At 44.6% G+C, this 51446-nt stretch carries 43 protein-coding genes, 1 tRNA gene and 1 riboswitch (1 of these 45 only partly in view); of the genes, 40 read left to right on the top strand and 4 right to left on the bottom strand.

Annotated elements, in window-relative coordinates; all coding sequences use genetic code 11:
• Positions 1-417: 417 nt before the first annotated feature.
• The 11 genes from PGQ38_RS06155 (at position 418) to PGQ38_RS06105 (ending at position 13711) form a co-directional block, all read left to right on the top strand.
• A complete protein-coding gene (locus tag PGQ38_RS06155) occupies positions 418-1347 on the top strand; it encodes an alpha/beta fold hydrolase (protein WP_118579222.1) in 930 nt (309 codons plus the stop codon).
• Positions 1348-1423: 76 nt separating this feature from the next.
• On the top strand, positions 1424-1573 hold the full coding sequence (locus PGQ38_RS06150) for a hypothetical protein (RefSeq protein WP_173716424.1): 150 nt from the start codon (positions 1424-1426) through the stop codon (positions 1571-1573).
• A 379-nt stretch (positions 1574-1952) separates the two neighbouring features.
• Positions 1953-2897, top strand: coding sequence for an ABC transporter permease (locus tag PGQ38_RS06145; protein ID WP_118579219.1), 945 nt, complete (start codon positions 1953-1955; stop codon positions 2895-2897).
• A gap of 2 nt (positions 2898-2899) precedes the next feature.
• Positions 2900-4258, top strand: a complete 1359-nt coding sequence (locus PGQ38_RS06140; RefSeq protein WP_148462792.1) for an ABC transporter permease — start codon at positions 2900-2902, stop codon at positions 4256-4258.
• A 15-nt stretch (positions 4259-4273) separates the two neighbouring features.
• Positions 4274-5281, top strand: a complete 1008-nt coding sequence (locus tag PGQ38_RS06135) for an ABC transporter ATP-binding protein (RefSeq protein WP_118579216.1) — start codon at positions 4274-4276, stop codon at positions 5279-5281.
• Positions 5282-6292, top strand: a complete 1011-nt coding sequence (locus PGQ38_RS06130; protein WP_118579213.1) for an ABC transporter ATP-binding protein — start codon at positions 5282-5284, stop codon at positions 6290-6292.
• 103 nt (positions 6293-6395) lie between these two features.
• Entirely contained in the window at positions 6396-8051 is a 1656-nt protein-coding gene (locus tag PGQ38_RS06125) for a peptide ABC transporter substrate-binding protein (protein ID WP_118579210.1), read from the top strand.
• 213 nt (positions 8052-8264) lie between these two features.
• Entirely contained in the window at positions 8265-9788 is a 1524-nt protein-coding gene (malQ, locus tag PGQ38_RS06120) for a 4-alpha-glucanotransferase (RefSeq protein WP_270431052.1), read from the top strand.
• Between the two features lies 1 nt (position 9789).
• On the top strand, positions 9790-11523 hold the full coding sequence (locus PGQ38_RS06115) for an ABC transporter ATP-binding protein (protein WP_148462791.1): 1734 nt from the start codon (positions 9790-9792) through the stop codon (positions 11521-11523).
• Entirely contained in the window at positions 11523-13265 is a 1743-nt protein-coding gene (locus PGQ38_RS06110; RefSeq protein ID WP_187566229.1) for an ABC transporter ATP-binding protein, read from the top strand. The genes PGQ38_RS06115 and PGQ38_RS06110 overlap by 1 nt, the downstream gene beginning before the upstream one ends.
• 11 nt (positions 13266-13276) lie before the next feature.
• Positions 13277-13711 carry a hypothetical protein gene (locus PGQ38_RS06105; RefSeq protein ID WP_173718255.1) on the top strand — a complete coding sequence of 145 codons (435 nt, stop codon included), beginning with the start codon at positions 13277-13279 and terminating at the stop codon, positions 13709-13711.
• 239 nt (positions 13712-13950) lie between these two features.
• On the opposite strand, the gene PGQ38_RS06100 is transcribed toward PGQ38_RS06105, so the two are convergent.
• Positions 13951-14466 carry a VanZ family protein gene (locus PGQ38_RS06100; RefSeq protein ID WP_270431040.1) on the bottom strand — a complete coding sequence of 172 codons (516 nt, stop codon included), beginning with the start codon at positions 14464-14466 and terminating at the stop codon, positions 13951-13953.
• A 147-nt stretch (positions 14467-14613) separates the two neighbouring features.
• On the opposite strand from PGQ38_RS06100, the gene thyA reads away from it, so the two are divergent.
• Positions 14614-15462, top strand: a complete 849-nt coding sequence (thyA, locus tag PGQ38_RS06095) for a thymidylate synthase (RefSeq protein ID WP_187566232.1) — start codon at positions 14614-14616, stop codon at positions 15460-15462.
• Between the two features lie 78 nt (positions 15463-15540).
• On the top strand, positions 15541-16032 hold the full coding sequence (locus PGQ38_RS06090) for a dihydrofolate reductase (RefSeq protein ID WP_118579192.1): 492 nt from the start codon (positions 15541-15543) through the stop codon (positions 16030-16032).
• Positions 16033-16151: 119 nt separating this feature from the next.
• On the opposite strand, the gene PGQ38_RS06085 is transcribed toward PGQ38_RS06090, so the two are convergent.
• Positions 16152-17177: a branched-chain amino acid aminotransferase gene (locus PGQ38_RS06085; protein ID WP_148462786.1), complete on the bottom strand. Its 1026-nt coding sequence runs from the start codon at positions 17175-17177 to the stop codon at positions 16152-16154.
• A 243-nt stretch (positions 17178-17420) separates the two neighbouring features.
• Here PGQ38_RS06085 and PGQ38_RS06080 point away from each other — a divergent pair, with 243 nt between their 5' ends.
• The 7 genes from PGQ38_RS06080 (at position 17421) to PGQ38_RS06050 (ending at position 30369) form a co-directional block, all read left to right on the top strand.
• Positions 17421-18884, top strand: a complete 1464-nt coding sequence (locus PGQ38_RS06080) for a 5-bromo-4-chloroindolyl phosphate hydrolysis family protein (RefSeq protein ID WP_204454487.1) — start codon at positions 17421-17423, stop codon at positions 18882-18884.
• Positions 18885-19016: 132 nt separating this feature from the next.
• Entirely contained in the window at positions 19017-20168 is a 1152-nt protein-coding gene (locus PGQ38_RS06075) for a toxic anion resistance protein (protein ID WP_173773358.1), read from the top strand.
• 215 nt (positions 20169-20383) lie between these two features.
• Positions 20384-21454: a flavodoxin-dependent (E)-4-hydroxy-3-methylbut-2-enyl-diphosphate synthase gene (gene ispG / locus PGQ38_RS06070; RefSeq protein ID WP_204454485.1), complete on the top strand. Its 1071-nt coding sequence runs from the start codon at positions 20384-20386 to the stop codon at positions 21452-21454.
• A 21-nt stretch (positions 21455-21475) separates the two neighbouring features.
• A complete protein-coding gene (locus PGQ38_RS06065) occupies positions 21476-25987 on the top strand; it encodes a PolC-type DNA polymerase III (protein ID WP_204454483.1) in 4512 nt (1503 codons plus the stop codon).
• Positions 25988-26026: 39 nt separating this feature from the next.
• Positions 26027-27985 carry a fructose-1,6-bisphosphatase gene (locus PGQ38_RS06060; protein WP_173718259.1) on the top strand — a complete coding sequence of 653 codons (1959 nt, stop codon included), beginning with the start codon at positions 26027-26029 and terminating at the stop codon, positions 27983-27985.
• Positions 27986-28000: 15 nt separating this feature from the next.
• The gene (locus tag PGQ38_RS06055; RefSeq protein WP_148462780.1) at positions 28001-29416 is read left to right on the top strand and encodes an amidophosphoribosyltransferase; all 1416 of its coding nucleotides are present in this window, start codon (positions 28001-28003) and stop codon (positions 29414-29416) included.
• 17 nt (positions 29417-29433) lie between these two features.
• The gene (locus PGQ38_RS06050; protein WP_270431034.1) at positions 29434-30369 is read left to right on the top strand and encodes a YARHG domain-containing protein; all 936 of its coding nucleotides are present in this window, start codon (positions 29434-29436) and stop codon (positions 30367-30369) included.
• Between the two features lie 122 nt (positions 30370-30491).
• On the opposite strand, the gene PGQ38_RS06045 is transcribed toward PGQ38_RS06050, so the two are convergent.
• On the bottom strand, positions 30492-30704 hold the full coding sequence (locus tag PGQ38_RS06045; RefSeq protein WP_118579180.1) for a helix-turn-helix domain-containing protein: 213 nt from the start codon (positions 30702-30704) through the stop codon (positions 30492-30494).
• Positions 30705-30913: 209 nt separating this feature from the next.
• Between PGQ38_RS06045 and PGQ38_RS06040 the strand changes: the two genes are divergently transcribed.
• The 12 genes from PGQ38_RS06040 (at position 30914) to PGQ38_RS05990 (ending at position 44765) form a co-directional block, all read left to right on the top strand.
• Positions 30914-32503, top strand: a complete 1590-nt coding sequence (locus PGQ38_RS06040; protein ID WP_270431033.1) for a YifB family Mg chelatase-like AAA ATPase — start codon at positions 30914-30916, stop codon at positions 32501-32503.
• Positions 32504-32545: 42 nt separating this feature from the next.
• Positions 32546-33430, top strand: a complete 885-nt coding sequence (gene dprA / locus PGQ38_RS06035) for a DNA-processing protein DprA (protein ID WP_118579174.1) — start codon at positions 32546-32548, stop codon at positions 33428-33430.
• Between the two features lie 42 nt (positions 33431-33472).
• The gene (gene topA, locus PGQ38_RS06030; protein ID WP_204454481.1) at positions 33473-35551 is read left to right on the top strand and encodes a type I DNA topoisomerase; all 2079 of its coding nucleotides are present in this window, start codon (positions 33473-33475) and stop codon (positions 35549-35551) included.
• A 257-nt stretch (positions 35552-35808) separates the two neighbouring features.
• Positions 35809-35925 (top strand): DUF6783 domain-containing protein, encoded by a 117-nt coding sequence (locus tag PGQ38_RS20470; protein ID WP_368361412.1) that lies wholly within the window; start codon positions 35809-35811, stop codon positions 35923-35925.
• Positions 35906-36691: a GTP-sensing pleiotropic transcriptional regulator CodY gene (gene codY / locus PGQ38_RS06025; protein ID WP_118579172.1), complete on the top strand. Its 786-nt coding sequence runs from the start codon at positions 35906-35908 to the stop codon at positions 36689-36691. Before PGQ38_RS20470 ends, codY begins: the two co-directional genes overlap by 20 nt.
• 427 nt (positions 36692-37118) lie before the next feature.
• Entirely contained in the window at positions 37119-37403 is a 285-nt protein-coding gene (gene groES / locus PGQ38_RS06020) for a co-chaperone GroES (RefSeq protein WP_118579169.1), read from the top strand.
• A gap of 44 nt (positions 37404-37447) precedes the next feature.
• Entirely contained in the window at positions 37448-39070 is a 1623-nt protein-coding gene (gene groL, locus PGQ38_RS06015; protein WP_195699913.1) for a chaperonin GroEL, read from the top strand.
• A 395-nt stretch (positions 39071-39465) separates the two neighbouring features.
• Positions 39466-39972: a DUF6106 family protein gene (locus tag PGQ38_RS06010; RefSeq protein ID WP_118579163.1), complete on the top strand. Its 507-nt coding sequence runs from the start codon at positions 39466-39468 to the stop codon at positions 39970-39972.
• Positions 39973-40053: 81 nt separating this feature from the next.
• A complete protein-coding gene (guaB, locus tag PGQ38_RS06005; protein ID WP_118579160.1) occupies positions 40054-41511 on the top strand; it encodes an IMP dehydrogenase in 1458 nt (485 codons plus the stop codon).
• Positions 41511-42284: a peptidoglycan recognition protein family protein gene (locus tag PGQ38_RS06000; RefSeq protein WP_204454479.1), complete on the top strand. Its 774-nt coding sequence runs from the start codon at positions 41511-41513 to the stop codon at positions 42282-42284. Before guaB ends, PGQ38_RS06000 begins: the two co-directional genes overlap by 1 nt.
• A gap of 280 nt (positions 42285-42564) precedes the next feature.
• Positions 42565-42647: riboswitch (ZMP/ZTP riboswitch) on the top strand.
• Positions 42648-42760: 113 nt separating this feature from the next.
• Entirely contained in the window at positions 42761-43474 is a 714-nt protein-coding gene (locus PGQ38_RS05995; protein ID WP_148462774.1) for an IMP cyclohydrolase, read from the top strand.
• Between the two features lie 106 nt (positions 43475-43580).
• The gene (locus tag PGQ38_RS05990) at positions 43581-44765 is read left to right on the top strand and encodes a phosphoribosylaminoimidazolecarboxamide formyltransferase (protein WP_118579151.1); all 1185 of its coding nucleotides are present in this window, start codon (positions 43581-43583) and stop codon (positions 44763-44765) included.
• Between the two features lie 349 nt (positions 44766-45114).
• Here PGQ38_RS05990 and PGQ38_RS05985 read toward each other — a convergent pair.
• Positions 45115-45187 (bottom strand) — tRNA-Gly (locus PGQ38_RS05985).
• A gap of 242 nt (positions 45188-45429) precedes the next feature.
• On the opposite strand from PGQ38_RS05985, the gene PGQ38_RS05980 reads away from it, so the two are divergent.
• From PGQ38_RS05980 to rlmD, 8 genes are all read left to right on the top strand, one after another.
• Positions 45430-46350, top strand: coding sequence for a 3D domain-containing protein (locus PGQ38_RS05980; protein ID WP_270431031.1), 921 nt, complete (start codon positions 45430-45432; stop codon positions 46348-46350).
• A gap of 173 nt (positions 46351-46523) precedes the next feature.
• Positions 46524-47222: a CpsD/CapB family tyrosine-protein kinase gene (locus tag PGQ38_RS05975; RefSeq protein ID WP_118579145.1), complete on the top strand. Its 699-nt coding sequence runs from the start codon at positions 46524-46526 to the stop codon at positions 47220-47222.
• 52 nt (positions 47223-47274) lie between these two features.
• Complete coding sequence (locus PGQ38_RS05970; protein WP_173716439.1) at positions 47275-48006, top strand: CpsB/CapC family capsule biosynthesis tyrosine phosphatase; 732 nt, start codon at positions 47275-47277, stop codon at positions 48004-48006.
• 81 nt (positions 48007-48087) lie between these two features.
• Positions 48088-48822, top strand: coding sequence for a YveK family protein (locus tag PGQ38_RS05965; protein WP_173716440.1), 735 nt, complete (start codon positions 48088-48090; stop codon positions 48820-48822).
• A 27-nt stretch (positions 48823-48849) separates the two neighbouring features.
• On the top strand, positions 48850-49605 hold the full coding sequence (locus PGQ38_RS05960; protein ID WP_204454477.1) for an immunoglobulin-like domain-containing protein: 756 nt from the start codon (positions 48850-48852) through the stop codon (positions 49603-49605).
• Between the two features lie 107 nt (positions 49606-49712).
• Positions 49713-50630 (top strand): LCP family protein, encoded by a 918-nt coding sequence (locus PGQ38_RS05955; protein WP_178090676.1) that lies wholly within the window; start codon positions 49713-49715, stop codon positions 50628-50630.
• 182 nt (positions 50631-50812) lie between these two features.
• Complete coding sequence (locus tag PGQ38_RS05950; protein ID WP_179988284.1) at positions 50813-51370, top strand: phosphatase PAP2 family protein; 558 nt, start codon at positions 50813-50815, stop codon at positions 51368-51370.
• Between the two features lie 16 nt (positions 51371-51386).
• On the top strand, positions 51387-51446 hold the start of the coding sequence (rlmD, locus tag PGQ38_RS05945) for a 23S rRNA (uracil(1939)-C(5))-methyltransferase RlmD (protein ID WP_118579264.1). It continues 1098 nt past the right edge of the window; 60 of the gene's 1158 nt are visible here — the first part of the coding sequence; the start codon lies at positions 51387-51389; its stop codon lies beyond the right edge, outside the window.

Here is a 51446-nt window from a genome sequence, read left to right as displayed (position 1 = left end):
TTCCACAAATCGTGACGTATATCTTGCAGAAAGCCTTTTTCAAACATGCTCTGGTGATGTCTATGATATTATAATTTCATAAATTGACCGTCTGTAAAAATTTCACATATAAATCTGTGTGACATCTTTTTTATTATAGTATACTCTTGGGAGAGTGTCAAAGTATTTACAGAGTGTTACTGCTCACTCCGTTCACAGTAACGCGCTTCGCAATGCACAGAAAAACGAACCTTCTTGTGACAAGCACAAGAGGTAGCGTTTGCTGCGCAAACTTAATTCTCGGGTTTTCTGTGAACTTTGTTCACAAAAAACACCTCGCGGAACGTTACTAGTCAGGTCGCGAACAGTAACCAGTAACTTTACGGATACCGGGTATTTATGTTAAGATAATAAAAAAAGAAGAAAGGCGGAAACACTATGGGTGCAAAGTATGAAGCTTATATAGAATCAGAGGCGGATGGACTTGATATTTCCGTTCTGGCAGTGGTTCCGGATGAGACACCGTACAAAGGAATCCTGCAGCTTGTTCATGGGATGAGCGAATACAAGGAGCGCTATCTTCCCTTTATGGAATACATGGCTAAAAAAGGCTATGTATGCGTGATCCACGATCACCGTGGCCATGGGAAAAGTGTGCGGGCGCTGGATGACCTGGGATATATGTATGGCGGCGGCGCGGATGCGATCCTCAAGGATATTGAGGTGGTGAACCGGGAAATGCACCAGCAGCTTCCGGATCTGCCATTGATCTTATTCGGGCATAGTATGGGTTCGCTGGCCGTGCGCGCTTTTGCAAGAGATCATGATGACTGCATGGACATGCTGATCGTTTGTGGTTCTCCAAGCAAGAATGGGGCAAGATCTCTTGGAGAAGCAATTGCCCATATGGAAAGTGCTGTGTTTGGACCAGCTCACAAGAGTAAAGTTATCGAAACCCTTTCCTTTGCCGGAAATGTGATGCGCTTCCGCAAGGACAAAAACTGTACTTCCTGGATCTGTGCCAATAAGGCAGCAGCTCAGGAATACTCCGATTCTGAACTTTGTGGCTTTACGTTTACAGATGATGGCTATCTGGCACTTTTTGAGCTGATGAAGCGTGCTTACGACGTAAAGCACTGGCACTGCACCAGACCGAAAATGCCCGTGCTTTTTGTCAGTGGTTCTGATGATCCCTGTATGATCAACGTGCGTCATTTTGCAAAAGCAGTGCAGGATATGCGGCGCGCCGGTTATGTAGACGTGAAAGGCAAGCTGTATCCGGGAATGCGCCACGAAATTCTGAATGAGACAGACCGGAAGCGGGTTTATCATGACATTGCCTTCTATATAAAGAAAAAGGGTTTTTGAGAAAACACGTCCATTATGCATAATATGCTCTATTTTGCACATACTCACAGAAATACAGTGTGAAATGGAGAACTATATGAGAAAAAAAGGCTGGATTCTGCTGCTGGTTCTTCTGGGTGTGGCTTTTCTTATGAGCTGCGGCAAAGATACGGAGCCGGATGAAGCAAAAGGGGAACTGGTAAGAATTGAGAGAGAAGGATGCCAAGCTGGTATCCTTCTTTTTTGAATTGGAAAATAGATTGGTCCTGTACAGATTACAGGAATGATTTTTAAAACAGGCTCAAAAGTTTTTTTTAAACATGCTGTAGAGTTATGATAAACAATCTGCACTTGTGAAACAAACAAATGTCTTTGTATAAAATACACAAAAAATATACCATAATAGCACTGAAAAATAGTACAAGCTTAAAAAATTGCACCGTCACCGTTCTAAAGTTTAAAATGTTACTTGAATAAAGCGAATTGAAATGCTATAATTTTTTTTACATATTAAAAAATGAACTCTGGTCAGAAATCAGTCTGATATGGGTGTAATGTTTTTGATGGCATCTCTCATAAAGGAAACGGAAATAAATGTTTTCGACCGGAAAAAATAAGGAGGAAAAATGGGAAAGTATTTTGCAAAAAGACTTGGAATGGCGATTCTGACTATCTTTCTGGTAGCCTGTCTTACCTTCCTGCTGATGAATGCTGTACCTGGAAGCCCATGGCTCAGTGAAAAAACACCTTCTGAGACCACACTGGCTGCGCTGAATGCCAAATATGGACTGGATAAGCCGGTCTATGTACAGTTGTTTATGTATCTGAAAAATATTCTTCACGGTGACTTCGGTGTATCTCTTAAGATGCAGAAGAACCGTGCAGTTCTTGACATTATCGTGGATATGTTCCCGGTATCTGCCAAGGTAGGTGCACTTGCACTTGCATGGGCGATTCTGGTGGGTGTACCTCTTGGCTGTCTTGCCGCATTTAAGAGAGGCAAGCTGACAGACAGCATTCTTCGTGTGATCTGTACACTTGGAATCTCCATGCCAAGCTTCGTTGTGGCATCTGTTCTTCTGGTAACCCTGACTGGAAACAATGCACTGAATCTGTTTCCGTCTATTTTTGATCCGTCGCAGGGATGGCGCGCCTATGTACTGCCATGCTTTGCCCTGGGCTTTTACCCAATGTGCTATACAGCACGTCAGACACGTTCTGCCATGCTGGATTCCTTAAGCCAGGAGTACATTAAGACAGCCCGCGCCAAAGGTCTGAAGAACAAAAAGATTATTTTCAAGCATGCTCTTAGAAATGCACTGATTCCGGTTATTACATACTTAGGACCGCAGGTGGCCTTTACTCTTTGTGGTGGTTTTGTTGTAGAGAGTGTATTCTCAATTCCAGGACTTGGACGTTACTTCGTACAGTCCATCCAGAACCGTGATTATCCGGTTATTATGGGAACTACCATTTTCCTGGCAGCATTTATTATTCTGATGAACCTGGTTGTAGACCTCCTTTATAAGGTTGCTGACCCGAGAATCAGCCTTGCGAAAGGAGGAGAATGATCGTGGCAGAAGATAAGAAGATTAAGAAATGTCCGGTGAGTCTTCAGCCGGATATTGAGAACCTCCTTCAGGATTTAAGTCCGGATGATTTTGCATCTGCGTCCAGACAGGAGAAGGATGATTTTATTCAGGACCGCCAGAGTGTTTCCTACTGGAAAGATGCCTGGAGAAGATTAAAGAAAAATGTGGTGGCTATGGTTGCACTTGGTGTGATCGTATTCCTGTTTTTATTTGCCTTTGTGGGCCCGCTTCTGATCCCATATGGCTATGACGAGTTTAACAAAGGTGCTGAGAACCTTTATCCCTATCACTACACACTGGAGGACACCCAGCGTGTGAACGACGAGATCGCTTCCAGAACCCAGTCCGATGTAGTGGATGTAGATGAAATGATCGCCCAGGCGAAAGCAGAAGCTGAGAAAAAGGGCGAGAAATTTACAAAGAAAGATGAAGCAGTTATCCGTGCAAAAGCAAAAGTTGCTGCAAAACCTTCAGAAGACTCTTCTGAGGAGCAGAGTGTAGATGAGGATTCCGTCCGCAAGGAGCTTGGAATCAAGAAGCATATTTTCGGTTATTCCCAGGCAGAGCTTGAACGCAAGGCAAATGGGGAAAAAGTATTTCCACATGTATTTGGTACTGACATGTATGGCCGTGATATTCTGGTCCGTGTTATGTATGGTGCCCGTGTTTCCATGTCTGTCGGCGTATTCGCAGCCATCCTGGTACTGGTGATCGGCGCTCTTTATGGTGCTATTTCCGGTTACTGCGGCGGCAAGGTGGACGCAGTGATGCAGCGTATTGTTGAACTTATTTATGCAGTTCCGGAGATGCTGGTTGTCCTTCTGATTGCAACTGCACTGAAGCCAATCCTTACCGACTATGTGAATTCATCAGGAACCAGTCCTATGAAATCCTTTGTCAATGTACTTGGACCGAACCTGATCTCCATGTTTATTGCATTTGGCCTGTTATACTGGGTTACCATGAGTCGTATTATCCGTGGCCAGGTACTTCAGCTGAAACAGCAGGAATATGTAACCGCAGCAAGAGCACTTGGTGCATCTGGCGGCAGAATCATCCGCCGTCATCTGCTTCCAAACTGTATCGGACAGATCGTTGTTACTACCTGCCTGCAGATACCGTCTGCAATTTTCCTGGAATCCTTCTTATCCTACCTTGGAGTTGGTGTTTCTGCACCTCTTCCAAGCCTTGGATCCATGGCAACAGACGCACTTAGCGGTATGTACACTTATACTTACAGACTGATCGTACCTTCCGTGATCCTGAGCATTATGATCCTTGCATTCAACCTGTTTGGCGATGGACTTCGCGATGCTCTTGATCCGAAGCTGAAGAAATAAGAGAGGAGGAGAACAATGTCTGAACAGAAAAATAAATTGCTGGAAGTAAAAGACCTGAAAGTCTCCTTCTTTACCCCGGCCGGCGAGGTAAAAGCCGTTGGCGGTATCTCCTATGACCTTGATTATGGCGAAGTTATGGGAGTTGTTGGAGAATCTGGTTCTGGAAAGAGCCAGGAGGCATATTCTATTATGGGGCTTCTTCAGTCCCCAGGTAAAGTTATCGGAGGCTCCATTACCTTCGAGGGAAAAGATGTCCTTTCTTTTTCCAAGGAAGAGATGACTGCGTTCCGCGGAAACAAAGTAGCTATGATTTTCCAGAATCCCATGACCTGTCTGAATCCGGTTTACACCATCGGAAATCAGCTTGTGGAAGCTCTTCGTGCCCATGATAAGAAAATCAGCAAAGAAGAAGCCCAGAAACGTGCCATGGAAATGATGGAACTGGTTGGAATCAATAATGTGGAGAAGCGTATGAAGCAGTATCCACACGAGTTTTCCGGCGGTATGCGACAGCGTGTCATGATCGCTATGGGACTGATCTGCCATCCGCAGCTTCTGATCGCAGATGAGCCGACCACAGCCCTTGATGTTACCATTCAGGCACAGATCCTTGACTTGATGAAGGATCTTCAGAAAAAGACCGGAATGGGAATCATTTTCATCACACACAACCTTGGTGTTGTGGCAGATATCTGTGACAAGGTATCCGTTATGTATGCAGGTAAAATTGTGGAGCAGGGACCTGTAGATGACATTTTCTACGAGCCTGCACATCCATATACAAAGGGTCTTCTTCGTTCCATGCCCCGTGTTGATGCCGAGAGCTATGAAAGACTGATCCCAATCGAGGGAACCCCGGTTGATATGCTGAATCCGCCGGAAGGATGTCCGTTTGCTCCACGTTGTGAGCATTGCATGAAGATCTGTCTGAAGAAAATGCCTCCTTACGTGGAAGTGGGCGAGAAACATCGTTCCGCCTGCTGGCTTCGGGTTCAGGAGCTTATGAACAAGGAGGAGAAATAAATGGCAGAAGAAAAGAAGCTTCTTGAAATTGAGAATTTACGAAAATATTTTCCGGTAAATGGCATAAAAGGTCCGGGGGTACAGGCTGTACAGGATGTTTCCCTTTATATCAAAAAAGGTGAAACACTCGGTCTTGTAGGAGAGTCCGGATGTGGAAAGACCACACTGGGAAGAACGATTCTTCGCCTTTATGAGCCAACCGGAGGAAAGATTATTTATGATGGCGAAACCATTTACGACAATCCTCTGGATAAAGACGGCAAACCTCTTGGAAAAGCCAAAGCTGCCAAAATGCTTCCCTACAGAAGAAAAATGCAGATCATTTTCCAGGATCCGTCCGCTTCCCTGGATCCTCGAATGACAGTTGGTGAGATCATTGGAGAGGCCATTGATATCCACAAGCTTGCAGCGAGTAAGAAAGACCGCGCTGACATGATCAAAGAGCTGCTGGCGCAGGTTGGATTAAATACAGAGCATGCAAACCGTTATCCACATGAGTTTTCCGGCGGTCAGCAGCAGCGTGTTGGTATTGCCCGCGCCCTTGCAGTAAAACCGGAGTTCATCGTCTGTGACGAGCCGATTTCCGCATTGGATGTTTCTATCCAGTCACAGGTGGTAAACATGCTGGAAGACATGCAGGAGCAGATGGGTCTGACTTATCTGTTCATTGCCCATGATCTTTCCGTTGTCCGTCATATTTCCAACAGAATCGGTGTTATGTATCTTGGCTCTCTTGTTGAGTTGGGCGAGAGCTATGAGCTGAACAGACATCCGATCCATCCATATACACAGACCCTGCTTTCCGCAGTTCCGGTTCCGGATCCAAAGCTGAGCCGGACAAGAAAGCGTATTATTCTGGAAGGAGACGTGCCAAGTCCTATGAATCCGCCAAGCGGATGCCGTTTCCACACCAGATGTCCATATGCCACTGAAAAGTGCAGCCAGGTAACTCCTGTGTTCAGAGAGCATGAGCCGGGCCACTGGGCAGCCTGCCATTTGCTGGACAAATAAAGGAAGTTTAGGTATTTCGTTCTTCTTCACGGAAGAGCTGATGAATACAAGCGTCGATTCTCATCTCTCATGCGGCGCAAAAAAGCATAAAGGAGGAAATGTAATGAGAAGAAAATTTATGTCTATGGCACTGACTGCAGCTATGGTATTAAGCATGGCAGCAACTCCTGTATTCGCCGAGGATACAGCATCTGACGAAGGATTCAACCTGAACCTTTGTATCGCATCTGAACCACAGACAATTGACCCTGCACTGAACTCTGCAGTTGATGGAGCTATCATGTGCAACCATATGTTCGAAGGTCTGGCTAAATGGGTAAATGATGGTGAAGGAAATGCTGTCACAGCTCCTGGACAGGCTGAGTCCTGGGAAAAGGCTGAGAACGAAGATGGTACAGTTACTTACACTGTTAAACTTCGTGACGGAATCAAATGGTCTGATGGACAGGCTGTAACAGCTGGTGACTTCGTTTATGCATGGCAGCGTCTAGCAAATCCTGAGACAGCAGCAGATTACTGCTACATGATCGACATGGTAAAAGGATATGACGCAGTTGCTGACGGAAGTGCGGATCCAAGCACTCTTGGAATTACAGCAGTTGATGATCAGACTCTTCAGATCGATCTTACCTATGACTGCCCGTATTTCGAAGAAATCATGGCATTCCCGGCAACCTTCCCGGTTCGTCAGGATATGGTAGAGAGCAGTGACAACTGGACATTTGATCCAAGCACATACATTGGCAATGGACCATACAAAATGACAGAGTGGTCTCACAATGCTTACATCTCCATGGAGAAAAACGAGAACTACTATGACTATGAGAATCTTGGACCGGATACTATCAAGTTTACACTTCTTGATGACAACAACGCAATGCTCAAAGGTTACAACAACGGAGAGCTTGATTTCATCGAGAACCTTCCTGTAGACGAGATCCCGACCTACCTTGCTTCTGGCGAGCTTGAGATTGGTGACTATCTTGGAACCTACTATGTATGCTTCAACACAGAGGACGAAGTTTTCTCTGACCCTAACATCCGTAAAGCGTTCTCACTTGTAATCGACCGTAACTACATCGTAGAGAACGTTTCCCAGGCTGGTGAGGTTCCGGCTGACGGATATGTACCGAACGGTGTAAATGATGCAGCTGGTGCTGGTAGTGATGACTTCCGTACAGTAGGCGGTTCTTACTACAGCATTTCCGATGAGGATTATGAGGCTAACTGCGAAGAGGCCCGTCAACTTCTTGCAGACGCTGGTTATCCGAACGGCGAAGGCTTCCCGACTGTAGAGTATCTGTACAACACAGCTGATAACCACAAGAAGATCGGTGAGGCTCTTCAGAACATGTGGCAGACAGAGCTTGGTGTAACTGTTAACTTGAACAACCAGGATTGGAACGTATTCCTTCAGAACAGAAAAGATGGTAACTTCCAGATCGCCCGTAACGGCTGGATCGCAGACTACAACGATCCTTGCTCATTCCTGGATATGTGGTACACAGACGGCGGTAACAACGACGCTCAGTACTCTAACCCAGACTATGATGCAGCTATCGATGCAGCAAAAGCTACTTCTGATCCGGAAGAGCGTATGAAAGCATTCCACGAAGCTGAGGATATCCTCATTGGACAGGACAGCGTACTTGCTCCGATCTACTTCTATACACAGCCATATATGCTCAATCCAGACATTGACGGCATGTACTACACACCACTTGGATACTTCTTCTTCGGTTATACAAGTAAGAAATAATCAAGTCAAAAGAATATAAGTCTTTTGGTATTACTTAAATGTGATGCAGAAGAAAATGACAGGCATTCGGAATTTTTCCGGGTGCCTGTTTTTTTGAGCAGCAACGAAAGCAGGATAAAATTTGCGAAGCTGTTTTATTCTGTTGACCGATTATGCATGATAGCGGTATAATAAGCAGATAATGGTTATTGAACCAGACAGGAGGAACATATGATGAGAGCCAGCGGTATTTTATTGCCTATATCCAGTATCCCTTCCAACTATGGAATCGGATGTTTTTCTAAAGAAGCTTACGCTTTTGTAGATCAGCTTGCAGAAGCGGGTCAGAAATACTGGCAGATCCTGCCACTTGGACCTACCGGATACGGGGATTCCCCTTACCAGTCTTTTTCCACATTTGCAGGAAATCCTTATTTCATTGATTTGGAGGAATTGATCCAGAAAGACCTTCTCACAGCAGCAGAATGTGCAGAATGTGACTGGGGCGGCAGCAAAAGCTATGTGGACTATGAGAAGGTTTATCTTTCCAGATTTTCCCTTCTTCGGAAGGCTTACAGACGTTTTTACCAAATGGATGGGAAAGAAAAGGAGCTTCAGCTGATCCGTGAGGAGATGGAAGCCTTTGAGAAAGAGCAGGGCTTCTGGCTTGCAGATTATTGTCTTTATATGGCAGTAAAGGACAGCCTGGAGGGAATTTCCTGGAATCAGTGGCCGGAGGACTTAAAGACACGTAAGCCGGAGGCGCTTGCTAAGGCAAGAGAGGAGCTGAAGGAGGATATCAGCTTCTATGCCTTTCAGCAGTTCTGGTTCTACCGCCAGTGGAACCGGCTGAAGAAATATGCAAATGACAGAGGTATTAAGATCATCGGTGATCTTCCTATTTATGTGGCTTTTGATGGCGCAGATGCATGGGCGAACCCGGATCTGTTCCAGTTTGATGAGGAGGCTACACCGGCAGCAGTGGCAGGATGTCCTCCAGACGCTTTTTCCGCAACTGGTCAGCTGTGGGGAAATCCACTTTATAATTGGGAATATCATAAGAAAACAGGTTATAACTGGTGGATCCTTCGTATGGCTCACTGTATGAAGCTGTACGACAAGGTCCGGATCGATCATTTCCGCGGTTTTGACGAGTACTGGTCAGTTCCCTATGGAGATGAGACCGCTGAGAATGGAAAATGGGAAAAAGGTCCTGGAATAGAACTGTTCAAGGTCCTGGAGGAGAAAATTAAGGATCTGGATGTGATCGCAGAGGATCTGGGATTCCTTACAGACAGCGTCAGGGAGCTTCTGGCAGAATCCGGATATCCGGGTATGAAGGTGCTTCAGTTTGCCTTTGATGAAAGCGGCGAGAGCGTATATCTTCCTTTCCGATATGACAAAAACTGTATTGTATACACTGGAACCCACGACAATGAGACTACGAAGGGCTGGCTTGGAAACCTTACCCAGTCAAACAGAGACTATGTGAACCAGTACACAGCCTGTGAGGAGAAAGACATAGATGAATGTGTATGGGGGCTTATCCGGGCGGCACAGTCCTCAGTAGCAGAAGTGTGCGTAGTACCTTTGCAGGATTATCTCTGTCTTGGAAATGAAGCGAGAATGAATACGCCTTCTACTTTGGGAGACAACTGGAAATGGCGTCTTACAAGAGGTCAGCTTACGGATGAGATCATTCATAGAATTAACGCAATGACCAGATTATATGGACGAATCCAGGAGAATAAGAAGTAAGATGAAGAGATTGCTTATATTTTTGAAGGGCTATGAGAAAGAAAGTTTTCTGGCTCCTTTGTTCAAAATGCTGGAGGCCACCTTTGAGCTGATCGTGCCTCTGGTTGTTGCAAGAATCATGGATATCGGCATTAAGAATCAGGACAATGTCTATATCTGGCACCAGTGTGTGATCATGGTACTGCTTGGAGTGATCGGTCTTGCATGTTCCCTGACAGCACAGTATTTCTCTGCAAAGGCAGCCATGGGATTCAGCACTGCCCTTCGCAAGGAGCTTTTTTCCCATATCAGCAGGCTTTCTTACAGAGAACTGGATATGCTTGGAACTCCTACCCTTGTGACAAGGATCACCAATGACGTGAATCAGGCACAGACTGGTGTGAACATGGTACTTCGTCTGTTCCTTCGTTCTCCTTTTATTGTTGTGGGTGCAGTGATCATGTCCTTTACCATTGATGTGAAGATTGGTCTGATCTTCCTGATTGCGGTTCCGGTGATCTCCATTGTAATTTACGGAATTATGCGTACAACAGTGCCAATTTACAAAAAGGCTCAGTCATTTCTGGACCGAATTTCACTGATCACCAGAGAGAATCATGTGGGTGCCAGAGTGGTAAGGGCTTTTGGAAGACAGCAGGAAGAATATAAAGAATTTTCAGAAGTAAACGACGATTACACCAAGGTGCAGGTAAGAGCGGGAAAAATTTCCGCACTTCTGAATCCTGCCACTACGGTTATCATGAACTTTGCCATTATCGGAATCCTCTGGTATGGAAGCAAGGAAGTGTCTGTGGGTATTCTTACACAGGGGGAAGTGGTTGCCCTTGTAAACTATATGAACCAGATCCTGATCGCACTGATCGCTCTTGCAAACCTGATCGTGGCAGTGACAAAGGCTATGGCTTCCGGTGTGCGTCTGAATGAGGTGCTGGATACACAGCCGTCTCTCACGGATCAGGGCAATAGTGTTCAGAAAGAAAATGCAGGCGCTGCAAGAGTTGTCTTTGAAGATGTGAGCTTTACCTATGCAGGCAGCAAGGAGCCGGCGCTTTCCCATATTTCCTTTACGGCAAAACCAGGTGAGACCATCGGTATCATTGGTGGTACCGGATGTGGTAAATCCACTCTGGTCAATCTGATCCCACGCTTCTATGACGTAACTTCCGGTAATGTGGTAATTGATGGAAATAATGTAAAAGAATATCCATTTTCACAGCTTCGTAAAAAGGTGGGGATGGTACCACAACAGGCAGTTCTGTTTAAGGGAACCATCCGTGACAATATGAAATGGGGCAAAGAGGACGCTTCCGAAGAAGAAATCCAACGGGCTCTTTCCATTGCGCAGGCAAGTGGTTTTGTAAAAAGTAAGCCGGAGGGCTTAAATACCATGGTAAGTCAGGGCGGCGCCAATCTTTCCGGCGGACAGCGCCAGCGTCTTACCATAGCAAGAGCACTGGTGGGAGATCCGGAGATCCTGATCATGGATGACAGTGCTTCTGCCCTTGACTTTGCCACAGATGCGGCTCTTCGTCATGCCATTCATGAGCAGACAAAGGGAATGACTGTGTTTATCGTTTCCCAGAGAGCAACCTCCATCAAGCAGGCAGATAAGATCCTGGTTCTGGATGATGGTGAGCTGGCTGGTGTGGGAACACACAAAGAGCTTATGGAATCCTGTGAGGTCTACAGAGAAATCTGCCTGTCACAGCTTTCCGAACAGGAGGTGAACCGCTGATGGGAAGGAATAAAGAGACTATGAAGAGGGTACTGAAATTTATCAGCCCTTACAAAGCAAAAATTATCATTATGCTTCTGACAGCGCTTGTCACCGTTGGATTTACCTTGTATACACCCATTCTGATTGGTAATGGTGTAGATAATATCGTAGGTCCGGGAAATGTAAATACAGCCGGACTTTTGAAGGTGCTTGGAGCTCTGGCTGTGATCGTTGTGGGAAATGCAGTTTCCCAGTGGGTGATGAACCTTCTTACCAATCAGGTTACCTACAGCGTGGTGCAGGATGTGCGAAGCCAGGCGTTTGCCCATCTTCAGGAGGTGCCGGTATCTTATATAGATGCCAATCAGCCAGGAGATATTTTAAGCCGTATTGTTTCTGATGTCAGTCAGTTTTCAGATGGTCTCCTTATGGGCTTTACCCAGCTGTTTACCGGTGTGCTGACCATCTTTGGAACCATTGGATTTATGCTTTCCATCAGTGTGAAGATCACAGTGATCGTTATTTTGCTCACTCCGATTTCCCTGTTCGTGGCAAGCTTTATCGCAGGCAGAACCTTCCGCATGTTTCAGGAGCAGTCCGAGAAGAGAGCGGAGATGACTTCTATTGTGGAAGAGCTTGTTGGAAATCAGAAGATCGTGCAGGCTTTTTCCTATGAGGAGAGAGCTAATGAAAGGTTTGGAAAAGTAAATGAAGAGCTTCGCGTCTGCGGAATCAAAGCGATTTTCTTTTCCTCTATTACAAACCCGTCCACACGCTTTGTAAATGGTCTTGTTTACACAGCAGTTGGAATTTTTGGTGCATTTACAGTAATTAAGGGCGGTATGACTGTGGGACAGCTGACCAGCTTCCTGAACTATGCAAATCAGTATACCAAGCCGTTTAATGAGATTTCCGGCGTTATCACAGAGCTGGAGAATGCGCTGGCATGTGCAAAACGTCTCTTTGACTTTATTGATACACCGGCACAGGAGCCAGATGCGCCAGATGCTTGGGAGCTGGAGAAAGCAGACGGCCGTGTAAGCGTGGAGAGTGTTTCCTTTTCTTACAGAAAAGAAGTTCCGCTTCTTACAGATATTTCCATTGACGTAAAACCTGGACAGAGGATCGCCATCGTCGGACCTACCGGATGCGGTAAGACCACTATGATCAACCTTCTTATGAGATTCTATGATGTAGATAAGGGACAGATTAAGGTAAGCGGTTATCCGGTAAGAGAGCTGACAAGAGACAGCCTGAGACGAAACTTTGGTATGGTGCTTCAGGAGACCTGGCTGAAGGCAGGAACCATCCGCGAGAACATTGCCTATGGAAAGCCGGATGCGACTTTGGAAGAGGTTATGGAGGCAGCTAAGCATGCACATGCCCACAGTTTTATCAAGCGTATGCCAAACGGCTATGATACCGTGATTTCAGAGGGAGGCGGAAATATTTCCCAGGGACAGAAGCAGCTTCTTTGCATTGCAAGGGTTATGCTGATGCACCCGGCTATGTTGATCCTGGATGAGGCCACTTCTTCCATTGATACCCGTACTGAGGTGAAGGTGCAGAAGGCTTTCGCAGAGTTGATGGAAGGAAGAACCAGCTTTATTGTAGCACATCGTCTTTCCACTATTCAGGAGGCAGATCTGATCCTGGTCATGAAGGACGGAAATATTATCGAGCAGGGCAGACATGAGGAATTGCTGGCGAAGAAGGGCTTCTATGCGAATCTGTATGAGAGTCAGTTTGCTATTTCATAAGGGGGATGAATATGGAAAATAAGAATCTGGAAGAGACTGATGTAAATGAGAAGCAGAAAGCCAGAAATGGGAAGTCTGCTATGCCTATGAGAACCTGCCTGGTTATGATTCTGGCAGGGGTTTATGTGGCTTATCTGGGTGTTTCACTTTGCCAGAATGTAATAAATGGTGCTGAGGGCAGCAGTCCTGGCTTTATGGTTGCGGGAGTGATTTTTATTGTGCTTGGCGTTGCTTTCGTGATCAATGGAATCCGCGGCAGCATAAAGGCTGGCAAGATTCAGAAGGAGTCGAATGCAGAAAGTGAAGCACAGGCTTCTGAGACAGAAACTTCAAGGACAGTTGAATCTAAAATGGAAAGTACTTCATCCTTGAATAAGAAAATGTCTATTGCTGACCGCGCTAATCTGGTTAGCCAGTTAGGGGATGCGACAGAGGATGAAGAATAGAGAGTATTGTTTTTTGAAAAGAAATTGATATATTAGATAGTGCTAATATATGTATGAAAAATGAGTGGTGTAGTTATTTCGAGAACGATGTACTAGTTTGCAGACCGGGCGGTTACTTTTGCGTTTTATGATTATAACAGCACGAAATTACGAATACAATACTAAATATAAAAAAAATAAACAGACTTCCGAATGAGTGATAATCAATCAGAAGTCTGTTTTTTGTTGAAATACACGCTCTAGCGCCGTTTCCTGCGCCTGCGTTTCCCGCTTGGGTTATGTAGAGTGGACCAGCAGAATGCCTGCACCAACAGGATTCCCGCTGTGACTCCGATGCTGTCGATTCCCACATCACGTACAGAAGGTCCGCGGTCTGCCACAAAGGACTGGTGGTATTCATCAAAGCCTGCGAAGCCTACGCATATGGCGCCTGCCAGCAGGATCAGCCAGATACCTCTTACTCCGTAAACATAAAGTGGGAAAGAAATGGAAATGGCAAGCAGACAGTACTCTGTCATGTGAGCTGCTTTTCGCACATAAAATTCGATGGAGCTGGCAGAATAGGCGAGCTCGTCATAAGTTTTGTTTTCGTTGAGAACTTCATTCTTGGTTTCCACAATCTGGTAGCTGACTTCATAGCTTAGGGCTCCGGACACCTCCCCTGTCTGGGCTGAAAATGAATAAATCAGATACATCATCAGAATTGCAGGAAGAAAAGAAAGAGGTTTCAGTAAATGGATTAAAATTTTCTTCATGGGGTTTACTATAACACGGGAAAATTGGATTGTAAAGGGAAAGGTATTTTAGCAGTGCGGCAAAACCTTGTTATTTACCACGAATTATGCTAAAATTGGTGAAGCATTGAGTATAGAACGTGATGAAAAAGGAGAAAATGAACAGGTATGAGTTTAGCAGATAATATATTTATAGATATGTGTAAAGATGTAATTGAGAACGGAACCAGTACAGAGGGAGAAAAAGTGCGCCCGGTGTGGGAAGATGGTACCTCTGCTTATACCATAAAACGTTTCGGAGTTGTGAACCGTTACGATCTGCGCAAGGAATTCCCTGCACTTACTCTTCGTAAAACTGCGCTGAAGAGCGCCATGGATGAGATCCTCTGGATATGGCAGAAGAAATCCAATAATATTCATGATCTTCACAGTCACATCTGGGACAGCTGGGCTGACGAGAATGGCTCTATTGGAAAAGCATATGGTTATCAGCTGGGTGTGAAGCATCAGTACAAAGAAGGCATGATGGATCAGGTAGACCGTGTTCTTTATGATCTGAAGAATAATCCATACAGCCGTCGTATTATGACCAATATTTATGTGCATGAAGATCTTCATGAGATGAATCTTTACCCATGTGCTTACTCTATGACCTTCAATGTAACAAAGGAGCCTGGAAAGGACAAGCTGACCTTAAATGCCATTTTGAACCAGCGCTCCCAGGATATCCTGGCTGCAAATAACTGGAATGTATGCCAGTACTCCCTTCTTCTTATGATGATCGCACAATGCTGTGACATGGAAGCCGGTGAGCTGGTACATGTGATCGCGGATTGTCATATTTATGACAGACATGTTCCGGTTATCAAGGAGCTGATTTCCAGGACACCTTATCCGGCACCGACTGTGAAACTGAATCCGAATGTGAAGAATTTCTATGATTTTACCACGGATGATCTGATCGTGGAGAATTATCAGACCTGGCCTCAGATTAAAAATATTCCGATTGCGATTTAAACATGGAGTAAATGGGAAAGGTTGCTAATTAGCGTGAGTCATACTAGTACTGAGTTCATATAAAGGAGATTATAAGAAATGAAAATAATAGTAGCTGCTGACAAAAACTGGGGAATTGGAAAAGACAATAAGCTTCTTGTAAGCATTCCGGCGGATATGAAAATGTTTCGTCAGGAGACCACTGGCAAGGTTTGTGTTATGGGAAGAAAGACCCTGGAGAGCTTCCCAGGAGGGCTTCCTCTTAAAAACCGCACAAACATCGTTCTTACCAGAAATGAGAATTACAAAGTGAAGGATGCCATAATCGTTCATTCTATTGAAGAGCTTATGGAAGAACTGAAAAAGTATCCGGCAGAGGATGTATACTGCATTGGCGGCGACACTATCTATAAACAGCTTCTTCCTTATTGTGATGCTGCTCAGGTGACCAAGATTGATTTTGCTTATATTGCAGACAGTTATTTTCCGAATCTGGATGAAGATCCACAGTGGCATGTGGCAGCAGAGAGCGAAGAGCAGACATATTTTGATCTGGAATATAAGTTTGTGAGATATGAGAGAAATAAATAAGCGGGAAAATATAATGTGTTTTAAAAAAAATCAGTTCTGCCATCACGACAGAACTGATTTTTGTTATATGCTGTGTAGAGTGTGTTTGAAAAAATACGAAAAATGGGAAGCTTAAGAAATTACTCAATAACCTTCAGCCATCCCTCTGGAGCCTGGATGCGTCCCATCTGGATTCCGGTAAGGGTTTCATACAGCTTCTTGGTGATCGGTCCCATCTCGTTCATGCCGCTTGGGAAGCAAATCTCTTTGCCGTGGTCCACGATCTTTCCAACAGGAGAGATAACAGCAGCAGTACCGCAAAGACCGCACTCTGCGAAATCCTTCACTTCGTCGAAGTATACTTCTCTTTCCTCAGCCTCAAGTCCAAGGTACTCTTTCGCAACGTAGATCAGAGAACGACGTGTGATGGATGGAAGGATACTGTCAGACTTCGGAGTAACAACCTTGCCGTCTTTTGTTACGAATAAGAAGTTTGCTCCGCCTGTCTCCTCAACCTTGGTACGAGTTTTGGAATCAAGATACATGTTCTCATCGAATCCGTTCTTATGAGCGTCAACGATCGCATGAAGGCTCATTGCGTAGTTAAGACCAGCTTTGATATGACCGGTACCATTTGGTGCAGCACGGTCAAAGTCGCTGACACGGATTGTGATCGGCTTAGCGCCGCCTTTGAAGTATGGTCCGACAGGTGTGGTGAATACACGGAACTGATACTCGCTGGCAGGTTTTACACCGATAACAGCGTCGCTTCCGAACATGTACGGACGTACATATAAAGTAGCACCAGAACCATATGGCGGAACATATGCTGCATTTGCTTTAATTGTCTGAACAACTGCGTCAACAAAACGGTCTTTCGGGAATACAGGCATTTCCAGTCTTGCGGCGGAATGCTCCATACGCTCACCGTTCAGGTCAGGACGGAAAGTAACGATATGTCCGTCTTCTGTAGTATATGCTTTCATACCCTCAAAAACAGTCTGTGCATACTGAAGGACACCTGCACACTCACTGATGGTAACCATATCATCTGTGGTAAGGCCTCCCTCATCCCACTTGCCGTCTTTATAATTGGATACATAACGGTAGTCTGTTTTTACATAACCAAAGCCCAGGTTGCCCCAGTCAATGTTCTTTTTTTCCATAACAATTTCCTCCTAGCGTGGTTTTTGGGGGGAGATTCTTATTGTGAATCCCCAATGTTTTTACTATTGTAAAACTTTTACGTGTGAAATTCAATGGGAAAAGCAGATTTTTTAAGTGATTTTCCTGTGAAAAAGGTTACAAAAAGTATAATGTGTTTATATTTTATGGTGTCTTGTTTTTTGAGGGGGATTTTTGTATAATGATAAAACAAGCGTTGTGAAATAAAATATCCGGAGGAAAAGATGGGATATAACGAATTTGATGAACTTGGAGATAAGATCCAGAGCATCATTGACAGTGCAGTAAATGAAAAAAATTACCAGAAACTGAGCCAGAGTATTAATCAGGCGCTGAATAAGGCTATTGATAATGGGAGTGATGCCCTTCGGGATGCGCTTAATAATACTGTGGGCAGTGGGAAATATACCAATTACCGCAGCGGCAGTTCTTATGATTACAGAGAGAATCGGTCCTGGGATTTTCAGAAGGATGGAAAGAAAAACCGGAGTACCGGGGAGGATCATGGAACTGGTTATCAAGGATATGCCGATGCGAAAGGGAATGATTCGCGTAATGGAAATTTCCAGAGAAATGGTACAGGCAGGCAGGATACCAATCACCAGAATTCGGATCTGGCATTGTATTTACCGACGAATGGAATCAAGGTCGGGGGAATTCTGAAGACAGTGTTTGGTGGGATTACTACTGGAGTATTTGGAATTTTAACATTAATTGTAGGAGGCGTTGCAATACTTAAGGGCGGTGGCTTTTGGGTTGGAGCGGGAGTTTTGGCTGCAATTACTGCCAGTGGTGGAACCCTTCTCGGCCAGGGCTGCAGCAGTCTTACCAGTTTAAGCCGCCGAAACAAGTATATCAAGGCTCTTGGCACTCACACCTACTGCAATTTCCAGCAGCTGGCACAGGCAGTCGGCAAGCCGGTGAAATTTGTAAAAAAAGATATCAAACGTATGATAAGCAAAGGCTGGTTCCTTCAGGGACATGTTGATAAACAGGAAACCTGCCTGATCACAAGTAATGAGACTTACGACCAATATGTAAGCACTCAGAAGCGGCTGGAAGAAAGAAATCATCAGCAGGATGAAGAGCGTGCACGCCAGGAGGCAGCGCTTCGTCAGCAGGCAGAGGAAAAAGAAAGGCAGAAATTTAACCAGCATGAACAGGCAGATGCCCGGGCGTGTGTGGAAGCAGAACGGGATGCTGCGAAAAGAATCAGACTTTCCCCGGAAGTCCGGCAGGTTCTGGATAAGGGAAATGACTTTCTTGATAAAATCCACCGCAGCAATGATGCCATTCCAGGAGAAGAGATTTCCAGAAAAATCTCCCGTATGGAGCTGATCATAGCGAAGATTTTTGAACGCGCCAAGGCTCATCCGGAGATTATTCCGGATCTGAACCGCCTTATGGATTATTATCTTCCTATGACTGTGAAGCTTTTGAATGCATATGAAGAAATGGACAGCCAGCCGGTTCAGGGAGAGAATATTACTTCTTCCAAGAAAGAAATCGAAGAGACTATTGATACGCTGAATGTGGCTTTTGAGAAGCTTCTGGATTCCATATTTGAAGACACGGCTATGGATGTATCCAGTGATATTTCTGTTCTGAATACAGTTTTGGCACAGGAAGGGCTGACTGAGGACGAGCTTACCCGTATGAGAAAAGAGGCTGAAAAAAACAGGCTCTAGCAGTGTGCGGAATGTTAAGTATATGAAAAGATAAGATTTGCAGCGGGGTTAGAGCGGGTTATAAAAATAACGAAAATGCCAAACTGAAGGCTGCTGATAAATATGGGCAGACCTATACACAAGGAGGATGCTATGGGAAACGAATTTACAGGTTTTGAAGATAACGCACCTACACTTACATTAGAACCGGATTTGGGAGAGCCAAAGGCAGAGATTGCAGCAGAGCCGGAAGCCGAAGCTGTGAAAAAGGAAATGGAACAGACCGTTCTCTCCCCGGAAGAACAGCAGATGGTAGACAGCTTTGCTAAGAAAATTGACATTGAGAATACTAACCAGATCCTCCAGTACGGTGCCGGAACCCAGAAGAAAATGGCTGATTTTTCCGATGCAGCTCTTGAAAATGTACGGACACAGGATCTGGGTGAGGTTGGAGAGCTGATCACCCAGGTGGTAGGCGAGCTTCGCGATTTTGATGCTGCTGAGGAGGAGAAAGGCTTTCTTGGCTTTTTCAAGAAACAGGGCAGCAAGATTGAAAATATGAAGAACCGCTACGCCAAGGCTGAGGTAAATGTGCAGAAGATCACTACCTCCCTTCAGGATCACCAGATGCGTCTCATGAAGGATTCCGCAGTTCTGGAAAAAATGTATGCTCAGAACCTGAACTATTATAAAGAACTGACCATGTACATCCTTGCAGGAAAACAGAAGCTGCAGGAAGTACGGGAGGGAAAATTAAAAGATCTGGAGGCAAAAGCAGCAGTCAGCGGACTTCCGGAGGATGCGCAGGAAGCCAAGGATCTGGACAGTAAGTGCAATCGTTTCGAGAAGAAGCTGCATGATCTGGAACTGACCAGAACCATTTCCCTGCAGACAGCACCGCAGATTCGTCTGGTGCAGAACAATGACACCCTTATGGTAGAAAAAATCCAGACAACCATTGTAAATACCATTCCACTTTGGAAGAGCCAGATGGTGCTGGCACTTGGAATCGCCCATTCCACAGAAGCAGCCCAGGCCCAGCGCCAGGTAACAGACCTGACAAATGAACTTTTGAAGAAAAATGCGGAGGCACTTCACCTTGCATCCACAGAGACTGCCAGGGAATCTGAGCGCGGAATCGTGGATATTGAGACTCTGAAGCAGACCAATCAGGAGCTGATCGCTACTTTGGATGATGTCATGAATATTCAGAAAGAGGGCCGCGCCAAGAGAGCCCAGGCAGAACTGGAAATGCGCAAGATGGAAGAAGACTTGAAGAATAAATTGTTGGAAATCCAGCATTAAATTGCAAAGAAAACAGGCTCTGGAGCCTGTTTGAAAATACTTGCAGAATGCTGTGAAAATAACTGTACAGCAGGGGTGTCAGAGACATCCCTTTTGTGCCTTTTTGCATAGAAAAGTTTGATAAGCGCCTGCGGTGTAAAAGTGAACCGCAAAGAATGCTATCAGTGAACAGTAACCAAAGAATACCATGTTCATAATATATGGAGGAATTTCGTATGTACAGAGACCATACCAAAGTAATTCAGATAGGAAATAAGAAGATTGGAGGCGGAAATCCCATCCTGATCCAGTCTATGACCAATACAAAAACAGAGGATGTGCAGGCAACCGTAGAGCAGATCCTTGCCCTGGAGGCTACTGGCTGCGACATTATCCGCTGTGCAGTGCCGACCATGGAAGCGGCAAAGGCTCTGAAAGAGATCAAAAAACAAATTCACATTCCGCTGGTAGCAGATATTCATTTTGATTATCGTCTTGCGATTGCGGCCATGGAGAACGGTGCCGACAAGATCCGTATCAATCCCGGAAATATTGGAAGCACAGAGCGTATCAAGGCAGTTGTAGATGTGGCGAAGGAGCGGAATATTCCCATCCGTGTTGGGGTAAACAGCGGTTCTCTTGAGAAAGAACTGGTGGAGAAATATCACGGTGTTACCGCAGAAGGTCTGGTAGAAAGCGCCCTTGACAAGGTGCACATTATTGAAGAGCTTGGCTACGACAATCTGGTGATCAGCATCAAATCTTCTGATGTTATGATGTGCGCCAGGGCTCACGAACTGATTGCGGAACAGACCAGTTATCCTCTCCATGTGGGAATTACAGAGGCAGGAACCCTTTATTCTGGAAATATCAAATCTGCCATAGGGCTTGGTATTATTTTATACCAGGGAATCGGTGACACGATCCGCGTCTCCCTGACTGGTGCCCCTCTGGAAGAGATAAAATCTGCCAGACGTATCCTAAAAACCCTTGGACTTCGCAAAGGCGGCGTGGAAGTAGTATCCTGTCCAACCTGCGGGCGCACCCAGATCGATCTGATCGGTCTTGCAAATAAAGTAGAAACTATGGTGCAGGATATCCCTCTTGACATTAAAGTAGCTGTTATGGGCTGTGTGGTAAACGGCCCGGGAGAGGCGAAAGAAGCCGATATCGGAATTGCAGGCGGCGTAGGTGTAGGTCTTCTGATCAAAGGCGGTGAGATTGTGAAGAAAGTGCCGGAAGACCAGCTGCTGGATACCTTGAGAGAAGAATTGATGAACTGGGATAGCAATAAGACACAGAAATGACAGAAGGTGTATATTCTATAAATGGAAAAAGAATTTTTTGACGTATTTCCAAACTTAAAATTAAAACAGGAATTAAGTGAACTTCTGGAAGAGGTGATCGTCACCAAGGTTGCCTGCAACTCTGCTAAAACCTGTGTCCGGATTTACCTGAAAAGCGACCGCTGGATCCACAAAAAGCATATTTTCAGCCTGGAAGAGCAGATTCAGAGACAGTGCTTTCCAGGTCTTGAAGTGAGTGTGAAAGTAATTGAGAAGTTCCATCTGTCCAGACAATACACGCCAAAGAATTTCCTGGATACCTACCGCTCCAGCATGGAACTGGAGCTTCGCAATTACAACATGCTGGAATACAATCTGTTCAAGCAGGCACAGATCACATTTCCAGAAGATGACTGCCTGAATATGGTACTTCCGGATTCTGTGATTTCCAGACAGAAAAGTGAGATACTTATTGAATATCTTCACAAAGTATTCTGCGAGCGTTGTGGAATGGACCTGAAAGTTTCTCTGGATTATGTGCAGACGGAGGAGAGCAGGTACCGCAAAAATGCAGCTATCCAGATCCGTCAGGAAGTAGCTAATGTGCTGAAGCATGCCAGACTTTCCACAGAAGAAGAGAGCGCAGCACCAGCTCCTGCAGCTGAGGAAAAAACAGGAAAAGAGGCCGCAGCCGGCAAGACATCCGCTGCCAGGTCGGAGAAGAAAGCAGAGGCAGCCAGTGAAAAGAAGCCTTTCGAGAAAAAGCCATTCGAAAAGAAAGGCAAATGGGGCGATTTCCGTGGTGGCTTCCGCAAGGATCCAAATCCGGACGTTATTTATGGAAGGGATTTCGAGGACGAGCCTATTCCATTGGAAAATATTGTGCAGGAAATGGGAGAGGTTATCATCCGCTGTCAGGTTATGGATGTGGAAGCGAGAGAGATTCGAAATGAGAAGACCATACTGATTTTCCCAGTTACGGACTTCACAGATTCCATCACAGTAAAAATGTTCCTGCGCAATGAGCAGGTGCCGGAGATCAAAGAGCATGTGAAAAAAGGTGCCTTCCTGAAAATCAAAGGCGTTACTTCTATTGACCGTTTCGATGGTGAGCTTACCATAGGCTCCATCTCAGGAATTAAGAAAATCTCCGATTTCCGCAGCTCCAGAGTGGACACCAGCCCTCAGAAGCGTGTGGAACTTCACTGTCATACGAAAATGAGCGATATGGATGGTGTAACCGAGGCAAAAGCGCTGGTAAAACGTGCCTACGAGTGGGGGCATCCTGCCATTGCCATCACAGATCATGGTGTGGTGCAGGCTTTCCCGGAGGCAAACCATTGCTTTGATGCGTGGGGAGGCTGCGTGCCAAAGGATTCTGATTTTAAGGTGCTTTACGGTATGGAGGCCTATCTGGTAGACGACTTAAAGGGTATGGTCACCAACCCGAAAAAACAGTCCCTGGACGGAAGATTCGTGGTTTTCGACATTGAGACCACAGGATTTTCCCCCCTTACCTGTAAGATCATTGAAATTGGTGCTGTATTGGTGGAAAATGGAAAGATCACAGATCGTTTTTCCACATTTGTTAATCCTCAGGTTCCAATTCCATTTCGAATTGAGCAGCTGACCAGTATTAATGACAGTATGGTCATGGATGCCCGTCCAATTGAAGAAATTTTACCAGAATTTCTGAAATTTTGTGAAGGAGCTACAATGGTAGCCCACAACGCAGATTTCGATATGAGTTTTATTATAGAGAATTGTAACCGCATGGGAATCCCAAATGATTTCACCTATGTGGATACGGTAGGTATGGCACGATTCCTGCTGCCTGCGCTGAACCGTTTTAAGTTGGATACCGTTGCCAAGGCAGTTGGCGTTTCCCTAGATCATCACCATCGTGCGGTTGATGATGCAGAGTGTACGGCCCGTATTTTCGAGAAATTCGTGGGAATGTGCAGGGAAAGAGATATTACGGATGTAGACAAGCTGAATGAGCAGGGAAAGGTTTCCCCGGACACCATTAAGAAACTGCCTACTTACCATGCCGTTATTTTCATGCGGAATGAGACCGGCCGTATCAATCTGTACAAGCTGGTAAGCCAGTCCCATATCAAGTACTTTAACCACAGACCCCGTGTGCCAAAGAGCGTGTTTGAGGCACATCGGGAGGGACTTCTTATTGGAAGTGCCTGCGAGGCTGGTGAGCTTTACCAGGCTCTTTTGCGCAATGCACCGGAGCAGGAAATCGCAAGGCTGGTAAGCTTTTATGATTATCTGGAAATCCAGCCCCTTGGGAACAATATGTTCATGGTGGAGGATGAAAAGAATGATACGATTCATTCGAAAGAGGATCTGATTGAGATCAACAAAAAAATTGTAAAGCTTGGTGAACAGTTTAACAAGCCGGTTGTTGCTACCTGTGACGTTCACTTTATGGATCCCCAGGATGAAATCTACCGTCGTATTATCATGGCTGGAAGCGGCTTCAAGGATGCCGACAATCAGGCACCTCTTTATCTTCGCACTACTGAGGAAATGCTGGAGGAGTTTTCCTATCTGGGAAGCGAGAAGGCAGAGGAAGTGGTAATTACAAATACAGTGAAGATTGCGGATATGATAGAGAAAATGTCACCGATCCATCCGGATAAATATCCGCCGGTTATTGAGAATTCTGACCAGGACTTAAAGGATATGTGCTTCCAGAAAGCCCATGAAATGTACGGTGAAGTGCTTCCCAAGATCGTAGAAGACCGTCTGGACAAAGAGCTGAATTCCATTATTTCTAATGGATATGCGGTGATGTATATTATTGCCCAGAAGCTGGTGTGGAAGTCCAATGCAGATGGTTATCTGGTGGGCTCCCGAGGGTCTGTAGGTTCTTCCCTGGCGGCTACCATGTCTGGTATTACAGAGGTAAATCCTCTGCCTCCCCATTATCTGTGCCCCAATCCGGAGTGTAAGTACAGTGATTTTGATTCTCCGGAGATCAAGGCCTTTTCCGGTATGGCGGGATGCGATATGCCAGACAGGATCTGTCCAAAGTGCGGCACCAGGATGACCAAACAGGGCTTTGACATTCCCTTTGAGACCTTCCTTGGATTCAAAGGAGATAAGGAGCCTGATATTGACCTGAACTTCTCAGGAGAGTATCAGTCCAATGCCCATCATTATACAGAGGTTATATTCGGAAAAGGTCAGACCTTCAAGGCGGGAACCATCGGTACCCTTGCGGATAAAACCGCATTCGGATATGTAAAGAACTATTTTGAAGAGCGGGGACAGCACAAGCGTTCTTGCGAGATCAACCGTATTGTACAGGGGTGTACCGGTATCCGGCGAAGCACCGGACAGCATCCTGGCGGAATTATTGTACTCCCAATGGGAGAGGAAATAGAGAAATTTACCCCGGTCCAGTACCCGGCGAACGATTCCAGCAGTGGATTTATCACCACCCATTTTGACTACCATTCCATTGATGGAAACCTGCTGAAGCTGGATATTCTGGGACACGATGATCCCACCATGATCCGTACCCTTGAGGATATGACAGACCTGAATGCAAGAGAGGTTCCTCTTGATGACAAGGCGGTTATGTCACTTTTTGCCAGTACAGAAGCTCTTGGAATTGATCCGAAGGATATCGGCGGCTGCAAGCTTGGCTGTCTGGGAATTCCAGAATTTGGTACTGATTTCGCCATGCAGATGCTTGTGGATACCAAGCCGAAATATTTTTCTGATCTGGTCCGTATTGCCGGACTTTCCCACGGTACGGATGTATGGCTGGGAAATGCGCAGACACTGATCGAAGAGGGAAAAGCTACTATTTCCACGGCAATCTGTACCCGAGATGATATTATGATCTACCTGATCGGTCAGGGTGTGGAAAGTGGTCTTGCCTTTACTATTATGGAGAGCGTCCGTAAAGGAAAAGGCCTTCGGGATGAGTGGATCACCACCATGAAAGAACACGGCGTTCCGGACTGGTATATCTGGTCCTGCAAAAAAATCAAATATATGTTCCCGAAAGCCCATGCGGCAGCTTACGTTATGATGGCATACAGAATCGCCTGGTTCAAGGTATTCCAGCCGCTGGCTTATTACGGTGCATATTTCAGTATCCGTGCCACAGCTTTTTCCTATGAACTGATGTGTATGGGAAAAGAAAAGCTGGAGTTTTATATGGCAGAGATACGCAAGAAAGGGGACGCTGCATCCAAAAAAGAGCAGGATACCCTGAAAGATATGCGTATTGTCCAGGAAATGTATGCAAGAGGTTATGATTTTATGCCCATTGATATTTACCGGGCGAAGGCACATCGTTTCCAGATCATAGAAGGAAAACTGATGCCGTCCATTGATTCTATAGAGGGTCTTGGAGATAAGGCGGCAGATGCTGTAGTGGATGCTGCTGTACAGGGAAGATTTCTTTCCAAGGATGATTTCCGTGACAGGACCAAGGTCAGCAAGACCGTAATTGATCTGATGGATAAACTTGGATTATTTGGAGATATTCCACAATCCAACCAGATTTCATTGTTTGATTTCTAACGCTGGTTAAATAAGAGTAATATGAATTTAGGAGGTTCCATGAAAACAGAAGAACTGCGCTACCTACAACGTCTGGCGGAGCTCTACCCCACCATCGGGAAGGCTTCTACAGAGATCATCAACCTTCAGTCCATTCTCAATCTTCCAAAAGGCACCGAGCATTTTCTTTCCGATATCCATGGAGAGTACGAGGCTTTTTCCCATGTGCTTCGAAACGGCTCGGGAGCTGTGCGAAAGAAGATAGATGATGTATTTGGACATACCTTAAGCAACAGTGACAAGCGTTCCCTGGCAACTCTCGTGTATTACCCGAAGGAAAAAATTGCCTATGTGAAGAAAAAAGAGTCTGATATGCAGAACTGGTACAAGATCACCCTGTACCGTCTTATTGAAGTGTGCAAGACAACTGCCTCCAAATATACCAGATCCAAGGTTCGTAAGGCATTGCCTTCGGATTATGCATATGTGATCGAAGAGCTGATCACGGAGAAAGCAGAAGTTCTGGATAAAGAGGCTTATTACGATTCCATTGTGGATACCATTATAGATATCGGCAGGGCAGAGAACTTCATTATCGCTCTTGCTGAACTGATCCAGAGACTGGTTGTAGACCACCTTCATGTGCTTGGAGATATATATGACAGAGGTCCCGGTCCTCATTTTATTATGGACAGACTGATGGATTATCATTCTCTGGATATTCAGTGGGGAAACCATGATGTGGTATGGATGGGCGCCGCTGTAGGACAGGCTGCCTGTATGGCCACAGTGATCCGTAACAGTATCCGTTACGGCAATCTGGATATTCTGGAGGATGGTTATGGAATCAATATGATGCCTCTTGCTGCTTTTGCCATGGAGGTTTACGGGGATGATCCCTGCCAGGTATTTGAAGTACATGGCAATCCTTCCAATTACAATGCTCTTGAGAAAGAGCTGAGCAGGAAAATGCACAAAGCCATTTCCATTATCCAGTTTAAGCTGGAAGGGGTACTGGCGAAAGAACATCCGGATTTTCATATGGAGAATCGATGCGTTCTGGAGGGGATTGATCCGGAGAAGGGCACTGTGCAGCTGCCGGATGGAAGTGTGCATAATCTTCTGGACACCCATTTTCCAACCATTGACTGGGAACATCCTTATGAGCTGACAGATGGGGAAAAAGAAGTAGTGGAGCGCCTGAGCTCAGCATTTCGAAACTGCGAGAAGCTTCAGAACCACATGCAGCTGCTTCTGGATAAAGGCGGCCTTTATAAGACCTATAACGGGAACCTTCTTTTCCATGGAAGTATTCCGCTGAACGAGGATGGAACTCTGAAAGAAGTTGAGATTTACGGTGAGACTTGTAAAGGCAAGGCACTTTATGATAAACTGGAAGCCTACGTAAGAAAAGCTTTTTTTACCGTAGATGAGAAGGAGAAGAAAGCAAGCCAGGATATTCTGTGGTATATCTGGGCCGGGCCTAATTCTCCCCTTTATGGAAAAGATAAAATGACTACCTTCGAGCGTTATTTTATCGCAGATAAAGAGACACACAAAGAGAAAAAGAATGCCTACTATCACCTCTGGGAAAAAGAAGAGGTAGTAAATCGTATGCTGGAAGAATTCGGGCTGGATCCGGATGAGGGGCATATTATCAATGGTCACGTGCCTGTTCATCAGCTGGAGGGAGAGAATCCGGTGAAATGTGATGGCAAGGTGATCGTAATTGACGGTGGTTTTTGTGAGGCATACCGGAATGTGACCGGTATTGCCGGATATACTCTTGTTTACAGTTCCTATGGTTTGAGCCTGACTGCCCATGAGCCTTTTACTTCGGCGGAAGATGCAGTGGAAACAGAGAGGGACATTGTGTCCAACCGTGTGGCTGTCCGCTATAATCCAAGGCGTGCCCTTGTGGGAGATACGGATAACGGTAAGGCACTGAAAGAACGAATTCAGGAGCTGAAACAGCTTTTGGATGCCTACAGAAAAGGCGTTATAAAGGAGAAAAAATAAGGAGACTAAGGAAAAATGGGTGGAATTTTTGGTGTTGCGTCAAAGTCTGATTGTGTAATGGATCTTTTTTTTGGAATTGATTATCACTCCCATCTGGGTACAAGAAGGGGCGGAATGACCGTTTATAGCAGGAGCAGTGGATTTAACCGCGTGATCCATAATATTGAGAACTCACCGTTCCGTACCAAATTTGACAAAGATGTGGCAGAGATGGAAGGCAATCTTGGAATAGGCTGTATTTCTGACAATGAACCGCAGCCTCTTCTGGTGCGTTCCCATCTGGGAAATTTTGCAATTACAACAGTAGGCAAGATCAATAATATAGAAGCTTTGGTAGAGAAATGCTTCAAAGACGGGCATACCCATTTTCTGGAGATGAGCGGTGGCAGTGTGAATCCTACAGAGGTGACTGCAGCGCTGATCAATCAGAAGGATAGTATTGTTGAGGGAATCCGCTATGCACAGGAGATGATCGAGGGCTCTATGACCCTTCTTCTTATGACAGGGGAGGGCATTTACGCAGCACGCGACCGTTATGGAAGAACTCCTCTTGTAATCGGCAAGAAGGAAGATGCATGCTGTGCTTCTTTTGAAAGTCATGCCTACATTAATCTTGGCTATGAAGACCTGAAAGAGCTGGGACCTGGAGAGATTGATTTTATTACCCCGGAGGGAGCCCAGGTTCTGCAGAAGCCAGGAGACAAGATGCGAATCTGTTCTTTCCTCTGGGTATATTATGGATATCCAACCTCCACTTATGAGGGGGTAAATGTAGAGGAAATGCGTTACAAATGCGGCGATATTCTGGCAGGAAGAGATGCCGGAGAAGTGAATCCGGATCTGGTTGCAGGAGTACCGGATTCCGGTATTGCACATGCCATCGGCTATGCTAACCGCTCTGGTGTGCCGTTTGCCCGTCCGTTTATTAAATATACGCCCACATGGCCAAGATCTTTTATGCCGACTCAGCAGAGCCAGCGAAATCTTATCGCCAGAATGAAACTGATCCCAGTACATAAACTGATCAAAGATAAAAGCCTCCTTATGATTGACGACTCTATCGTAAGAGGTACCCAGCTTCGTGAGACAACAGAATTCCTCTATAACAATGGTGCTAAGGAGGTTCATATCAGACCTGCCTGCCCGCCGCTTTTATATGGATGTAAGTACCTGAATTTCTCACGCTCTAAGTCAGAGATGGATCTGATCACAAGAAGGATCATTGCGAAACGTGAAGGGGACAATGTATCAGACAGGATTTTGCAGGATTATGCAAATCCGGATTCTACAAACTACAAAGAAATGCTGGAAGAAATCCGCAAGGAACTGAATTTTACATCCCTGAAATATCATCGTTTGGATGATCTGAAGAAGTCAATTGATATTGAACCGTGCAAGCTTTGCACTTATTGCTGGAACGGACAGGAATAAACAGGAGGTGACTGCCTGTGAAAAAGCACAACAAAGATGTACTAAAAGCAACGCTGTTTGCCCTGATTGCCATATTTATCATGATTGGAGCAGCGGGGCTTCTGTTTGCCGAACATAAGAAAAAGATTCAGAAGGAGCAGCAGAAGAAGGCTGCTATTGAGGCTTTGGAAAGGGTGCCCACAGTGACACCGACTCCAGTGGCTACAGCTACGCCCACACCGGAGCCTACGGCCACAGTGACACCGACTCCTGTGATCACCCGGGCACCGGCGTTCGTGGCAAATGATTATATGGGTACCTGGTACAGCAAGGATGGACTGGTGACACTGTCTATAGACGACCTTACCCTGAAGTCTGTTACTTTTACTTTTTCTCAGGCTGGTGACAATGCCGGCACTAAGGTTTCGGAAGCTTCGGATACTGCAAAAGTGGCTGGAAATGCAGCAAAGCTTTCCTTTACAGATTCCTGGGGAAACCAGGTGCGTGGAAATATGACCTTTGATCAGGGCAAACTTTATCTGCGCCTTAATACAGCTTCCCATGCAGAGGGTGCCGGGGTGACACCAAAGGTAGATGGGGTCCTTACAAGGGAGAAAGCCGCTTCTGTGACACAGGTACCTTCCGTGACTCCGGCTGATAATACAGATAAAATGGATCTCTCTTCCAGGGATTATATATTCCCGGACAGCAACAGCCGATACCTTACAGATGAGGATTTGTCAGGCTATTCATCTGACCAGCTGGAACTGGCGAAAAATGAGATTTATGCCCGACATGGCAGGAAATTTGTGACACAGAGAATTGCGGATTATTTTAACAGTAAATCCTGGTATAAGGGAACTGTGGAGCCGGAGACCTTTGATGCAGATACTTCTGTGTTTAATGAATATGAAGTCGCAAATATTCAGAAAATTGCAGATACGGAAGGAAAGCTTCGAAGTGAAGGAAAGTAACGGATATATGAAAAATACTTTACGGAATGTTACGAGTGAATGGTAATAACTTTATTTATGGTATAGAAAATGAGGGGGAAATCGCATCCCCCTCATTTTGTACCTGTTCAGTACCTTTGCAATTACGGCATTTTTTTATTATCAGTACGGCCAACCAGATAGTCAATGCTGGTTTCATAATAATTTGCAAGGCGGATCAGCATTTCGATTGGAATGTTCCTGGAGCCAGTTTCGTAGTGGGAGTAGGAACGCTGGCTGATGTGAAGGATATCACTGATCTGCTTCTGGGACAGATCAGCGTCTGTCCGAAGGTCTTGAATTCTCTGAAATTTCATAGGTTCACCTCTTTTTCTTCTGTAGAGTCTGCAGGGACCAAATGTAACGAACAACGAAAACCGTCTGTCCCCGAATCCTTTCAGAAAGTATAAATCAGAACGAAATGCACTATTGCAATTCAGAGCAAAATGGGCTATAATGAATTTTATATATCTTTTAATCATATCTTTTTAACTTTTATTCTTTTTTATTCCAGAGATACATTGAAATGGCAGAACAGGTTCGGTATGGGGAAGGACTGTATCTGCAGAAAGGGATAAGATTGTTTGCAAGTGTTTTATCAGCGGCGATTTCCGGAATGGAAGTCTGCCCGGTTCAGGTGGAAGCTGATGTAAGCAGCGGTCTGCCTTGTTTTACTATGGTTGGATTTCCCAGCACCCAGGTGAAAGAAGCACAGGACAGAGTGCGCACAGCGTTAAAAAATAATGGGATCAGTCTGCCGCCTAAGAAGGTGACTGTGAATCTGGCACCTGCTGATCTGCGAAAAGAAGGGGCTGGTTTTGACCTGCCTGTGGCAGCAGCAGTGCTGGCAGCATCGGGATTTATAGAACCACAGCTTCTTCGGAATGTAATGGTGGTTGGCGAACTCAGTCTGAATGGGGAGGTAAGAAGTGTATCCGGAGTGCTGCCAAGAGTGATCCGGGCAAGGGAACTGGGATGCCGGTACTGTATCATTCCGTTTGAAAACCTGGCAGAAGGAGCTCTGGTGAAGGATATGAAAGTGGTCGGAGTCCAAAATATAAAAGAAGTTTTGAAGCTTGTCTCAGATCCGGATGCATTTGGAAAAGAAAATCAGTTTTCAGAGGAAAATTCAGAAGAGAATCAGGTAGAAGAGAGCCTGGTGGATTTCGGGGAAATCTGTGGTCAGGAGAGTGCCAGAAGAGCTGCTGAGATTGCAGTCAGCGGATTTCACAACATCCTGTTTATCGGTCCTCCGGGCACTGGGAAGACCATGCTTGCCAAAAGAATACCTACGATCATGCCCTCTCTTACTTTTGAGGAAAGCCTGGAGCTTACAAAAATCTACAGCATTGCCGGACTTTTAAGTCCAAAGAGACCATTAATTAAGGCAAGACCCTTTCGAAGTCCGCATCATACCAGTTCGTCTGCGGCTCTGGCTGGAGGCGGAAGAATCCCGGGTCCCGGTGAAGTGACCCTGGCTCACAGAGGCGTTCTGTTTCTGGATGAAATGCCGGAATTTGCAAGAGGCAGCCTGGAAGTGCTGCGACAGCCCCTGGAGGACAAGCAGATCCAGCTGTCAAGGGCAAGTGGAACGTACGTGTTTCCGGCGGGATTTATTCTGGTAGCAGCCATGAACCCTTGTCCCTGCGGCTATTATCCGGATATGAATAAATGCAGGTGCACACCTGGCGAGGTGAGTCATTATCTTCATAAGCTGAGCCAGCCCCTTCTGGAGCGGATCGATCTATGTGCAGATGTGCCGCCTGTTAATTTTTCCCAGATCTCAGGAGAAAAGTCAGGAGAAAGTTCTGCCCTTATCCGGAAAAGAGTGGAAAAAGCCAGAAGAATACAGCAGAAACGCTACCAGAATGAGAAAATCTGTTTCAACGGAGAACTGTCCGGGAAGCAGATCCGGAAATACTGTGTGCTGACAGAGAATGCCATTCAGGTGGCAAAAAATGCTTTTGAGCTTATGGAACTCAGTGCAAGATCCTATCACCGGATTCTGAAGGTTTCACGCACCATTGCGGATATGGAAGGGGAGGAACTGATACACACAAGACATGTTGCAGAAGCCCTTACTTACAAAGCATTTGATAAGAAGTACAGAAGCTGAATGAATTTATTCATAAAACCGCACGCAGGGAGGTATTTTAGTATGGAAGCAATGCAGAAAATCAAATGTTTAACTATAGAGGATTCCAATTTTCCAGATCGTTTGAGAAAACTTTCCGGAATGCCAAAAAAACTGTACTACATCGGAAACCTGCCAGATCCGAAGAAGCCTGCTGCAGCAGTGGTAGGTGCCCGCATGTGCAGTCCTTATGGCAGATGTCAGGCATTTAAATATGCAAGAACCATGGCAAGCTACGGTGTGCAGATCATCAGTGGAATGGCAAGAGGAATTGATGCAGAGGGGCATAAAGGTGCACTGGATACGGACACTCCTACTTTTGCAGTGCTGGGAAGCGGAGTGGACGTGTGTTATCCCAATTCCAACAGATGGCTTTATCAGCGGATCCTGGAAAAAGGCGGCGGGATCATCAGCGAGCTTCCCCCGGGCTCTCCGCCTGTGAACTGGGCTTTTCCGGCAAGAAACCGGATTATCAGCGGACTTTCCGATGCTGTTCTTGTGGTAGAAGCCAAGGAACAGAGTGGTTCTTTGATCACTGCAAACTTTGCCCTGGAACATGGACACAGTGTTTATGCCCTTCCGGGAGCTGTGACAGAGGAACTGAGCAGAGGCTGCAACAAGCTGATTTTCGATGGTGCAGGAATCGCTTACAGCCCGGAAATCATGCTTATGGAATGGGGAATCGAGGCAAAAAACAGACCTCAAAATGTGGAAAAAAAGAAGTTGGGGCTTGCGCCGGATTTGGATTTGGTGTATAGTGGTCTCGATTTACGACCTGAAAATCTGGATAATTTAATACGAAAAACCGGTTTTTCAGCATCAAAAGTCTGTGCTCTTCTGACAGAACTTCAGCTAATGGGGCTTGTGGGAGAGACAGGCAGACAATACTACAGAATATCAGGGGGATAATTTGTAGTGTATGTAGACTGAATACAAAGTAGGAGAGGTAGTATGGCTAAATATCTGGTGATAGTTGAGTCACCTGCAAAAGTAAAGACAATAAAGAAATTTCTTGGGGCAAATTATGAGGTAGAGGCATCTAACGGACATGTCCGTGATTTTCCCAAGAGTCAGTTTGGAATAGATGTGGAGAATGATTTCGAGCCGAAATATATAACCATCCGTGGTAAGGGGGAATTGCTTGCCAAACTTCGCAAGGCAGCCAAAAAAGCTGATAAGATTTATCTTGCCACTGACCCTGACCGTGAAGGAGAAGCAATTTCCTGGCACTTGATGCAGGCTCTGAAAGAAGATCCGGATAAAATGCACCGAATCACTTTCAACGAGATCACAAAGACTGCTGTAAAGGATTCCCTGAAGCATGCACGAGGTCTGAATATGAATCTTGTAGATGCACAGCAGGCGAGAAGAATGCTGGACCGTATGGTGGGGTATACCATCAGCCCGCTTCTCTGGGCGAAAGTAAAGAGAGGCTTAAGTGCTGGCCGTGTGCAGTCTGTTGCACTTCGCATCATCTGTGACAGGGAGGAGGAGATTAATTCTTTTATCCCGGAAGAATACTGGAGCCTGAATGGTGAATTCCTTGTGGATGGCGAGAAAAAGCCTCTGGAGGCTAAATTCTACGGAACAGACAAGAAGATGGATATCCACAATAAATCTGAGATGGATGAGATTCTTAAGGTTCTTGAGAACGAAGAATTTGAGATCTCTGAGGTGAAAAAAGGCGAGAGAATCAAGAATGCTCCGCTTCCTTTCACTACCAGTACCCTGCAGCAGGAGGCATCCAAAACACTGAATTTTTCCACCCAGAAGACTATGCGTCTGGCACAGCAGCTTTATGAGGGTGTTGATATCAAGGGCAACGGTACTGTAGGTGTGATCACATACCTTCGTACTGATTCTGTACGTATTTCTGACGAGGCAGATGCGGCAGCAAGAAGCTACATCAGCAGCCAGTATGGAGAAGAATATGTGTCAGAAACAGCCAAGACAGTGAAGAAGGGACAGAAGATCCAGGATGCTCATGAGGCTATCCGCCCAACTGATATCAGCCGTACACCTGTACAGATAAAAGAATCCCTTACACGAGATCAGTTCCGTTTGTATCAGCTGATCTGGAAGCGTTTTGCGGCCAGCCGTATGGCTCCTGCGAAGTATGAGACTACCTCTGTAAAAGTGGCTGGTGGAGACTATACGTTCACTGTGTCCGCTTCCAAGGTAGCATTTGAAGGCTTCCTTTCGGTATATATGCAGGAAGAGGATATGAAGAAGGGAAATGTGTTAAGCCAAAGCCTGAGTAAAGGCATGAAGCTGAAACTGAAAGAGTTAAAGCCGGAACAGCATTTTACCCAGCCGCCGGCACATTATACAGAGGCTTCCCTGGTAAAGACCATGGAGGAGCTTGGAATCGGCCGTCCGAGTACTTATGCGCCGACCATCACCACCATTATCAGCCGCCGCTATGTTTCCAAGGAGCAGCGTAACCTTTATGTGACAGAGCTGGGCGAGGTGGTAAACAGTATTATGAAGCAGGCGTTCCCAAGCATTGTGGACGTGAATTTCACGGCTACCATGGAGGGACTTCTGGACTGTGTGGAGAATGGTACTGTACAGTGGAAGACAGTAGTCCGGAACTTCTATCCGGATCTGAAACATGATGTGGATGCTGCCCAGGAAGAGCTGGAGAAAGTAGACATCCATGATGAAGAGACCGATGTGATCTGTGATAACTGCGGTCGTCATATGGTGATTAAATATGGTCCTCACGGACGTTTCCTTGCATGCCCGGGATTTCCGGAATGCCGCAATACCAAGCCTTATTATGAAAAGATTGGTGTAGCCTGCCCGAAGTGTGGTAAGGAAGTGGTGCTTAAGAAGACGAAGAAAGGCCGTAAGTATTACGGTTGTGAAGATAATCCGGAATGTGACTTTATGTCATGGCAGAAGCCATCGGATAAGAAATGTCCGGTGTGCGGAAGCTACATGGTGGAAAAAGGAAATAAACTGGTGTGCAGCCAGGAAACCTGCGGCTATGTAGAAACCAGGCCGAAGGATGAAAAAGAAAATTAAGGTTGCTGTGAAGCTCGCGAACAGTAACAAATTAAGAAGTTTTCGGGAAAGATCCCCTGCAAGGCAGATGTATTATGTTTTGCAGGGGATTTTTTAAATAAAAGCTCTATTACTTCCATTGTTTGATGAATAGTTTCAAAAACGTGATATTTTCAGAAAAGCTAAACAAAATTGAAAAATAGTAAAAAATAGCTTGTAAATAGTTTGAAAAACGTGTAGTATTAGAATAACAGGTAAAGTCAGAGCATGCCTGAAAAATGCTTTCTGCAAAATCTCCTGCAAAGTGGAGCGTACAGATTGCGGGAGTGGGTTTTCAAACAGGCTCTCATGTAACAAAAGCGAAGGGAGGACAAAATGAGCGTTCAGTTACTTGATAAAACAAGAAAAATCAATAAACTTCTCCATAACAGCAGTTCCAGTAAGGTGGTTTTTAATGATATCTGCCAGGTTCTGATGGATACTTTAAGTTCTAATATCCTGGTTCTCAGCAAGAAAGGCAAGGTGCTTGGTGTAAGCTTTTGCCCGGGAGTTGAGGAAATCCAGGAGCTGATAGCTGATGAGGTGGGCGGTCATGTTGACCCTCTGCTGAATGAGCGTTTTTTAGGGGTATTATCTACCAAAGAAAACGTGAATCTTCAGACACTTGGCTTTGAGCATGTTTCCAGCAGCTATCAGGGAATCATCAATCCTATTGATATTGCAGGAGAACGTCTTGGAACGGTGTTTATGTACCGCAAGGATCGTCCATATGATATTGAGGATATTATTGTCAGTGAATACGGCACTACAGTTGTAGGTCTTGAGATGATGCGGGCTGTACATGAAGAGAATGCTGAGGAAGACCGAAAGAAACAGGTTGTAAAATCTGCTTTTAACACACTTTCTTTCTCTGAACTGGAAGCTATCATCCACATTTTTGATGAGCTTGACGGAGATGAGGGAATTCTTGTTGCCAGCAAGATTGCAGACAGAGTAGGTATTACCAGATCAGTAATCGTAAATGCACTCCGCAAGTTCGAGAGCGCAGGCGTTATTGAGTCCCGGTCATCCGGTATGAAGGGAACCTATATCAAGGTTCTCAATGAAGTGATCTTTGATGAATTAGAAGAGATTAAGGCCCAGAGAAATAAAAAGGCCTGAGTGAATTCAATAAATAATAAACAAGTGTACAGAAGAACTGTTTTCCTTTGAACGTGTTTGAAAAAGGCTTTCTGCAAATTGTGAAGTTGCAGATTGCAGGAACGCTTTTTCAAACACGCTCTGGAGGGCAGTTCTTTTTTGTGTATAACAGGAAACTTCGTTGGAATTCATGATTTCACAAAAAAACTTTACCAGGCAGTCTTCAGAAGCTTCGAAATAGAAAAAAATTCAGAAAATTTTTAAAGTGAGAAAACAAGAGAAAAAAAGAGCATAAAAGAGAATAAAAAAGAATATACTTAAAAATGCAACTATGAAAAGAGTTGCACAAATAACGATAATTCAATAATATAATGGACAGTGATTAGCACTCGGCAATAATGAGTGCTAGCAAGGAAAAGAAAAGCAATTCTAAAGGAGGACATAGATCATGAAATTAGTTCCATTAGGCGACAGAGTTGTATTAAAACAGTTAGAAGCAGAAGAGACAACAAAATCCGGTATCGTTCTTCCAGGACAGGCACAGGAGAAACCACAGCAGGCAGAAGTAATCGCAGTAGGACCTGGCGGAGTTGTTGACGGCAAAGAAGTGAAAATGGAAGTTACTGTAGGCGACAAGGTTATCTATTCCAAATATTCAGGAACAGAGGTTAAGCTTGACGGTGAAGAGTATATCATTGTAAAACAGAGCGATATTCTTGCAATTGTGAAATAAGACATAACCTTATAAATAACTTGAAATCAGGAGGATGATTCATTATGGCAAAAGAGATTAAATATGGCGCAGAAGCCAGAACAGCATTAGAGGCTGGTGTAAATAAACTTGCTGATACCGTAAGAGTAACACTTGGACCGAAAGGAAGAAACGTAGTACTTGATAAACAGTTCGGTGCTCCGCTTATCACAAACGATGGTGTTACAATCGCAAAAGAGATCGAGCTTGAGGATGCTTTCGAGAACATGGGAGCTCAGCTGATCAAGGAAGTTGCATCCAAGACAAACGATGTAGCTGGTGACGGTACTACAACTGCTACTGTACTTGCCCAGGCAATGGTTCATGAAGGAATGAAGAATCTGGCAGCAGGTGCTAACCCGATCGTTATGAGACGCGGTATGAAGAAAGCTACAGATGCTGCTGTAGAAGCAATCAAGAACATGAGCCAGAAAGTAAGCGGAAAGAAACAGATCGCAAACGTTGCATCTATTTCCGCCGGAGATAAAGAAGTCGGAGAGCTTGTTGCAAATGCAATGGAAAAAGTTTCCAACGACGGTGTTATTACTGTAGAAGAGTCCAAGACCATGCACACAGAGCTTGACCTTGTAGAAGGTATGCAGTTTGACCGTGGATATATTTCCGCATACATGTCCACTGATATGGAGAAGATGGAAGCAAACCTTGAGGATCCATATATTCTGATCACAGACAAGAAAATCTCCAACATTCAGGAAGTTCTTCCGCTGCTGGAGCAGATCGTACAGGCTGGAGCAAAACTTCTTATCATCGCTGAGGATGTTGAGGGTGAGGCTCTTACCACTCTGATCGTAAACAAATTAAGAGGAACCTTCCAGGTAGTAGCTGTAAAAGCTCCTGGCTATGGTGACAGAAGAAAAGAAATGCTTCAGGATATCGCAATTCTGACAGGTGGTACTGTAATTTCTGACGAGGTAGGTCTTGAACTGAAAGATGCTACAATGGCTCAGTTAGGACGTGCAAAATCTGTTAAAGTTGCAAAAGAGAATACTGTTATTGTCGATGGTATGGGAGATAAAGAAGCAATTGCCAATCGTGTTGCCCAGATCCGTGCTCAGATTGAGGAGACAAAATCTGATTTCGACAGAGAGAAGCTTCAGGAAAGACTTGCAAAACTTGCTGGTGGTGTAGCAGTGGTTCGTGTTGGTGCAGCTACTGAGACTGAGATGAAAGAAGCAAAACTTCGTATGGAAGATGCTCTTGCAGCTACCAGAGCAGCTGTTGAAGAAGGAATCATTGCAGGAGGCGGTTCTGCATATATCCACGCTTCCAAAGAGGTTGCAAAACTTGCAGCAGGTCTTGAGGGAGATGAGAAGACTGGTGCAAACATCATCCTGAAAGCACTGGAAGCTCCGCTGTTCCGTATTGCTGCTAATGCAGGTCTTGAAGGTGCAGTTATCATCAACAAAGTAAGAGAGTCTGAGCCAGGTGTTGGTTTTGATGCTCTGAACGACAAATATGTAAACATGGTAGACGAGGGAATCCTTGATCCTGCAAAGGTTACAAGAAGTGCTCTTCAGAACGCAACAAGTGTTGCTTCTACTCTGCTTACAACTGAGTCTGTTGTTGCAAATATCAAAGAAGATACTCCGGCAATGCCAGCTGGCGGTCAGGGTATGGGAATGATGTAATTTCCGGCAGCGGAAAACAGAACGGAAAATCCATGAAAGGATTTTTGAAGGTATAATTCAGAACTCATAAGGGTCGGTGTCAAAGACGCTGGCCCTTTTGCATTCAATAAAAGTCATTTTTTACAGTAACTGTGTACTGTTACTGTTCACTGGTAACGTTCCGCGAGGCGTTTTTTGTGAACAAAGTTCACAGAAAACCCGAGAATTGCGGCGCGAAATCATGCGAATGCATGATTTCTGTGCATCGCGAAGCGCGTTACTGTGAACGGAGTGAACAGTAACTGTGTACTGGCAATATTCCGCGTTTTATCAGGAACGATGTTCACAGGAAAACTTTTGTGTGTTATACTTAAAACAACATGCCGGCTGGCAAAAAAACAAAGGAGAATTGTAATATGAGCGATTTGTATTCTGAGCTGCTTGTAAAAAAAGAGCGGACCGCAAAGGACAGGCTGGTAAAAGGCAGTATCATTGCACTGATCGTGCTTCTGGTACTCGCAGGTCTGTTTATCATGCCCCTGCTTCTGATCGCGGCAATTGTGCTGGGAGTCTGTGCCTATCTTTTTATCTTTCCAGGCACTGATCTGGAATTTGAGTACCTGTTTGTAAACGGAGAACTTGACATTGACAAGATCATGGCAAAGTCCAAGAGAAAAAGAGTAAAAAGCCTGAACATCACAGAATGTGATATTATGGCACCTCTTAACTCACATAGAATGGACTATTACAACAGCAACCAGAAGCTGAAAGTACAGGATTTTTCCTCCGGAAATCCGGAACATAAGCGTTTTGCAATTGTCTGCCGCGATGGCGCAGATACCTGCAAAGTAATTATCGAGCCAGATGAAATATTGGCAAAAACCATGAGAAATACTGCTCCGAGCAAAGTATTTTTAGATTAATTTACTAGATTGACACACTTTTAGTTTTTTGCTACACTAATCTACAAACCAAAGACACAATAAGACAAGGGAGGAAAAGCAATGGGTACTATCATTGGTGAAGGCATTACTTTCGACGACGTCCTTTTAGTTCCGGCGTACTCCAAAGTAATCCCGAATCAAGTTGACGTTTCAACTTACCTTACAAAGAAGATTAAACTGAACATTCCCATGATGAGTGCAGGAATGGACACCGTTACTGAGTACAATATGGCGATTGCCATGGCACGTCAGGGAGGTATCGGTATCATTCACAAGAACATGTCTATCGAGGCGCAGGCAGAAGAGGTGGACAAGGTTAAGCGTTCTGAGAATGGTGTTATCACAGATCCATTTTTCTTATCTCCGGAACATACATTGAAGGATGCCAATGACTTAATGGCGAAATTCCGTATTTCCGGTGTCCCGATCACAGAAGGCAAGAAGCTGGTAGGTATTATTACCAACCGTGATCTGAAGTTTGAGACAGATTTCAGCAAGAAGATCAAAGAGTCCATGACATCTGAGGGACTGATCACAGCCAAAGAAGGTATTACACTGGAAGAGGCGAAAGAGATCCTTGCGAAATCCCGTAAAGAGAAATTACCCATTGTAGATGATGATTTTAACTTAAAAGGACTTATCACCATCAAGGATATTGAGAAACAGATCAAATATCCTCTGGCTGCCAAAGATGAACAGGGACGTCTTCTCTGTGGGGCTGCTGTTGGTATTACCGCCAACGTGCTTGCCCGTGTAGACGCACTTGTGAAGGCAAATGTTGATGTCATCGTTGTTGATTCTGCTCATGGTCATTCTGAGAATATCCTCCGTGCTGTACGAGAGATCAAGGCTGCATATCCGGAGCTGCAGGTTATCGCAGGAAACGTTGCCACAGGAGCCGCTACCAAGGCTCTGATCGATGCTGGTGTAGATGCAGTTAAGGTCGGAATCGGACCTGGTTCTATCTGTACCACCCGTGTAGTTGCTGGTATTGGTGTACCGCAGATCACAGCAGTCATGGATTGCTATGAGGTTGCCAAGAGATATGGTATTCCGATTATTGCAGACGGTGGTATCAAGTATTCAGGTGATGTTACCAAGGCAATCGCAGCTGGTGCAAACGTTTGTATGATGGGAAGCATGTTCGCCGGATGCGATGAGAGCCCGGGAACTTTCGAGTTATATCAGGGAAGAAAATATAAAGTATACCGTGGAATGGGATCCATTGCAGCTATGGAGAATGGCAGCAAGGACCGTTACTTCCAGGAGAATGCCAAGAAGCTTGTTCCGGAAGGTGTGGAAGGACGTGTTGCATACAAGGGACACCTTGAGGACACTGTATTCCAGCTGATCGGAGGACTTCGCTCCGGTATGGGATACTGTGGAGCTGAGAATATTGAAGCACTGAAACAGAATGGTAAATTCGTGAAGATTTCTGCTGCTTCCCTGAAAGAGTCTCACCCACATGACATTCACATTACAAAAGAAGCACCGAACTACAGTGTGGATGACAAATAATGAAAAGAAAATCTGCAAGGCCGTCTTTTTCAAGGCGGCCTTCTTTTAACAAAAGAGAAAAAACAGATAAGGGCGGCAGAATCCGTCAGAGAAATCAGCGTCTGGCATTACTGGTGCTTCTTTTGCTTCTGGTTGTGACAGGAGTGGTTATTCTGATGGTAAGGAAAGGACAGAAGCAGGAGGAAAGTGCAGAGACATTCCAGGAAACGAATGATCATACGAATTATGGACCGGAAGAATGGATGTCCCAGGGTGCTCCCTACATAGATGTACAATTATTGACTCCAAATGAGTATTCCAGGCCTCAGCTGCCCCTGAATGGAGCTGATTACATAGCGATCCATTATACAGCCAATCCCGGTGCCACAGCCCAGAATAACAGGGATTATTTTGAGAATCTTTCCATTTCTCATGAGGCGAAAGTAAGCAGCCATTTTGTAGTAGGACTGGAGGGTGAAGTGATCCAGTGTATTCCTACCTCGGAGATGTCTTATGCGACTAACTCAAGGAATGTGGACAGTATTTCCATTGAGTGCTGTCATAAAGATGATACCGGCGTTTTTGAACAGGAAACTTATGATTCTGTGGTAAAGCTGGCTGCATGGCTGTGCGCCCGATTTGGGCTGACCTCAGAGCAGGTGATCCGGCATTATGATGTGACAGGCAAGGAATGCCCAAAGTATTATGTGGATCATCCGGATGCCTGGGAGCAGATGAAGGCGGATATCAGTGCACAGATCACAATAGATCAGGGCCTGATGGGAATTTTCTGAGAAGAGAGTACGGATTATATCCATAAATTCGCTCATGCAGGCATTGCGACCAGTAACCACAAAAAGTTACTGTTCATTGGTAACGTTCCGCGAGGTGTTTTTTGTGAACAAAGTTCACAGAAAACCCGAGAATCTCAGCGCGAAATCATGCGAATGCATGATTTCTGTGCATCGCGAAGCGTGTTACTGGTCACTCCGTGACCAGTAACCACAAAAAAATTGTACATAAAAGAAAAAGATTTCCCATCTTGAAATAACGAAAAAAATATTGTAGTATAAAAAAGAACTGCATGACTGGCGGATCGTGGGAATACCCACAGGGAGTGCAGTAATATCATTGTGTCGACCGCCTGGGCAGCCTGGAAGAGAGGCTTCCCAGGCGTTTTTTTATACACGCAGTCAACATTTACACTATTGATGAAAATCTGGTGGCTGCGGTAATATACTCATGTAAATTTCGAAAGGAGAACATCTGCATGGAAATGATAGCATTGGACAAAGAACTGAAGGAAAATTCTTACCCGGGACGAGGAATCATCATTGGCCGCAGCGCTGATGGAACGAAGGCAGTTACTGCTTACTTTATTATGGGAAGAAGTGAAAACAGCCGCAACCGTGTATTTGTGGAGGATGGCGAGGGAATCCGCACACAGGCATTTGACCCTTCCAAACTGGTAGATCCAAGCCTGATCATTTATGCACCTGTCCGCGTACTTGGAAATAAAACAATCGTGACAAATGGTGACCAGACAGACACTATTTACGAAGGAATGGATCATCAGCTCACTTTCGAGCAGTCTTTACGTTCCAGAGAGTTTGAGCCAGATGCACCAAACTATACACCACGTATTTCCGGAATTATGCATGTGGAGAACGGCTCTTACAGTTATGCAATGTCCATTTTGAAAAGCAATAATGGAGATCCTTCCTCCTGCAACCGTTACACTTTTGCATATCAGAATGCAAAGGCCGGTGAGGGACATTTTATCCATACTTATAAATGTGATGGAAACCCGCTGCCAAGCTTTGAGGGTGAGCCAAAGCTTGTTCAGATTCCGGATAACATGGATGAGTTTGCAGATATGTTGTGGGAGAGCCTGAATGAAGACAATAAGGTTTCACTTTTTGTGAGATACATTGATATCGAGACTGGTAAATATGAATCAAAAATTATCAACAAGAATCACTGAAAATAAAGCTTTCCGTTTTGGGTAAATTATATTCACAAAACGGAATGCCTCACGGAATAGTACCTACTGAATCGTTACCTTAAAAGATAAAATGGAGGAGATAACCATGAAAGAGTTAGAATTAAAATACGGCTGTAACCCAAATCAGAAACCATCTAAAATATACATGGAAGATGGAAGTGAACTGCCAATTAAAGTACTTTCCGGAAAACCTGGATATATTAACTTTCTGGATGCCTTTAACGGCTGGCAGCTGGTGCGTGATCTGAAAAAGGCAACCGGACTTCCAGCAGCTACTTCATTTAAACATGTTTCCCCGGCAGGTGCTTCCATTGGTCTTCCGCTCACAGAGACGCTTGCAAAAATCTACTGGGTAGAGGATATGGACTGGCAGAATTTTTCGCCACTTGCCTGTGCATATGCCCGTGCAAGAGGCGCAGACAGAATGTCTTCCTTCGGTGATTTTATTTCCCTTTCTGATGTATGTGACAAAGACACAGCACTTCTGATCAAGAGAGAAGTTTCCGACGGTGTGATCGCTCCTGGTTATACAGAGGAGGCACTTGAGGTTCTGAAACAGAAGAAAAAAGGCAACTACAATGTAATTCAGATCGATCCGGAATATGTACCGGCTCCATTAGAGCATAAGCAGGTGTTCGGCGTTACTTTTGAGCAGGGAAGACAGGAGCTTGCAATTGATGATGAGTTGATTTCCAACATCGTAACTGAGAATAAAGAATTATCTGAGGAAGCAAAGCGTGATATGAAAGTTTCCCTGATCATTCTGAAATACACCCAGTCCAATTCCGTATGCTATGTAAAAGACGGACAGGCAATCGGAGTTGGTGCAGGACAGCAGTCAAGAGTTCACTGTACACGTCTTGCAGGACAGAAAGCAGATAACTGGTTCCTTCGCCAAAGCCAGAAAGTATTGAATCTTCCATTTAAGGAAAGTATTTCAAGAGCTGAGCGCGACAATGCTATCGACGTTTACATTGGTGATGAGTATATGGATGTTCTGGCGGATGGAAACTGGGAAAAGACATTCACAGAGAAACCTGCAGTTTTCACAAAGGAAGAGAAGAGAGCATGGCTGGATCAGATGACAGATGTAACATTAGGATCTGATGCGTTCTTTCCATTCAGCGACAATATTGAGCGAGCTTACAAAAGTGGCGTGAAATATATTGCACAGCCAGGCGGTTCTGTGAGAGATGCAGACGTAATCGATACCTGCAATAAATACAATATAGCAATGGCATTTACCGGAATTAGATTATTCCATCACTAAATCGTGGCTGAAAAATCATTCCTGCAATTGAGACGCACATCTTGCGGAAAGTTTTTTTTACATGTTTTAAGAAAAAATATTGGATTCTGGACAGAATAATAAAATGAAGTAATAAAAGGTCTTGTACAAAGTGCAAAGAACTGAAAACTCTTATTGAAAGATGAGTCAATAGAGAATCTTCAGATAGAAAAGCAAATTGTACAAGGCTTTTTTGTTTAAAATAAGATGTCCTTTATAAATTATTTCCGAAAGAATAAGCGGGATTTTCTTATGAAGTATACAAAAGACAGTGATCGCTTTGTAAGGCGGATTCAGACACAAAAAAGCTCCGACTAAATCGGAGCCTCAGAGCGATAGACGGGGCTCGAACCCGCGGTCTCGACCTTGGCAAGGTCGCGCGTTACCAACTACGCCACTATCGCATTTATTGCTGTCAACTGTTTTCCTCAGCGACAAAACATATAATACAGTATAAAATCTATTTTGTCAAATGTTTTTTGAAAAAAATGAAATAATGTTTTTTTTAATGAAAAAATAAAAAAGCTACAATAATAAATGTGAAAAATTTCTAAAAAGCCTGATGGGATTTGAAATAAGAAAATAGCTGTGCTATGATAAACAAAGAGTAGAGGGGAAAATTGAACAGATCAGGAGATATAAATTCATGAAAAAAAGATTTCTGGTTATGGCAGTATGTGTTTCTGCATGTATGCCTGTTTCTGCGCTTGGAGCGGAAATAGCCGGTCCGGCCATTTCAGGTACAGCACAGGAAAATACTGATAATAAAGAAGAAACAGTTTCAGAAGAAGCTATCGAAAAAAAGGATTCCGGGAAAATCGAGGACGAGATTACGGAAGTCCAGGATACTGTCACAGTAGCGGCAGATACAGATGTATTAGATTATCCTGGCAGAAAAGAGGGTTCTGTGATCGGTGAAGTGCTGGAAGAAGATGAAATCAGCCGTACAGGTACTATTGATGATATCTGGAGCAGGATTCTATTTGAGGATGATAATGGAGAAGAACAGGTGGGATATATCCCAACCTCTGTTTTGGAGGGGTATGAAGATAAGAATCAGGTAGCTTCAGATGCAACCTCAGATGGAACTGTAGAAGCAGGAATTATACATAAAAGTACAGGAGAGGGCGTATTTGCAGAAGCAGTAGAAGGTGTTACCCAGACAGGGGGAAATGCAGGTGTTCTTGAAGGACAGCCGATTATGGTTTCCGCAGACAGCAGCCTTCGTCCACTTGGTGTTTTCCATATTACCCATTACTGCCAGTGCAGCATTTGCTGCGGTCCGTGGGCAAACGGAATTACATCCACAGGTGTGACAGCTACCACGAACCGTACTATTGCAGTAGATCCAACTGTAATTCCTTACGGTTCTAAAGTAGTTATCAATGGACAGGTCTATGTGGCAGAAGACTGCGGCGGCGCCATTAAGAACAACCGCATTGATATTTATATGGGAAGCCATGCGGAAGCATTGAACAGCGGTGTATTTGATGTAGAAGTTTATCTTTTGGAAGAGGAATCATCCGTTCAGGGTATAGAAGGGATTCAGGAAGGGAATCAAGAATAATATGAAAATTTTGTGAAAAATTGTGCATATTTAGTTCGAAAATGTACTAGCCAATGCGGTACTTCTAGTGTATAATATTTAGGCAGACACTGCCATGACGTGAATTATGGGAAATCAGAAGGAAAATATGGCAGATTTACAGGATAACAAATAGATAAGGTGAAAACAAAATTATGGTAAAAGTAAAAATTAGCGACTGGAAAGCTGATTCATCCATGGATGAGGCTTATAAGGCACTTCGTACAAACATTCAATTTTGCGGTGCCGACAAAAAGGTGATTGCATTTACAAGCTGTACCCCGAATGAAGGAAAGAGTAATGTAACTTTCCATCTTGCAGCTTCCCTTGCAGAGAGTGGTAAATCTGTACTTTTGATTGATGCAGACCTTCGTAAATCCGTACTTATGGGACGTGTACAGGTTGAGGAAGAAGTGAAGGGACTGACCCACTACCTGTCCAAGCAGGCGAAACTGCAGGACGTTATCTGCGCAACCAATCTTCCCAAGTTTCACATTATTTTTTCCGGTGTTGTACCGCCGAACCCGGCAGAGCTTTTAGGAAGCAGACAGTTTAAAGACATGATCCGTGTTGTAAGAGATGTATATGATTACATTATCATAGATACACCGCCTCTTGGACGAGTAATCGACTGTGCAGTTGTGGCGGATTCCTGCGATGGAACTGTCATTGTAATTGAATCCGGCAGTATCAGCTACCATTTTGTACAGGAGATCAAGGGGCAGCTGGAGAAGACCAACTGTCCGATCATCGGTGCAATTTTGAACAAGGTAGATACTAAGGAATACGGTAAATACGGTAAGTATGGTAAATATGGCAAATATGGCAAGTACGGAGAATACGGAAAATATTGATCCGTCATTATTCGAGATTGTTATATGAAAAGATTGGAAATGGGCGAAGCGAATGAAAGGTATTTATGATATTCACTGTCATATTGTTCCGGGAGTTGATGATGGAGCGAAGGATCTCAAGACATCTGTACGCATGCTCCAGAAGGAATATGATGATGGTGTCCGCAACATTATTGCCACTCCGCATTTTCGATATGATATGTTTGAGCCGTCTCTGGAACAGGTTAAGAAGCAGTTCCTTCGTGTGAGGAAGGCTGCCGCTGAGATTGGAGAAGACGGTATTCAGATGTATCTGGGCTGCGAGCTTCATTCCAGTATGGATATGACAGACTGTCTGAAAAAAGGGGAAAGACTTACCATGTCAGGTTCCCGTTATGTGTTAACGGAGTTTCGGACTTCAGACGAAAAGTCCTATATCAGGGAACGGGTGCAGGCATTGATCCGGAAAGGGTATTATCCTATTATCGCACATGTAGAACGCTATCATTCGGTAGTAAAAAACGGTCTGGATTTTATTGATGAACTCAGGGATATGGGTGCCTATATTCAGATGAATGCGGACAGTATTATTGGTGAGGATGGTTTTATGATCAAGCGTTTCTGCAAGAAAGTAATTAAAGAAGAAATGTTGGATTTTGTGGGGTCTGACGGTCATGATCTGGCCAGACGAACGCCTCACATTGGCAAATGTTACGACAAAATTGAAAAAATGATGGGTACGGATTACGCGGATATGATTTTTATCAGCAATCCGGAGTGCATTATAAATAACGAGAGATTTTGACTTTTATATATGGAATGTCGTTGGAAACGATGTAACTGTTTAGAAAAAGTAAAGAAAATTACAGGGTAACGGAGAAGAAGAATGGAAAATCAGGTTACAAATAATAACGATGAAATTGAAATCGATTTAGGTGAGATTTTTCACCTGATTCTTAGCAGGCTGGGATTGATTATTCTTTCCGGTATCATTCTGGGTGTGATTTCCATTATCGGAACAATGCTTTTTATCACTCCACAGTATGAATCTACTACGAAGATCATGGTACTGAATAAACAGGACAGCAATACACTGACCAGTGCAGATATGCAGACCAGTACACAGCTGACTAAGGACTATGCGGAACTTATTAAGAGCCGTACAGTTCTTGAAGGTGTAATTGCACAGTTGAATCTTAATATTACCTATCAGCAGCTGCTTGGCAAACTGACGGTAGATACTTCTACAGACAGCCGTATTGTAACGATCATAGTATCTGATGAAGATCCATATACAGCAAGCGAGATGGCCAACGCTATCCGTGATATGGCAGCAGAGCACATTCAGTCAGTTATGGATATTGAAGCGGTTAACGTAGTTGACAGCGCAAATATCCCAAGTGAAAAAGCCAGCCCAAGTCTTGCAAAGAATGGTGTGATCGGTGGACTTTTAGGTGTTATCATTGCAATGGCGATTGTGATCATCATTTATCTTACGAATGATACGATCAAGGTTGAGGAAGATGTAGAGCGTTATCTTGGCCTTTCTGTTCTGGGAAGCATTCCATATTCAGAGAAAGAAAGCAGATCCAAGAAACAGAAATCAAGAAAACGTCGCTGATGAAATTAAGTATAAGGAGCTGCAGATATGCGTAAATGGTTGATTGTTTTAATGGCGGCAGTGGCAATAGGAGCGACCGGAATCCTGGGATGGCTGTATATGAGGCAGGATCGCAAGGGACCGGAAATTACCATTTCAGAGAGCAAGAAAAACAGCTACACTGCGGATATGACAACGGAAGATCTTCTGGAAGGAGTAAAAGCTGTTGACAAGAGAGATGGAGATGTTTCAGCCAGCCTGACAGTTGAGAATGTTTATCCAAATGAAAAAGGGGATGAAGTCACAGTTGTTTATGTTGCAAAGGATAACAGTAACAATGTAACAAAGGTAACTTATCATATGACTTCCGAGGGAAATCTTATGGGATTTACTTCAGAAACCAAAACTTCTTCTGACAATACAGATACAGATGCAGAAACGGATGAAGCCCTGCAGGATGAAAATGAGACTGATTCAGAAGATGAAGAAGAACCAGAAATGACAGAAGAAGAAAAAGCGCAGGAAAGGGAAGAAGAAAAGATTGACCAGCTGAACCCTCAGGATCCGCGTTTTTATCTGAATACTTACTACGTTGAAATTGCCAAGGGAACACAGATTGACAGACTGAGTTATGTCAAAGACATTCAAGACGATAAAGATTCAACAAGTGATCTTTATCGTAAGATTCAGATCACTGGAACCGTTGATGTGAATACTCCGGGTACTTATGAACTGACTTATTATGTTGTTGACTCCAATGGCAATGCTTCAAACGGAGCTGTTCTGACAATTGTAGTAAAATAATGATTACTGTGAACGGAGTGAACAGTAATCAATAGCGACTGCTGGTTATGAAAGAACCGGCAGAAAGATTCCTTTTTGACCATGCACATGTACATAGGAGCAAATATATGAGATCTACCATATGGAAGAAGACCCTTATCTGCCTTGGCGCGGTGCTGTTTCTGGAAAGCCCGGCTGTGAGTACGGCGTTTGCATATACAGTAAAGGCAGAGAATACGGATGCTGAAGCGGCCACCAGCAATATCAAGAGTATTTTGCTGATCGGACAGGACAAAAGAGAGGGAGAGTCCCGTCAGCGTTCCGATTCCATGATTCTTGCTACATTGGACAAGGATCAGGGTACTGTAAGCCTGACCTCTTTTATGAGAGATCTTTATGTTGCCATTCCTGGATATTCGACTACTCGTATTAATGCGGCTTACGCATATGGAGGAATGGATCTTTTGGACCAGACTCTGGAAGAAAATTTCGGAGTAAAGATAGATGGAAATGTGGAAGTGGATTTTGAAGTTTTCCAGGTTCTGGTTGACAAGGTTGGAGGAATAGATCTGGAGTTGACTCAGGCGGAAGCAGATTATATCTGCGGACGAGATCAGAGTGTTCTTTACCCTCAGCCCCTTCGAAGCGACTGGAATCTTCAGGAAGGCATGAACCATCTGGATGGAGAACAGGCACTTATCCATGCACGCAACCGTTCTATTGGAAATTCCGATTATCGGAGAACAGAGCGGCAGCAGGAAGTACTTATGGCTGCTTTTGCCAAGATAAAAGATCTGGGAGTTTTTGATATTGCAGGTCTGGTTAAGGATGTTCTTCCAATGGTTACTACGGATCTTTCTTTGTGGGATATAACCGGATATGCCATGGATGTGATGAACATCGGTACAGATGAAATTGCATCATACCGGATTCCGGAGGATGGAGCCTACACACCTCAGACGATTGACGGCATGCAGGTTCTGGTTCCTGATCTTGAGCAGAATCGGCAATATCTTCAGCAGATCCTGTATCACGCAGGTGAATAAGAATTAAAAAGAATTAAGACGGTTCGCACCACACGAACCGTCTTTTACGCTATAATAACGAAATAAAAGCAGCTGTTGAGTTCCTTTGCAGTTACACACTGTCTGCTGAACCATTATAAAAATAAATTATAGAAATATATAGACAGCAATCAGAATTGAAAGCGGGTGGAGGATAAGTGGAATTGCTTGAATGGATACATAATATTGATGCACAGATTCTGCTTTTTATACAGCAGTATTTAAGAAGTGATCTGTTTACCTGGCTGTGGAAGGGAATTACCTTTCTAGGAGACGGAGGCTGGTTCTGGATTGTTTTGGGGCTGCTCTTTCTTTTTCCAAAGAAGACAAGAAAGGCAGGTGTAACCGCACTTCTGGCACTAGCTATAGGGGCAGTGGTTACGAATTTATGCCTTAAGGATCTGGTAGCGCGTATAAGACCTTATGATTCTGTGGAGGGACTTGTGCCTCTGGTTGCCAGGCTGAAGGACTATTCTTTTCCATCAGGTCATACCTGCGCATCTTTTGCCTGTGCAGGCGTATATTATAAAGCCTTTCCTGGAAAATGGGGAAAAGCAGCCATGGTCCTGGCAGTACTGATCGCTTTGTCCCGATTGTACGTGGGAGTACACTATCCTACAGATGTGCTGGCTGGAGCCCTTGTAGGCACTTTTAGTGCGTTGGCGGCGCTGAAGCTAGAGCACGCTCTAGTCAGATATTATGAAGAACGAAAAGCAAAATAAAGATAAGGGAGAATTTATGGAAGAGAAAAAAACACAGACAGTCTGTCCATACGCAAAAAAGTGCGGTGGGTGCCAG

Source organism: Blautia faecis, from assembly GCF_027662325.1.
Classification (GTDB): domain Bacteria; phylum Bacillota; class Clostridia; order Lachnospirales; family Lachnospiraceae; genus Blautia_A; species Blautia_A faecis.
Note: the sequence above shows the minus strand (reverse complement) of the source record. Positions and strands in the feature narration are given on the sequence as shown.

Coding starts and splice junctions, on each gene's coding strand:
- PGQ38_RS06105 (WP_173718255.1), top strand. CDS start 13,277: ATGGAAAATAAGAATCTGGAAGAGACTGATGTAAATGAGAAGCAGAAA.
- PGQ38_RS06010 (WP_118579163.1), top strand. CDS start 39,466: ATGAGCGATTTGTATTCTGAGCTGCTTGTAAAAAAAGAGCGGACCGCA.
- PGQ38_RS06060 (WP_173718259.1), top strand. CDS start 26,027: ATGAAAACAGAAGAACTGCGCTACCTACAACGTCTGGCGGAGCTCTAC.
- malQ (WP_270431052.1), top strand. CDS start 8,265: ATGAGAGCCAGCGGTATTTTATTGCCTATATCCAGTATCCCTTCCAAC.
- PGQ38_RS06115 (WP_148462791.1), top strand. CDS start 9,790: ATGAAGAGATTGCTTATATTTTTGAAGGGCTATGAGAAAGAAAGTTTT.
- PGQ38_RS06145 (WP_118579219.1), top strand. CDS start 1,953: ATGGGAAAGTATTTTGCAAAAAGACTTGGAATGGCGATTCTGACTATC.
- PGQ38_RS20470 (WP_368361412.1), top strand. CDS start 35,809: ATGCTTTCTGCAAAATCTCCTGCAAAGTGGAGCGTACAGATTGCGGGA.
- PGQ38_RS05955 (WP_178090676.1), top strand. CDS start 49,713: ATGAGATCTACCATATGGAAGAAGACCCTTATCTGCCTTGGCGCGGTG.
- PGQ38_RS05970 (WP_173716439.1), top strand. CDS start 47,275: ATGAAAGGTATTTATGATATTCACTGTCATATTGTTCCGGGAGTTGAT.
- PGQ38_RS06040 (WP_270431033.1), top strand. CDS start 30,914: ATGGCAGAACAGGTTCGGTATGGGGAAGGACTGTATCTGCAGAAAGGG.
- topA (WP_204454481.1), top strand. CDS start 33,473: ATGGCTAAATATCTGGTGATAGTTGAGTCACCTGCAAAAGTAAAGACA.
- PGQ38_RS06090 (WP_118579192.1), top strand. CDS start 15,541: ATGAAAATAATAGTAGCTGCTGACAAAAACTGGGGAATTGGAAAAGAC.
- PGQ38_RS06125 (WP_118579210.1), top strand. CDS start 6,396: ATGAGAAGAAAATTTATGTCTATGGCACTGACTGCAGCTATGGTATTA.
- PGQ38_RS06110 (WP_187566229.1), top strand. CDS start 11,523: ATGGGAAGGAATAAAGAGACTATGAAGAGGGTACTGAAATTTATCAGC.
- PGQ38_RS05995 (WP_148462774.1), top strand. CDS start 42,761: ATGGAAATGATAGCATTGGACAAAGAACTGAAGGAAAATTCTTACCCG.
- PGQ38_RS06075 (WP_173773358.1), top strand. CDS start 19,017: ATGGGAAACGAATTTACAGGTTTTGAAGATAACGCACCTACACTTACA.
- codY (WP_118579172.1), top strand. CDS start 35,906: ATGAGCGTTCAGTTACTTGATAAAACAAGAAAAATCAATAAACTTCTC.
- dprA (WP_118579174.1), top strand. CDS start 32,546: ATGGAAGCAATGCAGAAAATCAAATGTTTAACTATAGAGGATTCCAAT.
- groL (WP_195699913.1), top strand. CDS start 37,448: ATGGCAAAAGAGATTAAATATGGCGCAGAAGCCAGAACAGCATTAGAG.
- thyA (WP_187566232.1), top strand. CDS start 14,614: ATGAGTTTAGCAGATAATATATTTATAGATATGTGTAAAGATGTAATT.
- PGQ38_RS06130 (WP_118579213.1), top strand. CDS start 5,282: ATGGCAGAAGAAAAGAAGCTTCTTGAAATTGAGAATTTACGAAAATAT.
- PGQ38_RS06045 (WP_118579180.1), bottom strand. CDS start 30,704: ATGAAATTTCAGAGAATTCAAGACCTTCGGACAGACGCTGATCTGTCC.
- PGQ38_RS05960 (WP_204454477.1), top strand. CDS start 48,850: ATGCGTAAATGGTTGATTGTTTTAATGGCGGCAGTGGCAATAGGAGCG.
- groES (WP_118579169.1), top strand. CDS start 37,119: ATGAAATTAGTTCCATTAGGCGACAGAGTTGTATTAAAACAGTTAGAA.
- PGQ38_RS06055 (WP_148462780.1), top strand. CDS start 28,001: ATGGGTGGAATTTTTGGTGTTGCGTCAAAGTCTGATTGTGTAATGGAT.
- PGQ38_RS06135 (WP_118579216.1), top strand. CDS start 4,274: ATGTCTGAACAGAAAAATAAATTGCTGGAAGTAAAAGACCTGAAAGTC.
- PGQ38_RS06065 (WP_204454483.1), top strand. CDS start 21,476: ATGGAAAAAGAATTTTTTGACGTATTTCCAAACTTAAAATTAAAACAG.
- ispG (WP_204454485.1), top strand. CDS start 20,384: ATGTACAGAGACCATACCAAAGTAATTCAGATAGGAAATAAGAAGATT.
- guaB (WP_118579160.1), top strand. CDS start 40,054: ATGGGTACTATCATTGGTGAAGGCATTACTTTCGACGACGTCCTTTTA.
- PGQ38_RS06100 (WP_270431040.1), bottom strand. CDS start 14,466: ATGAAGAAAATTTTAATCCATTTACTGAAACCTCTTTCTTTTCTTCCT.
- PGQ38_RS05990 (WP_118579151.1), top strand. CDS start 43,581: ATGAAAGAGTTAGAATTAAAATACGGCTGTAACCCAAATCAGAAACCA.
- PGQ38_RS05975 (WP_118579145.1), top strand. CDS start 46,524: ATGGTAAAAGTAAAAATTAGCGACTGGAAAGCTGATTCATCCATGGAT.
- PGQ38_RS06155 (WP_118579222.1), top strand. CDS start 418: ATGGGTGCAAAGTATGAAGCTTATATAGAATCAGAGGCGGATGGACTT.
- PGQ38_RS06150 (WP_173716424.1), top strand. CDS start 1,424: ATGAGAAAAAAAGGCTGGATTCTGCTGCTGGTTCTTCTGGGTGTGGCT.
- PGQ38_RS06080 (WP_204454487.1), top strand. CDS start 17,421: ATGGGATATAACGAATTTGATGAACTTGGAGATAAGATCCAGAGCATC.
- PGQ38_RS05965 (WP_173716440.1), top strand. CDS start 48,088: ATGGAAAATCAGGTTACAAATAATAACGATGAAATTGAAATCGATTTA.
- PGQ38_RS05980 (WP_270431031.1), top strand. CDS start 45,430: ATGAAAAAAAGATTTCTGGTTATGGCAGTATGTGTTTCTGCATGTATG.
- PGQ38_RS06085 (WP_148462786.1), bottom strand. CDS start 17,177: ATGGAAAAAAAGAACATTGACTGGGGCAACCTGGGCTTTGGTTATGTA.
- PGQ38_RS06000 (WP_204454479.1), top strand. CDS start 41,511: ATGAAAAGAAAATCTGCAAGGCCGTCTTTTTCAAGGCGGCCTTCTTTT.